Genomic DNA, 57,671 nt, shown 5'->3' on the forward strand with positions numbered 1-57,671 from the left:
CGCGGCCAGACGCTGGCCCAGATGGCGCTGGCGTGGGTGCTGCGCGCCCAGAAGTCCGGCGGCCGCGTCACCACGGCGCTCATCGGCGCCAGTCGGCCGGGTCAGGTCGAGGACTGCGTCGGCGCACTCGCCAACCTCGATTTCTCGCAAGCCGAACTCACCGAGATCGACACCTTCGCCCGCGACGCCGACATCAATCTCTGGGCGGCCTCGTCGGAGCGCAAGGGACCTCAGAGGAAGTAGGCGCGCATGCCGGGAGAGGGGAGAGCGATGAGAAACGCACCGATGATCCGCAATCCGATCCTGCCGGGATTCAACCCCGATCCTTCGATCTGGAGGGTGGGCGATGACTATTACGTCGCCACCTCCACCTTCGAGTGGTACCCCGGCGTGCAGATCCACCACTCGAAAGACCTCGTGAACTGGCGGCTGGTATGCCGCCCGCTCGATCGCGCGACCCAGCTCGACATGCGCGGCAACCCGGATTCCGGCGGCATCTGGGCGCCGTGCCTGTCGTTTGCCGACGGGCTGTTCTGGCTGGTCTATACCGATGTGAAGCGGCTCGACGGCGCGTTCAAGGATGCGCACAACTACATCGTCACCGCGCCTTCCATCGAAGGCCCGTGGTCCGACCCGGTCTACGTCAATTCGTCGGGCTTCGACCCGTCGCTCTTCCACGACGATGACGGCCGCAAATGGTTCCTCAACATGCTGTGGAACCATGTCTCGTCGGGCGTCGGCGGCCAGCCGAAGCACCCGTCCTTCGCAGGCATCCTGCTGCAGGAATGGGACCCGAAGACGAAGACTCTGACGGGCGAGGCACGCAACATCTTCGCCGGCAGCCCGCATGGGCTTGTCGAAGGGCCGCATCTCTTCAAGCGCGGCGGCTGGTACTATCTCACGACCGCGGAGGGCGGCACCGGCTACGACCATGCCGTGACGATGGCACGGTCGCGCACCATCGACGGCCCCTACGAGATGCACCCGCTGACCCATCTCATCACCTCCAAGGACGCTCCCGACGCGACCCTCCAGCGCGCCGGGCACGGCCAGATGGTGGAGACGCCGCAGGGCGAGGTCTATCACACGCACCTGACGTCTCGCCCGCTGCCCGGCCTGCGGCGTTCTCCGCTCGGCCGTGAGACGGCGATCCAGAAATGCGTCTGGAAGGAGGATGGCTGGCTCTACCTGGAGCAGGGCGGACAGGTTCCGGCATCCGAGGTTACTCCACCCGAGGATACCTCAAATGCACTTGCTCCGGATGATACCCTCAACGACGCCTCTGAGACTACCAAACGGTACGATTTTGACGGTGGAACGCTCCCGCTGGACTTCCAGTGGCTGCGCACGCCGCATTGGGAACGACTGTTCTCGCTCTCCGACAGGCCCGGCTTCCTGCGGCTCTACGGGCGTGAATCCATCGGCAGCTGGTACGAGCAGGCGCTCGTCGCGCGCCGTCAGGAGGCGTTCGATTTTCGTGCCGAAACCGAAGTCGACTTCGCGCCCAAGTCGTTCCAGCAGGCCGCCGGTCTGACCCACTACTACAACCGCCACAAGTTTCATTTCGTTGCCGTAACGCATGACGCGCGGCTCGGCCGGGTGCTCACCGTGATGAGCTGCCCCGGCGACTGGCCGGACGGAAGGCTGGTTTTTCCGCTCGCAGATCCCATCGCCCTGCCACCCGAAGGGCCGGTCGGGCTCGCGGCCGAAGTGCGCGGAGCCGACCTCGTCTTCAGCTACTACGTCGACGGCGAATGGCGGCAGGCAGGCCCGGTTCTGGACGCCAGTGTAATCTCGGATGAAGGCGGGCGCGGCGAGCACGGTTCCTTCACCGGCGCGTTCGTCGGAATGGCCGCCTTCGACACCAGCGGTTCGGGCCTTTGCGCCGACTTCGACTGGTTCAGCTACAGGCGCGGTGGATGAAGAGCGAGATCGTCACCCACGACCTCGCGACCGGCAGCGAGCGGGTCGTTCTGGCCACCGACCAGCTGGTCGAGGCTCCGAACTGGTCGCCAGACGGAAAGTTCATTGTTTTCAACGGTGAAGGCCTCATCTGGCGGCTCGATCTGGCGGCGGGTGCACGGCCGGAACGCATCGACACCGGCTTCGCCACAGGCTGCAACAACGACCACGGCATCTCGCCCGACGGCACCACCCTCGTCATCTCCGACAAGACCGAAACCGGCCATTCCTGCATCTACACGCTGCCTATCGCAGGCGGCGCGCCGAAGCGGGTGACGCAAAACGTGCCTTCGTGGTGGCACGGCTGGTCGCCGGATGGAAAAACGCTGGCCTATGCTGCTGCCCGCGACGGCGTCATGGGCATCTACACCATCCCCGCCGCCGGCGGTGAGGAGACCTGCCTGATCGACGGCGGCGGACATTATGATGGGCCTGACTATACGCCTGACGGCGACTGGATCTGGTTCAATTCCGACCGGGGCGGCTCGATGCAGCTCTGGCGCGTGCGCCCCGACGGCTCCGGCATGGGCCGGATGAGCGACGACGACCGCGTCAACTGGTTTCCGCATCCCTCTCCTGATGGAGCCGCGGTGCTCTACCTGGCCTATGAGGCGGGCACCGAAGGCCATCCGCGCGACCGGGAGGTGGAACTGCGCCTGACGAACCCCGACGGCGGCGACATCCGCACCGCTGTCAGCCTCTTTGGCGGGCAGGGGTCGATCAACGTGCCCTGCTGGGCGCCCGACTCGACCGCCTTCGCCTATGTGCGCTATGCGCGACCATGAATCCCGGACACGAAAGGACCACCAGATGCCAACGACGATGAAGGGCCCGGCCATATTCCTGGCGCAGTTCGCGGGCGACGAAGCGCCTTTCAACACGCTGCCATCTATCGCGAAATGGGCCGCCGGCCACGGCTACAAAGGCATCCAGATCCCCAGCGGCGATGCCCGGCTGTTCGATCTGGAAAAGGCCGCGTCCTCTAGGGATTACTGCGACGAGATAACGGGGCTGTGCGCAGAAGCGGGCGTCGAGATCACCGAGCTCTCCACCCACATTCAGGGCCAGCTCGTCGCCGTCCACCCGGCCTATGACGCGCAGTTCGACGGCTTTGCGCCCGAGGCGGTACGCGGCAACCCGAAGGCGCGACAGGAGTGGGCGGTCGAGCAGATGAAGCTCGCGGCCAGGGCCTCGCGCAATCTCGGCCTGCCAGGCTCCGTTTCGTTCACCGGTGCGCTGGCCTTCCCCTATCTCTACCCATGGCCGCAACGGCCGGCCGGGCTGGTCGAAGAAGCGTTTAGCGAGCTTGGCCGCCGCTGGAAGCCGATCCTCGACGTCTATGAGGATGCGGGCTGCGATGTCGGGTTTGAAATCCATCCGGGCGAAGACGTGTTCGACGGCGCGACTTTCGAGATGTTCCTCGACGCGGTCGGCGGCCACAAGCGCTGCATGATAAACTACGATCCGTCGCACTTCGTGCTGCAGCAGCTCGACTATCTCGCCTTCATCGACATCTATCACGAGCGCATCTCCGCCTTCCACGTCAAGGACGCCGAGTTCAATCCGACGGGGCGGCAGGGGGTCTATTCCGGCTATCAGGGCTGGGTGGACCGCGCCGGCCGCTTCCGCTCGCTCGGCGACGGGCAGGTCGATTTCGGCGGCATCTTCTCCAAGCTGGCTCAGTACGGCTATGACCGCTGGGCGGTTCTGGAGTGGGAATGCTGCCTCAAGCACCCGGAAGACGGTGCGGCAGAAGGTGCGCCCTTCATCGACCACCACATCATCCGGGTGACGGAGAAGGCCTTCGACGATTTCGCCGGCTCCGGTACGGACCGCGCGGCGCTGCGAAAGATGATGGGCATAGGATAAGGCCGCCAGCCTCTCGACAATGGATGGCTGGCAGGCTAGGCGGGCGGCAGATCAACCGGAGCCGCCCGTCATGACCGGAACCATCATCGCACCGTCCGTTCTTTCGGCCGATTTCTCCCGCCTCGGCGACGAGGTGGAAGCGGTGGTTGCCGCCGGCGCGGACTGGATACACCTCGACGTGATGGATGGCCATTTCGTGCCCAACATCACCTTCGGCCCGCAGGTCATCAAGGCGATCCGCAACCGCACCGACAAGGTGTTCGATTGCCACCTGATGATCGCGCCGACCGATGCCTATCTGGCCGCCTTCGCCGACGCCGGATGCGACATCATCACGGTTCACGCCGAGGCAGGCCCGCATCTCGACCGCTCGCTTCAGGCGATCAAGGCGCTGGGCAAGAAGGCGGGCGTATCGCTCAACCCTTCGACGCCCGAAAACGTCATCGAATATGTACTCGACCGGCTCGACCTGGTGCTGCTGATGACGGTCAATCCCGGTTTCGGAGGCCAGGCGTTCATCCCCTCGGTGGTCGAGAAAGTGCGCCGCGTAAAGGCGCTGATCGGCGACCGGCCGATCGACATCGAGATCGACGGCGGGATCACGCCCGAGACGGCACCTCTGGTCACCGCCGCCGGCGCCAATGTGCTGGTGGCGGGATCGGCGGTGTTCAAGGGCGGGTCCAAGGAAGTCTACGCCAGGAACATCGGTGCGATCCGCAACGCAGCCGACATGGCCATCGGACGGATGGTGTAACGCCTGCGCACTAAACCCTGTAGCCGATCCGTAGCCCGCCCCAGTGGCGGCCTCGGACCGTGATCGGCGCGGACACGTCCTTCATCAGCACGAAATTGCCGCCGCCCATGTCGCGCCGATAGGTTTGCAGCAGGAAGGGGCGCGTGTTGCGGCCCGCACCGAGCCCGGTGCGATCCCCGAAGATGCGGTGGTTGCGGCAGTTGGCGGCGTTCCAGACTGGATCGTCGCTCTGCGGCCGCGAGTAGACGAGATTGTGCGTCGGCAGGTAGCCGTTGCGGTCCACCGCCGCGCAGAACACGATGCGCTCGTGCATGGCGAGAACCGGCTCCTGGATCGCGGGCAATTGCGCATCGGTAAACGCGGTGAAGCGCGTCAGCACCTGCTCGGGGTTGGAGCCCGGCACGGCGCGGTAGTCTTCATCGAAGAGATCGGAAAGGCTGAGGCGGCCGCTGTCGACCGCCGCCTCGAACAGCGCGGCGATCTCGCCCGCACGATGCTGGCAAATCTCGATCAGCGGGGTATCGGGGGTCTCTATGCCGGAGCTGGCGATGAAGAGGATGAAATCCTCCGAGATGTCCAGGATCGCCTGCGATCTCTTGCCGGCGGCGCCGAGCTTGGTATCGCTTTCCCGCGTCATGGCGACGATGGAGCGCAGATGGTCGCGTACGTCCTCGCTGGCGGCGATGTTGCGCTGTACGGGCTCGGCCATGCCGTCGATGCGGTCGGCGAGCTGCTCGACGGTGGCGACGAGAGACTGGATCGTGCGGGTGGATTCGCTGGCCCGTGCCGACGCTTCGATGGCGGCTTCGGCGGTCGCCGCGCTGTCCCTGGTCGACCGGTTCAGCTCCGTCAGCGTATCCTGAAGGGCGGCCAGGCTCGCCTCGTTCTGCTTGGCTGCGCTGCCGATCTGATCGGCCAGCGCCTTGACCGCGCTGCCGATGACGGCGAAGCCCTTGCCGGCGTCGCCCAGCCTCGCCGCCTCGATCGAGGCATTGAGCGCGACGAGCTGCGTTTCGCGCGCGATCTCGTTGATGGACGCGCTGGCGTTTCGCACCAGCTTGATCGTCTCCGTCACCTTCGCCAGCGATGCGGCGAAACCGATGACGCCCTGGCTCAGCGACTGCATGTTTTCGACCGCGCCTGCCAATGTGTGCGCCACCGTGTCGGCGCTGCTGGAAAGGATCGCGCGCGTCTGCCCGGCCGAGGCGCGGGCCTGCTCCATGGATGAGGCCAAGCTGGCATTGGCCGCATTGGTGGCGTCCGCCGAGCGCACGACGTTGCGCAACGTGTCGAGTTGGCGGCGGCCCAGGCCGCCCAGATCCTCTATGATGCCGACGATGTCAGCGATCTCGATGCCGAGACGGCTCGCGCGCTCGCCTATGGCCGCGATGTCGACATCATGGCCGGCTGCATCGTCGTTTGCCACGGCGCGAAGCTGCGCAAGGCTCATACGGATTCCTCCCCGCTCTCGCAAAAACCTGCCTGCTTCGCGTTACCTTTGTGTTAACCAAAACGCGTGGCGGGCGCGGATGGCGGGGCGATTAGACGAAAGTCTAGACCGAGATGAGGTCGGATTGAATCAGTTCTGTTTCTCCGATGGCGAGACGATCCGCTAGAAGGACGGCGAAGGCCGTATCTGGATACGGCCAAGTCCGTCCGACGACGCGGGCGCCCGCCAGCGGGAAACCCTTCGGGCCGGGTGCATTCGCGCCAATCCCTTCGGTCTTCGGATTTGGCCGTATCCCGATACGACCTGCACCGAAGCCCTTGATCTTGACCCGAATGCCCTCCGGCAGAACGATTCAATCCTACCTCATCTCGGTCTAGCGTGCGGTGGACCACGCGAACCAGAGCGCCACGCCCGCGAGCAGCGCTGAAAGGATGCGCCTGGCAATGCGCTCGCGCCGCGGGTCGGTCAGGAATGGTTCCAGCGCGCCGGCCAGGATTACGATGCCGGCGTGGATCGCTGTGGCGATGGTGACATAGACAAGCGTCAACGTCACGGTTTGCGCCAGCAGCGGCCGCGAGGCGTCGATGAAGGTGGGAAGTACCGCCACGTAAAAGACGGCGGCCTTCGGATTCAAAAGGTTGGTGACCAGCCCGCGAAAGAAATGGCGCGTCGTGGTTTCGCCCATCGTGGCCACCACGTCGCCATCGCCGCGCCAGCCGTCCCACGCAAGGTAGAGCAGGAAGAGTACGCCCGCCCAGCGCAGGATCTCGTAGGCCAGATGCGAGGCGGATACGAGTTGCGCGACGCCGAACGCCGCGGCCAACCCGATGATGGTGAGGCCGAGCGCGATGCCGGCCACCGTGGCGAAGCCGATGCGCCTGCCGCCCGATGCCGAAACAAGCGCCAGATAGGTCATGTTCGGCCCTGGCGTCAGCTCGATGATGGTCGCCGTCAGCGCGAAGGAAAGGAGTGTCGGCAGCGCGAGCGGAAGCGCCGCCTCCATCTCAGTGCGCCTCGTCCCAGTTGTGCGCCGCGCGGGCATCCACATGCAACGGAACCTTCATGGAAAGGGCCGGCATTGCAGCGTTCTCCATCACGTCGCGGATGACGGGGATGGCGCGCTCCACCTCGCCTTCCGGCGCTTCGAAGATGAGTTCGTCATGCACCTGCAACAGCATGCGCGTGTTCTCGAGGCCCGCTTTCTCCAGTGCGCCTTCCATGCGGACCATGGCGCGGCGGATGATGTCGGCCGCCGAACCCTGAATCGGCGCGTTGATGGAGGCGCGCTCGTTGAAGGCGCGGATCGACGGGTTGGGCGAGCGGATTTCGGGATAGTGCGCGCGCCTGCCGAAGATGGTTTCGACATAGCCGTTTTCGCGCGCGAAGGCCTTGGTCGCCTCCATGTAGTCGCGGATGCCGGGAAAGCGCTCGAAATACTTCTTGATATAGCTCCCGGCCTCCTCGCGAGGGATCGACAACTGGTTGGCCAGACCGAAGGCCGATATGCCGTAGATGATGCCGAAATTGATCGCCTTGGCGCGGCGGCGCACCTCGCCGGGCATGCCTTCGACGGGCACGGAGAACATCTCCGATGCTGTCATGGCGTGGATGTCCACGCCGTCGGCGAACGCCTGCCGCAGCTGCGGAATGTCGGCGACATGGGCAAGCACGCGCAGCTCGATCTGGCTGTAGTCTGCCGAGATCAGCAGGTTGCCCGGCTCGGCGATGAAGGCGGTTCTGATCTTGCGGCCTTCCGCCGTGCGCACGGGGATGTTCTGAAGGTTGGGCTCCGACGAGGAAAGCCGGCCGGTTGTGGTAGCGGCCAAGGCATAGCTGGTGTGAACGCGCTTGGTCTCGGGGTGGATATAACCCGGGAGCGCATCGGTATAGGTGGATTTGAGCTTGGTGAGCTGGCGCCAGTCGACGATCTTGCGCGGCAGCTCGTGACCCTCGGCGGCAAGATCCTCCAGAACTTGTGCGGAGGTGGACCACTGACCGGTCTTGGTCTTGGAGCCGCCGGGCAGGCCCATGCGCCCGAACAGGATGTCGCCCAGCTGCTTGGGCGATCCGATGGTGAAACGCTCGCCGGCGAGCTGGTAGATCTCGTCTTCCAGCGCGGCGGCACCCTGCGCGAGATCGCCGGAAAGCCGCGACAGGATTTGACGGTCTACCGAGATGCCGCGCTGCTCCATGCGGGCCAGAACCGGCACCAGCGGGCGCTCCAGCCGCTCATAGACGGAAACCAGCCCCTTCTCGACAAGACGCGGCTTGAGCACGCGCCACAACCGGAGCGTCACGTCGGCATCCTCGGCCGCGTAGGTGGTGGCCTTTTCGAGATCGACCAGATCGAAGGTGATGAGCGACTTGCCCGAGCCGCATACGTCCTTGAAGGCGATGGGGGTGTGGCCCAGCCAGCGTTCAGACAGTGCGTCCATCCCGTGCCCGCCGAACACGCCGGCGTCGAGCACATAGGAGATCAGCATCGTGTCGTCATAGGGCGCGACGTCGATGCCGTGCCGGTGCATCATAACGAGGTCGTATTTCAGGTTCTGCGCGATCTTCAGGACCGAGCGGTCCTCCATAAGCGGCTTCAGCGCCGCCAGCGCCTCGCGGGCGGGTATCTGGCCCTCGATCTGCCCGCCGCCGAGCAGGTCGCCTGCACCCGATTTGTGGATCAGCGGCACATAGGCCGCGCGGCCCGGACGGATGGCGAGCGAGAAGCCGCAAAGCTCCGCCTGCATCGGGTCGAGCGAGGTGGTCTCGGTGTCGAAGGCGACGACGCCTTCCTCGCGGGCTTCCTCGATCCATGCCCTGAGGGTCGCGATGTCGCGGATGCAGGTGTAGGCGGTGGTATCGACCTTGCCGGCGACGGCTTCGGCCAGGCGCGCGGCGGCCAGTGCGGCGGGCGTATTCTGCGCCTCGCGCGCTTCCGGCGTCGGGGCGACATCGCCGCTCGAAGCGGCCTCGGGGTCGGAAACGGGCGCTGCCGTCAGGTCCGGTCCGTGTGCGTCGGCGCCCCACTGCACGTCGACGTGGGCGGGCTCGATCTCGGCCGCTTCCGTGCCGGACGCCTCGGCCACGCGCCGTGTCAGCGTGGTGAACTCCATCGTCTTGAGGAAGGAGATGAGCTTCGGCCCGTTGGGCGGCTGCAGCACCAGCGTGTCGAGCGCGTCGACATCGGGCACATCGTTCATGAGCCGGACCAGCTCGCGCGACATCAGCGCCTTCTCGCGGTTCTCGATCAGCGTCTCGCGACGCTTGTTCTGCTTGATCTCGTCGGCGCGCGCGAGAAGCGTGTCGAGGTCGCCGAACTCCTCGAGAAGCTGCGCGGCGGTCTTCTGGCCGATGCCCGGCACGCCCGGAATGTTGTCGACCGAGTCACCCATCAGCGCCTGAAGGTCGATCATCTTTTCCGGCGGCACTCCCCATTTCTCGATGACTTCGGGGACCTTGATCTCCTTGTCCTTCATCGGATCGTACATGGAGACAGTCGGGCCGACGAGCTGCATCAGATCCTTGTCGGAGGAGATGATCGTGGTGTCGCCGCCGGCCTCATGGGCCAGCCGTGCATAGGTGGCGATGAGGTCGTCGGCCTCGAAGCCTTCCATCTCGATGCAGGGCAGGTCGAACGCCTTGGTCGCGTGCCGGATCAGACCGAACTGCGGGATGAGATCCTCGGGCGGCGCGGAGCGGTTCGCCTTGTACTCGGGATAGAGATCGTTGCGGAACGTATGCGACGAATAGTCGAAGATGACGGCGAAATGGGTGGGCGTGACGCCCACATCCGTGTCGCGCGCGTTCTGCATCAGCTTCCACAGCATGTTGCAGAAACCCGACACCGCGCCCACCGGCAGGCCGTCGGATTTGCGCGTCAGCGGCGGAAGCGCGTGGTAGGCGCGGAAGATGTAGCCCGAGCCGTCGACAAGGAAGAGATGATCGCCTTTTTTCATGGGCAAACGGGTAGCGCGGGCCACGTGCGGTGTCCATGGGAAACAGCCGATCGCGCGGCCGTTCCTGCCATGCCGGGCGTCATCTGAAAGCATCACGCGCATGTTACATAAGTGTAATGTTCGTGCCCTTGAATCGCCACGTTCAAAGACCCAAATGCGGGTCATCGGCAATTTTCGCCGAGTCCGGAAATAGGCCCGTCCCCCGCCTGAACCGGACACTGCGGGAGCCTCATCCCCCTCTCCGGGCTCCCGCATCGTTTCGAGTAAGGCCGCCGTGGTTCCCCCTCCACCACGGCGGCACTTTTTTGTGCCGCTGGCATGAAAATGCGGGGCTTTTCGATCCGTCTTCCGAACGATACGTTCGCGGCGCAGAATCGAAAGGCACTTTCCCATGTCCGCAATCGCTCCCGTCCTCGACCGCATCGACGCCAACCTCGAAGCCAGCCTCGAACGCCTGTTCGCGCTGATCCGCATCCCCTCGATCTCCACCGACCCCGCCTATGCGAAGGATTGCCGCCGCGCGGCAGAGTGGCTGGTGGAAGACCTCAAGACGATCGGTTTCGACGCCAGCGTGCGCGACACGCCGGGCCATCCGATGGTGGTGGCGCATCACGACGGGCCGCAGGGCTCTCCGCATGTGCTGTTCTACGGCCACTACGATGTGCAGCCGGTCGATCCGCTGAACCTGTGGGATGCCGACCCGTTCGACCCGAAGGTCAAGGAACTGGAGCCCGGCCGCAAGGTCATTACCGGGCGCGGCTCGTCGGACGACAAGGGACAGCTCATGCTGTTCGTTGAAGCCTGCCGCGCGTGGAAGGAAGTGCATGGCAGCCTGCCATGCAGGATCACCCTGCTGTTCGAGGGCGAGGAAGAGTCGGGCTCGCCTTCGGTAAAGCCGTTCCTGGACGCAAACTCGGAAGAGCTGAAGGCAGACTTCGCCATGGTCTGCGATACCGGCATGTGGAACCGCGACACGCCGTGCATCACGGTCGGCCTGCGCGGGCTTGTCGGCGAGGAAGTGACTATTCACGCCGCCGAGCGCGACCTGCATTCGGGCGTCTATGGGGGTGCCGCGGCCAACCCGATCCGCATCCTCGCGAAAATCCTGGGCGACATGCACGACGAGACCGGCCGTATCACGGTCCCTGATTTCTACGACGGGGTCGAGGAAACGCCGAGCCAGATCAAGGCGGCGTGGGACAAGCTCGACATCAGCCCGCTGCTTGGCGACATCGGCCTGTCCGTGCCGTCGGGAGAGAAGGGGCGGTCGATCCCCGAAATGGTGTGGGCGCGGCCGACCGCCGAGTTCAACGGAATTTCCGGCGGCTATGAGGGCGACGGCTTCAAGACCGTGATCGCGGCGAAGGCATCGGCGAAAGTGTCGTTCCGCCTCGTCGGCAACCAGGATCCGGAAGCGATCCGCGCTTCCTTCCGCAAGTTCGTCGAAGACCGCATCCCCGCCGACTGCTCGGTCACCTTCGAGAAGCATGGCGGCTCGCCAGCGCTGCAGCTCGCGTATGACGCGCCGATCGTGACCAAGGCCGCATCCGCGCTGTCGGACGAATGGCCCAACAAGGCGTTGGTGCTGGCAATGGGCGGCTCGATCCCGATCGTCGGCGACTTCAAGCGCAGGCTGGGCATGGAAACGCTGCTGGTCGGTTTCGGGCTGGACGACGACCGCATCCATTCGCCCAACGAGAAGTATGACCTGTCGTCGTTCCACAAGGGCCAGCGCAGCTGGGCGCGCATCCTGGCCGCGCTGACGGCATAGACGGGAGGGTAGACAGATGACGATCCGCTTTCACCGGGGCGACCTCGCCGACCTCTCCAACTACGATGTCGATGCAGTCGCCATCGATACCGAGACGCTGGGGCTAAACCCGCATCGCGACCGGCTGTGCGTGGTCCAGCTCTCGCCGGGCGACGGCACGGCCGACGTGGTCCAGATCACGCCGGGGCAGAAGCGTGCGCCCAACCTCGTGTCGCTGCTGAAGAACCGCAAGATCACCAAGCTGTTCCACTTCGGGCGCTTCGATCTGGCGGTGCTTTATCATGCGTTCGGTGCCATGCCGGAGCCGGTGTTCTGCTCCAAGATCGCATCGCGGCTGACCCGCACCTATACCGACAGGCACGGGCTCAAGGACATCTGCAACGAACTGCTGGGCGTCAGCCTGTCGAAGGTGCAGCAGTCATCGGACTGGGCGGCCGAAACGCTGTCGCCGGAACAGCTGGAATACGCCGCCTCGGACGTCCTTTATCTCCACCAGCTTCGTGAGAAGCTGAACTTCAGGCTGGAACGGGACGGTCGGGTTAAGGAGGCGGACGCCTGCTTCCGCTTCCTGCCTACGCGCGCCAAGCTGGACCTGATGGGCTGGGACGAGCAGGACATCTTCGCCCACTCGTAGTCATGGCTCACGAAGCCGTCGGGCTGCCCGCCAACTGCGGCTTGGCGGGCGCGCGATCGATATAGGCCCAGTCCGGCCGCTCGAACAGGAAGCGGCCGCGGCCCGTCCACTGGACGAGGCCGTAGAGCACTACCGGCCCGGTAACGCCGGCGATCGTGACCAGCAGCGCGACCATACCGATATCCGTGATGATCCCGGTGCGGATGAGCACCACGCGCGCAACCGCCATCGGCAGGAAGAAGGCCAGGTAGATGACGATCGAGTGTGCGCCGAGCCATGTAAGCCATTGCGACCACGACGCCTGAGAAAGCAGCGCCGATACGGCGACGATCGCCATGGCGCCTGCACCACCGAGCGCGAGCGACAGGACGGGCAGCGCCGCCAGCCCCGCGCCGCCACCCGCCGCGCCGTCCGACTGGAGGAGGAAGGCTAGCGAGGACGGCGCGGGGGTGAAAACGAAGATGCCGTTGACGACGGCCCAGAGCGCCAGAAGCGCGCCGGCTTTGGCGCGGTTGGCCAGAACCCATTCGGCGAGGTCGAAGATGCGCGCCGCCAGCGCGTAGCCGGCGAAGAAATAGACGTAGCGCGCGCAGAATTCGTCGAACAACATCGCGCCGGTATGGATCGGCAGCATCTCGAGCACGGCCGCCCACGCCAGCACCAGCCACACAGGCAGGCCCTTCACCAGCCGGGTGAAGACGAAGAAGATCGGCAGGATGTAAACGAACCACAGCGTGCCGAAGGGCTGTACGAAGGCCCAGAGATACTCGGAGATCGGAGCTGCAATGCCGTCCTCGGCGACCATTCCCGGAGCCTTGAAGGCGAACTGGATGGTCAGCCAGAGAATGTAGAAGTACAGGAAGTGGATGACCTTGCGGTCGATGTAGCGCAGCCACGGCCGGTCTATGACGAGGCCGAGGAACAGCCCGGAGATGAGAAAGAAGTCGGGCATTCGGAACGGGCGGGCGAATGCGACCACGTCGTGCATGAAGCCTTCGCCACCCATGGCGATGCCGACGCCGAGCGTCGAGTGCATCATGACCACGAAGATGATGCAGATGCCTTTTGCGGTATCGACCCAGCCGACACGCGATGCGGATTCAGCCATTTTCCTGCTCCCTGCAAGGCCGCCTTCTGGCAGTTCTTGGAAGCAGCTTAGCGCACAAACGCCACCGAACCGTTAATCGGAACCGGCATGAGAATGTGGCGGAACAGGCGCTTCAGCGGTCCGTTGCAAGCAAGCAAAATTCCTTTCCCGGCCGTTAATCGCGCATCTTCGTGCAAAAACTATTCCCGCAAGGCAATTGCATTGCGGAAACCGTACCTGACCTTGCGTCGGCCAGATTCCCGCTTGCTCTCCGTTATCGCATGCTCATAATCGCGCCCAGCCCGGGCGGGGGCTTAATTCCAGAGGAGGCAATAACGATGTTGCAGAATATCATGAAGGCGGCGCTGCTTTCGGCCGCAGTGGTTGTTACCGGCGTTGCAGGCGTTTCGCAGGCATTCGCCGAAGTGGTCTACAACCGCGGTAACGATACCGACCCGACTACACTCGACCATCACAAGACTTCGACGGTCGCCGAGGGCAACCTCATGCGCGACCTCTACGAGGGTCTCGTCGTCCAGAACAACGTCGCCGAGGTCGTGCCCGGCGTCGCAGAGAGCTGGGAAATCTCGGATGACGGCCTGACCTACACCTTCAAGCTGCGTGAAGACGCCAAGTGGTCGAACGGCGACCAGGTGAAGGCCAGCGACTTCGTGTTCGCTTACCAGCGCATCCAGAACCCCGAAACGGCCGCGCCTTACGCTAACATGCTCTACCCGATCAAGAACGCCGAGGCGATCAACAAGGGCGAGATGGAGCCGTCGGAGTTGGGCGCCAAGGCCGTCGACGACACCACGCTGGAAATCACGCTGAACCAGCCGACCCCGTATTTCCTCGAGCTTCTGACTCACCAGACCGGACACCCGCTGCATCAGGCTTCGGTCGAGGAGCATGGCGACCAGTTCACCCGTCCGGGCAACATGGTCACCAACGGCGCCTACATGCTGGAAAGCTTCACGCCCAACGACAAGATCACCATGCGCAAGAACCCGCACTTCCATGATGCGGACAATGTGCAGATCGATGTCGTCAACTTCATCCCGTTCGAGGATCGCGCGACCTGCCTGCGCCGCTTCGAAGCCGGTGAAGTGCTGTCGTGCTCGGACCTCGACAACCAGCAGATGGACTACATGAAGGAGAATCTGGGCGAGCAGGTTCGCGTCGCGCCCTATCTCGGCACTTATTACCTGCCGGTGAAGGTGAAGAAGGAAAAGTTGGCCGATCCGCGTGTTCGTCAGGCGCTTTCCATGGCGATCGATCGCGAGTTCCTGGCCACCGAAATCTGGCGCGATTCCATGTTGCCGACCTACTCCTTCGTGCCGAAGGGCATCGGCAACTACGGCGAGAACGCCGAGCTGCCTTACGCCAACGACGACATCCTCGATCGCGAGGATGCGGCCAAGGCGCTGCTGGAAGAGGCTGGCGTTGAAGAAGGTTCGCTGACGGTCGAGCTGCGCTACAACACGTCGGAAAACCACAAGAACACGATGACCGCCATCGGCGACATGCTGAAGAACATCGGCGTCAACTCCACCATCGTCGAGATGGAGGGCACCGGATACTTCGACTACATGAAGCAGGATGGCGACTTCGACATCACGCGCGCCGGCTGGATCGGCGACTACTCCGATCCGCAGAACTTCCTGTTCCTGTTCGAGAGCGAGAACCTGGGCTTCAACTATCCGCGCTGGGAAAACGCCGAATACGACGCGCTGATGAAAAAGGCCGGCGAGACCATCGATATCGACGAGCGCGCCGCCGTGCTGAAGGAAGCCGAGACCCTGCTTCTGGAAGAGCTGCCGATCATCCCGATCATGTACTATTCCTCCGGTTCGCTCGTTTCCGAGAAGCTGCAGGGCTGGGAAGACAATGTGATGAACGTCCACGGCACCCGCTGGATGTCCATCGCGCAGTAATAGTCCACCACGATCTGCCCATGCGCGGCCCCCGCGCATGGGCATTTTTGACCGGAGCAGGTCATGTTCGCATATGTGCTCAGGCGTTTCGCCGGCGCGGTGCCGACGCTTTTCATCATCGTCACCATCGCTTTCTTCATGATCCGGCTGGCGCCGGGCGGTCCGTTCGACCTCGAACGGCCCCTCGACCCGCTCATCATGGCGAACCTCGAACGCGCCTTCAATTTCGACAAGCCGCTGTGGCAACAGTACCTGATCTATCTGGGCAACCTGGCTCAGGGCGATCTGGGGCCGTCCTTCACGCGGCGCGACTTCACCGTGATGGATCTGTTCCGCACCGGTCTTCCGGTCTCGATCCAGATCGGCGGCATGGCGCTGTCCATCGCGCTCGTGGTCGGCGTGTTTCTAGGCGCGCTGGCTGCTCTTCGGCAGAACACATGGGTCGATTACATGGTGGTCGGTACGGCCACCTTCGGCATCACCATTCCCACCTTCGTGATTGCGCCGCTGCTGTCGCTGTTCTTCGGCGTGATGATGGGTTGGCTGCCGGCCGGCGGCTGGGGCACGTGGCAGCACATGGTGCTGCCGATCGCAACGCTGGCGCTGCCGCAGATCGCCATCATCGCACGATTGACACGGGGCGCGACCATCGAGGCGCTTCGCTCCAACCACGTGCGCACCGCGCGCGCCTACGGCCTGCCGAACTACGTGGTCGTCGGCGTGCACGCGCTGCGCGCAGCCATCCTGCCGGTGGTTTCCTATCTGGGACCGACGGCGGCAGCACTTCTGACCGGGTCGGTGGTGGTCGAGACCATCTTCGGGATTCCCGGCATCGGGCGTTATTTCGTGCAGGGCGCGCTGGGGCGCGACTACACGCTGGTGATGGGGACGGTGGTGGTGATTGCGTGCTTCGTGATCGTCTTCAACCTGATCGTCGACATTCTTTATGCGTGGCTCGATCCGCGCGTGCGCTACGATTGAGGAGACGGGCATGACCGATACCGTACTCCCCGTTGAACATCATGCCGCCGGCCGCTCCCTCGGCCAGGACGCGTGGATCCGCCTGCGGCGCAATCGTGCCGCGGTCGCAAGCGCCATCGTGCTGCTTCTGCTAGCGCTGGCGGGCATCGTCGGGCCGTGGCTGACGCCACACTCCTACGACCGCATCTACCCGCAATATGTGCGGGCGCCGGCCAGTCTCGAGGCCTACCCCAAGGAAGAGGCCATCCTGCCGGCCTTCGAAAGCGCACTGACGCGCGCACGAGTGCAGATCGGCGAGGTCGAGGTCTCCGGCTCGACGGTACGCGCGCCGGTCTCGGACGGCGAGGCGCTCGATCCGCGCATCGTGCGCTACATCGACCGCTCCGACCTATTCTCGAACGCAAGGCTCGAGGATGCGGACGGCAACCCGCTCGCCGAAGGCGCAAGCGAAGGCGTGATGGTGGCAGACGTGCAGCGCCTGCGCTTCCTGTTCGGCACCGACGCGAACGGGCGCGACCTGCTCTCGCGCATCCTCATCGGCATCCGCATTTCGCTCGCCATCGGCGTGCTGGCATCGGCGATGGCGCTGCTGCTCGGCGTGACCTACGGCGCGATTGCCGGCTATCTGGGCGGGCGCGTCGACAACCTGATGATGCGGGTGGTGGACATTCTCTATTCGCTGCCCTTCATCTTCTTCGTCATCCTGCTGGTGGTCTTTTTCGGGCGAAGTTTCGTGCTGATATTCATAGCCATCGGCTGTACCGAGTGGCTCGACATGGCGCGCATCGTGCGCGGCCAGACGCTGACCATCAAACGTCAGGAATATGTGCAGGCGGCAGAGGCGCTGGGCGTATCCGATGCAGGCATCGTGCGCCGCCACATCATCCCCAACGCGCTCGGTCCGGTCGTGGTGTTCGTGACCCTGCTGGTGCCCAAGGCGATCCTGCTGGAGAGCCTGTTGTCATTCCTGGGGCTCGGCGTGCAGGAGCCGCTGACCAGTCTCGGCCTGTTGATCGCGGAAGGCGCGTCCAACATGCGCGGCGCGGCGTGGCTGCTGATCTATCCGGCGGTGACGCTGACGGCGATCCTTTTCGCGCTGAACTTCCTCGGCGACGGCCTGCGCGATGCGCTCGATCCGAAGGACCGCTGAAATGGACAAGCAATCCATCCTCGAAGTGCGCGGCCTCAATGTCGAGTTCGAGACGAACGATGGCGTCGTTCATGCCGTCAAGGGCATCGATCTAGACGTGAAGCCGGGCGAGGCGGTCGCCATCGTAGGCGAGTCCGGGTCTGGCAAGAGCCAGACCACGATGGCGATGATGGGCCTCCTGGCCTCCAACGGGCGGGCGAGGGGCTCGGCCAGATATCGCGGGCAGGAGCTGATCGGCCTCTCGGAACGCAAGCTGAACCGCGTGCGCGGCGAGAAGATCACGATGATCTTCCAGGAGCCGATGACTTCGCTCGACCCGCTGTACCGCATCGGACGCCAGATCGCCGAGCCGCTGATCCACCATCGCGGCATGTCGGCGAAGGCGGCGCGTGCGCGCGTGATCGAATTGCTCGACCTCGTCGGCATCCCCAACCCCGAGCGGCGGGTGGATTCCTACCCGCACGAGATGTCGGGCGGGCAACGCCAGCGCGTCATGATCGCCATGGCGCTGGCCAACGATCCCGACGTGCTGATCGCCGATGAACCGACGACGGCGCTCGACGTGACGATCCAGGCGCAGATTCTCGCGCTGCTGGCCGAGCTTCAGCAGAAGCTCGGAATGGCCATCGTCTTCATTACGCACGATCTGGGGATCGTGCGGCGCTTCGCCGACCGGGTCTATGTGATGCGCTCGGGCGAGGTGGTGGAAGAGGGCGCTACGGAAACGCTCTTCGGCGCGCCGAAGCACCCCTACACGAAAATGCTTCTGGCTGCGGAGCCGACCGGCCGCAAGGCAGCCCCTCCCGCCGAAGCGCAGGTGTTGCTGGAAGGGCGCGACGTGGAGGTCGTGTTTGCCGCCGGAGGCGGGTGGTTCTCGCGCTCGGCCGGCGAGGTCCGCGCCGTCGACCACATCTCGGTCGCGCTGCGACAGGGCCAGACCATCGGAATCGTGGGCGAGTCCGGCTCCGGCAAATCCACGCTCGGCCGCGCGCTGCTGCGGCTTCTGCCCAGTGAGGGCACGGTGCGGTTTGTTGGGCAGGACATATCAGACGCCGACAAGCGCGCCATGCGCCCGCTGCGCAAGGAACTGCAACTCGTCTTCCAGGACCCGTTCGGTTCTCTGTCGCCGCGCATGACCGTGGGGCAGGTGGTGACCGAAGGGCTTAAAGTCCACGAGCCATCATTGCCGGCGCGCGAGCGTGACCGTCGCGCCGTGGAGGCGCTCAAGGAGGTGGGGCTCGATCCCGCAATGCGCAATCGCTATCCGCACGAGTTCTCCGGCGGACAGCGCCAGCGCATCGCGATTGCGCGCGCCATGATCCTGAAGCCCAAGGTGGTCGTGCTCGACGAGCCGACATCGGCGCTGGACCGCTCGGTGCAGAAGCAGATCGTCGATCTTCTGCGCGACCTGCAGAAGGCGCACGACTTGTCCTACCTGTTCATCAGCCACGACCTCGCGGTCGTCCGCGCCATGGCCGACCACATCATCGTCATGAGGCAGGGCAAGATCGTCGAGGAGGGGCCGACCGAGGCGATCTTCGACAATCCGCAGGAGCCCTATACGCAGGCGCTGATGGCCGCCGCTATCGACGGCACACCATTCCGCGAGGGTGTGGTGGAAGCTTAACCGCCAATACTCTATCAGTTTAGTAGACATTATTGACATCCTCGTCGGACGCGCCATACTCCCCCATGGCAAGTGCCTGCCGCCACTCATGTTCGATGACAGGAGATGACGATGATGCAGACATTGATCTACCGCGCGGAAGCGTTTCTGAAGAACGCTCTGCCCGTCGCGGAACAACCACGGGCAGATGGCGAGCCGGCCGCAACCGCTCCGGGATCGCAGCAATCCCGCGCCTCGGACCCGCTGCCTCAGCACGAGGAAAGTTTCTACTGGGCGTTGCACGCTCATTGGTAGGCAACCGCCCTCAACCTTTTCGGCCTCCACGCGTTTCCATCCGTTCCGGACGCTCGGCGTCGTTGCCAAAAGCAATGCGAGCGTGTGCACCAGCAGAGGAGATGGTCATGACACGCATTCTTCCGGCCCTTCACGAAGGGCATGCGCCAATTCACCTCCATGCGGCTTTTGAAGATGCCCTCCAGGCCTTCGAGGAGTGGGGGCTTGGCATAGACGAGCCAGTGGTCGCCTTCGAGGGGCGCGATGTTCCGATCAGTTCCGTATTCGGCCGGATGCGCACATGCTCCGACCTGCTGCCGCAGCGCATGCTCGATCTGGTTCGCGATGTCGCGGGACGTCATGCGGCGTCTCTCGAAGACGGGAGAACCAGCTATGCGGAAGCGGCGTTCATCCTACGCGCGCTTTGCGTAGAGCGGCTCCGCGACGAGGTATGAGGGAATTTCTGTCTCCGTTTTCGGAAGACTATGGAACGACGTTCCAATCCTTTCCGAAAATTAACAATCGACAAAGTCTACCAATTTTGTAGACTGATTGCCGGATGGAGGTGACGATGACATATGTGAGCAATCCGCGGCATGGCCGCAAGACTGCGAGAATCGACGCCGACAGGACGACCGTCCGCAATGTCGGGGCTGTAACCTACATCGCCTTCGCATTGTCAGTTGGCTTTGCTGCCGCCCTGATCTTCGGCTTCCTCGCCTGACGCATAGCGGGCGGCGGACGTCGCCCGCTTCATTATCAATTTCCAGATTCAGGAGTTCACAGGTCGGCTGCACCCGCAGCCGTCAACGGGGTTTGACGATCGAAAAAGGGAGATCGCCATGTCTATACGACTTACGCATGTTCCCGCCGACCAGACTGGTTTCGAAAGTGAGGGTGATGCACCCTTCTTCTTCGAAGCAGAAAGAGCGCTTCGCACGCTGCGGCATCTCGAGGACGCGGGTTTCGACGGGGTGCTGATCGACAGCGCCGGCGGCGTTCTTGCCAATCTCGACCTCGCCGCCCAGGCGGCCTCCGGCACCTCGGCGCTTCAGATCGCCATAGTCCATTCGCCGGGCATACTGGCACCCGATATCGCCGCCCGTCAGATCGCCGCGCTGGACGCAGCAAGTGCCGGCCGGATCGCACTGCGCATCGCAGCCGACGGCATCGGATCGCGGCGAAGTGGGCCGGCGAGCCACGCTGCGTCATTCGGCAGACTGAGCGAATATCTCGTGCTTTTGCGAAGGCTGTGGGCAAACGAAGCGCCTTTCGAGCATCAAGGGCCGTTCTACACCGTAAGGGACGGGTATGTCGCGCTGAAGGGACCGCAGGGCATGGCGATTCCGGTTCGCATGGGCGGGCTCTCGGGCACTGCAGTTAGAACCGCGGCGCGCCATGCCGATGTATTCGAGCTGGCGCCGGGCACGCCTGAAGAGGTCCGGTTGCAGGTTTCCCGCGTTGTCGCTGCCGCCCGCGAGTTTGGCCGTGGCGACAAGATAGCCTTTGCGCTTCCCGTTCATCTTGGAAGCCCGTCTCGCGCGTCCGGCGTGCGTCTCTCCGGATCGCCCGAGGAAGTTGCCTTGGCGCTGCTACCCTACGCCGCGCTGGGGGTGACGGAACTGATGATCGCAGGCTTGACGACCGCGCGCGAGATAGAACTTTTCGGCAGGCACACGGCGCCGCTGCTGCGCAATTCCATCCGCCGCCGTCTCGCGCCGGAGCCGGTTCTGCCGAGTGTCGGCGATGCGTCACCTGAAATGGCCGGGCGAAGCCGGCACTGAGCGCGCACCGGCCGGCAGTCATCGAAGTCAGGCGTGGACCTGCAACACGGCAGCGGCGTCGTCGTCGTTCGCCGGCTGGTCGCGCATTTCCGCAAGACTGCGATTGTCAAGAACCTCGGCAATCGCGGCGCGCACGTCCAGCATCATGTGGCGCACCTGGCAAGTGGCCTCGTCGCAATCGTCGCAGCGCTCGTAGCGGGTGCGGCTTGCGCAGGATATCGGCGCGAGCGGCCCGTCAAGAACCCGGACGACATGACCGACCTTGATCTCGCTCGCGGGCCGCGCCAGCCGGTAGCCGCCGTCCTTGCCCTTGCGGCTCTGTACGAAGCCGGCATTGCGCAGTTCGCCGAGGATTGCGTCGAGAAACTTCTTCGGAATGTTGTTGGCACTGGCGATGTCGTTGACGAAGGCAAGCTGTCCAGCCGGCAGGTGCGCCAGATGCACGAGAGCCTTGAGCCCGTATTTGCCTTTTCTCGTCAGCATCTGCGCGTGCGCCTCCCGGCGAGCAGCCGGCCGTTGAAACGGTTCCGGTGCGCGAAATCCTGCCCGCCCCTACCCGTCATGGGTGCGGATGACCCATAGATTCCGTCGAACTGATATACAAGCTGGAAAAGGTTGCGTTTTTGTGTGTTTTTTATGGTGTGACAGCCACGCGGACGCGTCTTTCTCTACCTATGCAGGTATTTGCTTCAGTATTCGACCATGATCCGCCGATTACGCGGCGAAGACGTTGCAACGCAGAACCTGTATGAAGCCGCGATCGTTGGCTGCGATCTTCGTGTCCGCCGCGACATCCAGTTCCACGACTTCGCCGCCTTCGGTGCGCGCCAGCACGCGCCGCCCTTCCGGCCTGTCGATCACGCGCGTGACCTGCGCGGGTATGCCGCCGCCGTCGGTCTGCCAGCCGAGATCGCCCGGCCGAGCCAGAAGCTCGACGGGACCGTCAGCCACGCCCTGCGCGTCGAAACTCGCGCCCGCTATCACGGCCCTGCCGCCGGAAGCGGTGCCGGGCAGCCTGTTCGTATCGCCAAGGAACTTCATCACGAAGGCCGAATCCGGCCGGCGGCAGACGTCTTCCGGCGTGCCCTGCTGCACGATGCGCCCCTGATCGAGAATGACGACGCGGTCCGCCAGATCCAGCGCCTCTTCCTGATCGTGGGTGACGAACAGCGTCGTGATGCCGAGCTCGTCATGGATTTCGCGCAGCCATCGGCGCAAGTCGCGCCGCACGTTGGCGTCGAGCGCGCCGAACGGCTCGTCGAGCAACAGAACCTTGGGATCGACGGCGAGAGCGCGGGCGAGCGCCACGCGCTGGCGCTGGCCGCCGGAAATCTGCGTAGGGAAGCGGTTGCCGAGCCCGTCGAGCTTTACCAGCCGCAGCAGTTCCTCGACCCGCGCGTCGATTTCCGGCTTGGCGCGGCGTACCTTGGAGACCTTCATGCCGAAGGCGACGTTCTCGCCAACCGTCATGTGCGGGAACAGCGCATAGTGCTGGAAGACGAAGCCGACGCCTCGCTGGCGCACCGGAATCTCCGTCGCGTCCTCGTCGCCGAAATAGATCGCGCCGCCATCGGCGTATTCCAGCCCCGCGACCATGCGCAGGATCGTGGTCTTGCCGGAGCCTGAGGGGCCGAGCAAGGCGACGAGCTCGCCGCTCCCGATCTCCAAGGAGACGCCATGGACCGCGCGGAAAGTGTCGAATGTCTTGATGACGTTGTCGAGGATGATCTTCATGACGTCTTTCCCTGGGCGATCGTGGCCGGCCCCGCAAGCGCCGGCCTGCCGGCACGGCCCGCACCGCGGCGCTCCAGCGCAAGCTTGGCGACGATGGTGACGAGAGCCAGCAGCGCGAGGATGGAAGCGGCCGCGAACGCGCCGACCGTGTTGTAGTCGTGGTAGAGAAGCTCGATGTGCAGCGGCAGCGTGTTGGTCTGGCCGCGTATCTTGCCCGAGACCACCGACACCGCGCCGAACTCGCCCATCACGCGGGCATTGCACAGCACGACGCCGTAGAGCAGCGCCCAGCGGATGTTGGGCAGCGTGACCGACAGGAAGGTGCGCCAGCCTGACGCTCCCAGCGAGGTGGCCGCCTCCTCGAGGTCGCGCCCCTGCGCCTGCATCAGCGGTATCAGCTCGCGCGCCACGAACGGGGCGGTCACGAACATCGACGCCAGGACAATGCCCGGCAGCGCGAAGAGCACCTTGATCTCTGCCGACTGCAGCGCCGGGCCGAATAGGCCCTGAAGTCCGTAGACAAAGAGATAGGCGACACCCGCCACGATCGGAGAGATCGAGAACGGGATCTCGATGACGATCAGCAGGAAGCGCCGGCCCCAGAAATCGAACTTGGTGATGGCCCACGCCGCTGCGATGCCGAACGCGGTGTTGAGCGGCACGGCGATCAGCGCTGTCATGACCGTGAGATAGATGGCGTGGCGCGTGTCGGGATGCGCGATGGTGGCCGTGAAATGGCCGACGCCCAGCGAAAATGCCTGGGTGAAAATGACAAGCAGCGGCGCAAGCACGAACAGCGCACCGATGACGAGCACGAAGCCGATCATGAAGCGGCGGAAGGCCGGGGCATCGCCAATCCGGGGCGGCTTGTTGGCGTGGCGCGCGCTCATGGTCAGTTCCTCGCCGTGTAGCGCAGGGCGCGCGCCTGCAAATAGTTGGTCAACGCCAGCATGACGAAGGCGGTGATGAGAAGCACGGAGGCGATGGCGGCTGCGCCCGCGTAATTGTATTCCTCCAGCCTGATGAAGGCGAGCAGCGCGGTGATCTCGGTCGACATCGGCCGGTTGCCGGCGATGAAGATGATCGCGCCGAACTCGCCCAGGCTGCGGGCGAACGTGAGCGACGAGCCGGCGAGCAGCGCAGGCGTCAGCAGCGGAAGGATGACGCGGCCGAAGATTTGCCAGTCGGTGCCGCCAAGCGACTGCCCGGCCTCCTCGAGCGCGGGGTCGAGGTCTTCGAGCACAGGCTGAACTGTGCGCACCATGAAGGGCATGCTGGTGAAGAACATCGCCACCATGATGCCGAGCGGCGTATAGACAACCTGAACGCCAAACTGCGCGAGGAGCGAGCCGAGCCAGCCATTCTGGGCGAACAACGCGGTGAGCGCGATGCCGGCGACCGCCGTGGGCAACGCGAAGGGCAGATCGACGATGGCATCGACAAATCGCTTGCCGGGAAACTCGTAGCGCACCAGCACCCAAGCGAGCGACATGCCGAAGACCACGTTGGCGGCGGTGGCGCCGAGTGCGCAAAGCACGGTGACGCGATAGCTGGCTACGGCCCGATCCGAGGATATGATGCGCCAGTAATCCTCGAACCCAAGGCTGGCCGCCTTGAAGACCAGCGCGCCAAGCGGCAGCAGGACGATCAGCGCGACATAAAACAGGGTTATGCCGAGCGACAGAGGCAGTCCTGGCAACACGCGGCGTCTCAACTGACGTACCCTTCGATCAAAATGGAGCGGCCGGCGGACTGCGCAGCCCGCCGGCCTTGAACCCTAAAAGGGGTGGGGCGTCAACGTTCGCCGTAAATCTGGTCGAGCAGCGCGCCGGATGCGAAGTGGTTCTCCTGGATAGCATCCCAGCCGCCGAATACGTCTTCGGCTGTGACGAGGCGCACTTCCGGGAAGTCTTCGGCGAACTCGGCCTTTACCGTCTCGTCATGGACACGGTTGCCATGCTGGGCGACGATGCGCTGGCCTTCCTCTGAATAGAGGAATTCGAGATAGGCCTTTGCCAGTTCGCCGCTGCCGCGTCTGTCCGCGACACGATCGACGATGGCGACAGGGAACTCGGCCAAAAGGCTGACCGAAGGCACGACGAGATCGAACTTGTCGTCGCCGAACTCCCTGGCGATGCCGCGCGTCTCGGCCTCGAAGGTGATGATGACGTCGCCGATCCCGCGCTCCACGAAGGTGGTGGTCGCGCCACGGCCGCCGGTGTCGAACACGGGCACGTTGTCGAAAATCTTGGTGATGAACGCGGTCACCTGCTCCTGGTCGCCGTCGAAGGCTTCAAGCGCGTAGGCGGTTGCTGCCAGATAGGTGTAGCGCGCATTGCCCGAGGTCTTGGGGTTGGGGAAGATCACCTGCACGTCGTCGCGGGCGAGGTCGTCCCAGTCGTTGATGTCCTTCGGGTTGCCCTCGCGCACGAGGAAGGACGGAAACGAGTAGTAGGGCGAGGCGTTGTTCGGGAACTCGCTCTGCCAGTCCTCGCTGACGAGGCCGTTCTGGACGAGGAAGTCGATGTCCGTGACCTGGTTGAAGGTCACCACGTCGGCCTCCAGCCCCTCGACGATGGAGCGCGCCTGAGCGGACGTGCCGCTGTGCGACTGGTCGACCGTGACGTCCTGTCCCGTCGCCGCCTTGTAGGCCGGAACGAACGCTTCGTTGACGGCGACGAACAGTTCGCGCGCAATGTCGTAGGAGGCGTTGAGGATGCTGTTCGGCGACTGCGCCTGAGCGGGAGCCGTGAACACGAGCGCGGCTGCGGCGCCGGCGAGAAGAAGGCGTCTCATAAGGGTCTCCTGAGGACGAAAACGCATTTGCAGATGTGACCACAATATCGGGGCCGACACCGCGCGAAGAGGCAGCGTGATGCGTGATGCGGGGTTGTCGTAGAAAATTCATCCCCTTACCGCCGGTGATGAGCACGCGTTTTTCGCGGTGCGATCAACGGGCCCCTTCGGTCATTGGCAGGAGGTGGCCGGCGGAGCGCAGGCGCTGGCAGGCAGGAGCGGCTGGGTGCGCGTATGAGTGCGCACAAGTAGGCTTTTCCACAGACCCATCTCAGGGGGGTATGATTTGTCGCATCTGACGAGGATGTGAGAAATGCGTTCCTCACGTTTCAAAACAGCTTGAAATAAACAACTTTTCGCGTGTTACCGGCTTTTGGCGGCCCGGACGCGACAAGTAGCGACCCCGCCTGCACCAGATTGCGGTTTTGACATGCCCCCGAATGGTGTTATGCGATTTTCAGCATCAATAAAAAGGGGAACTCAACCGTGCTGCTCAGGAAAAATATTCTCGGTCTCGTTGCGACAACCACGCTGGTCGCCGCCATGGCGACAGGTGCTCTCGCGCAGGAGCGCGTGCCTGCGATCAACATCGACACGACGACCGAAGCCTACGATCCGATCCGCTACGAGGCGGCCTACATCATCGCCGAGAAATGGCGTGAGCTGGGTTTGGAAGTGAACGTGCGGCCGACCGAATTTTCCACGCTGCTGGGCAAGTTCTACGATCAGCAGGATTTCGACGCGGCCATCGTGGGCTGGTCGGGCCGTATCGATCGTCTCGATCCGCATTTCTATCTGGGCACACTCGATTCACGCGCGACCAGCCTGGGCGCGAACAATCCCGGTGGCTACAGCAACCCCAAAGTCGATGAACTCTTCGACGCGCAGGCACGCGAGTTCGATACCGAGGCGCGGCGTGACCTCGTGCATGAACTGCAGGAAACCTATGTTCCCGATGCGCCGGTGATCGTGCTGTTCTACCGCGACGAGGTGGTCGCCTACAACAACACCGCCTTCGGCGAGATGAACGCCATGGCCGGTGAAGGTCTCTACAGCGAATGGACGCCGATGCAGGCACAGCCGCTAACCGACCGCAAGACGCTGCGCATCGGTGGCCCGCAGGAGCCCGACAATCTCAATCCGCTTGCCTCGACCTCGGTCTGGGGCTGGAAGTGGATGCGCCTCTACTACGACCGCCTCGTGCGCCTGACGCCCGATGTCGAGCCGATGAACTGGATGGCGGCTTCGGTCGAGGCCGTCGACGAGACGACGATCGACGTCACGCTGCGCGAAGGTCTGACCTTCCACGATGGCGAGCCGGTGACGGCCGAAGACGTGGCCTTCACCTTCGGCTACTATCAGGCGCAGGACTATGCCTATTTCGACGCCTACCTCGCCCCGGTCGATACAGTCGAGGCGACCGGCGACCTGACCGTTCGCTTCAACCTGAAGACGCCTTCGGCCTCCTTCGCAAACATCGCGCTTTCGCAGATTCCGATCCTGCCCAAGCACATCTGGGAGGCGATCGAGAACCCGGGCGACCTCACGCCCGAGCAAATCCCGACCGTGGGTTCAGGCCCGTTCAAATACGCCAGCTACAATCGCGGCGAGATCATGTCGCTGGAAAAGAACGCTGACCACTTCCAGGCCGACGACATTGCCGTCGACGGGGTCGAGTTCGTGATCTACGCCGACATGGAAGGCGTGTTCACCGCACTCCAGACGCAGGCGATCGACATGACCGCGTGGCGCATGGAAGCAGGCCAGATTCCGCTGGCTGAATCCGCCGACCACCTCAGCGTCGTTTCGGTTCCCGACTTCGGCTACTACCACATGACCTACAACACGCGCCGCGCACCGTTCGACGATGTGGCCGTGCGTCGCGCTCTGACCAAGGCAATGGACCGCGAGCGGATGGTCAACGTGCTGCTCGACGGGCGCGGCGAAGTCGGCACCAGCGTCATCGCGCCGGTCAATGCCTTCTGGCACAACCCCTTCGTCGAAACCTTCGATTTCGACATGGAAGCGGCAAAGGCCGAGCTGGAAGAGGCTGGCTATTCCTGGGACAGTGAAGGCCGGCTCGTAAAGTAACCGGTCCGCACATAACGCCTCCTCGCGTCGCCGCCGGCCGCGCGGGGAGGCTGCTCCATTCAGCGGAAGCCAAAAGCCATGTCCCGCCGCAGCTATCTGATACGCCGCGCCCTGCAGGCGTTCGTATCGCTTTTCATCATCGCGACGTTGTTGTTCTTCTTGTTTCGCGCCGGTTTGCCGGACCCGACGACGGCGCTTCTGGCTGAAGGCCTGAGCCCGGAGCAGCGCGAAATGGTACGCCGCTCGTTTGGTCTCGATCAGCCTCTATGGCAGCAATATCTGCTGTTCCTGCAGAATGCCGTGCAGGGCGATTTCGGCTTCTCGTTCCACTATCGCGCCCCGGTGGCCGACATCATCTGGGAACGGCTCGGCAACACGATGGTGCTGATGCTGACGGCGATCACCATCGCCTATGTCATCGGTGTACCGCTGGGCGCATGGCTATCCTGGCGGCGGGGTACCAGAGCCGACACGACAGGCATCTTCGTAGGCCTGATGTTCCGCTCCGCCCCGATGTTCTGGACGGGCATGATCGGCATCCTCGTCTTCGGCGTGATGCTGGGCTTCTTGCCAACCAGCGGCATGCGCACGCTGCCCTACACGGCCACAGGGTTCTTCGACAAAATCTTCACGCTCGACTTTCTATGGCATCTGGCGCTGCCGGCCATGATCGTGGCGCTTTACTATCTCGGCTCGCCGCTGCTCATCATGCGCAACACCATGCTCGAGGTCTATGGCGAGGACTTTATCGAGATGGCACGCGCCAAGGGGCTGCCCGAGCGGCGCATCCTCTACAACCACGCTGCGCGCAACGCGCTTCTGCCCGTCGTCACGCAGCTTGCAGTGACGATCGGGCTGGCGGCCGGCGGGCAGGTGGTGGTCGAGGTGGTGTTCTCGTGGCCGGGGCTGGGCCGTGAGATCCTCAACGCCGTGCGCACCTCCGATTTCCCGCTGGCGCAGGCGAGCTTCCTGGTCATGGCCGCCTTCGTCATCACCCTGAACCTGCTTGTCGATATCCTCTATTCGACGCTCGACCCGAGGGTGAGTTTCAAATGATCCTGCCGTCCTACTTCAAGAGCGCGCTCGCGCCGCTGCGGTTCATGCTGATGGACCGGCTGGCGGTGATCGGCCTCGCCGTCCTGTCGCTTATCGTCGCCATGGCGCTGGCCGCGCCGCTGCTCTCCACGCACGATCCGCGCGCCGTCAACGAGGTCGAGGACGCCTCCGTGCTCGTCCGCTCCGGCGACGCCGAAACCGGGATCGTTTGGCGGCTCGAAAACTCGCTCGGCGATGTCGCAATCCAGGCGGCGGACGATGACGGCACCGGCAACGGCATCGCCGTCGGGCGCGAAGGCACGGCTTATCGCTATACGGTCGGTGAGGGCTGGAGCGGTATCGAAACGCCGGTGGATGCCGACCTGAACGGTGTGGCAATGGCCGCCGACGGCAAAGCACTGGCGGTCGGTTCTGGCGGAACGATCCTGCACCTCGATGGCGAAGAGTGGCAGGCGATCGAGGCTCCCGCGCCCGCCGATCTGAACGCTGTCGCGTGGCTCGACGCGGGCTCGGCGCTCATTGTCGGCTCCGGCGAGGAAATATGGCGGCTCGACCTTTCGCCATCGCCGCAGGTCACCGAAATCGACAGTCCGGTAGGACGCGGCTTTCCACTGTATGCGGTTGCGCGCGACGCGGACGGCACCATGCTGGCGGTCGGCGATCGCGGCCTTGCGATCCGTTATGACCCCGCCGACGGCAGCGCCGCGATGGAGCGGCTGGGAACGTCGCGCCAGCTCAACGGCCTGCATATCTCGCCGAGCGGCAATGCGCTCGCCGTTGGAGAGCGCGGCACTGTAGTGAGCCGTGCGGGGCCTGAGGCCCGCTGGAGCGAGGAAACGGTCGCCGAAATGCGCGCGCTGCGCAGCGGCTGGGTCGGCGACGATGGTGCCGCCTTTGCAGTGGGCCGCAACGGCACGATCATCGAGCGCGCGGCAGACGGCGAAGCATGGCAGCCGGCAAGTAGCGAAAGCGAACGTCACTTCCGTGCGGTGATGGCGGCAGGCGAAAACGTCTTCGCGCTCGGTTCCGACCGGTTCGTCAATCGCCTCGCCGCGCCGAGCGCCGACCACTGGTTCGGCACCGATCATCTCGGCCGCGATCTCTACAGCCAGAACGTTCACGGTTCGCGCATCGCGCTGCTGGTCGGCTTTCTTGGTGCGCTGCTGGTGGTGCTGATCGGTACGAATGTCGGCCTCATAGCCGGCTATTTCCGTGGCCGGACCGAGACTGTGCTGATGCGCACGGTGGACGTGATGTACGGTATTCCCTTCGAGCCTTTTGCGCTGATTCTCGTGCTTCTGTTCGAGCCGAGCCTGACCATCGTGATCCTCGCCGTGTCGCTGCTGACATGGCGCACGGTTGCGCGGCTCATCCGCTCCCAGGTTCTGTCGCTGCGCGAACGTCCGTTCGTGAAAGCGGCACGCGTCGCCGGCGCGTCTGACCTGCGCATCATGTACCTGCACATCTTTCCGAACGTGATGCCGCTGGTGTTCCTCGAACTAGCCATCATCGTCGGCGTTTCGATCATCGCCGAAGCCACGCTCTCCTTCCTCGGGCTCGGGCCGCCGCAGTCGATCTCGTGGGGCGGCATCCTGCATAACGCACGCCTGTCGGGCGCTTGGCGCACAGCATGGTGGTGGAACCTGCCGCCGGGCTTCTTCATCATGACGACGGTGCTGTCCGTGTTCTTCATCTCGCGTTCGCTTGAGCTGATCGCCAACCCGCGCCTGAGGGCACGCCAATGAGCGCAAACCTTCTCGACGTTCGCGATCTGGCGATCCATTACCGCACAGGCTCTGGCCCTGTGCAGGCGGTCGATGGCATCGACTTTTCGATCCGGCCCGGCGAGGCGCTGGGCCTCGTCGGCGAGTCCGGCTGCGGCAAGACCACGGCCGCCAAGGCGATGCTGAAGCTTCTTCCACCAAACGGCGAAATCCCGCGTGGTCGCATCGACTTCGGCGGACGCGATCTCGTACCGCTGGACGAGGAAGCCATGCGGCGCGTTCGCTGGAAGGATATCGCCTGGATTTCGCAAGCCGCGATGAACGCGCTCGATCCCGTCTATCGCGTCGGCGACCAGATCGTCGAGGCGATGCAGGCCCACATCACCATCGACACCAAAGATGCGTGGGCGCATGGTGAGACACTGTTCCGTGCGGTCGGCATCGACCCGTCGCGGCTGCGCGCCTATCCGCACGAGATGTCGGGCGGCATGAAGCAGCGCGCCATCATCGCGATGGCGATGGCGCTCGACCCCAAGCTGGTGATCGCAGACGAGCCGACGACCGCGCTGGACGTGGTGACGCAGGCGCAAATCCTCGCGCGGCTGAGCCGTTTGCGGCGCGAACACGGCATGTCGCTGCTGTTCATCACCCACGACATTTCAGTGGTGGTGCAGACCTGCGATCGGGTGGCTGTCATGTATGGCGGCAAGATCATGGAAACCGGGCCCGTACGCGAGGTCTTCCGCCTGCCGGCGCACCCCTACACGATGGGTCTGACCAACGCGTTTCCAACGCTGGAAGGAGCAAAGCGCGAGCTGATTTCCATTCCCGGCACACCGCCGAACCTTCTGAACCCGCCCAAGGGCTGCCGCTTTGCGGCGCGATGCCCGTTCGCAGAGGAGCGCTGCCGCGAGGAAGCGCCTGCGCTGCGACAGGTGAGCGGCGATCACGCGACCGCCTGCCACTTCCCCGAGCGCGCGGAAGAGTTCCGCGTCATCGCCTCGCGCAACGAGACTTGGGAGAAAGTCGGCGAACGGCTGGGCGAAGCCATGACACCGCCGGCGTCCAAGGCGCAGGTGGAAGGCGGCAACGTCGTTGAGGTCGAAGCCCTCAAGCGGCACTTCCCGATACCCGGCGGGTTCTTCTCCTCATTCGGCGGCGGCGAGGAAAAGAAGGTCCATGCGGTCGACGGCATCGACTTCGATTTGAAGGCAGGCGAAATACTGGGACTTGCAGGCGAATCCGGTTCCGGCAAGACCACGACCGGCGAGATGCTGGTTAAGCTGCAGGAGGTGACCGAAGGCGAGATACGCTTCGATGGAGGCGACGTATCGACGCTCAAGGGCAAGGACTTGAAGGCCTTCCGCCGCGCCGCTCAGATGGTGTTTCAGGACCCTTACCAGACGCTCAATCCCCGCTTCACGATCGCGGACATCGTCGGTGAGCCCCTCAAGATCCACAAGCTCGCTAAGGGCGACGAGCTTTCGGCAAAGGTGAAGCAGGCGCTGGAACGCGCCGGGTTGAAGCCGGCCGACACCTACCTGGAACGGTTCCCGCACGAGCTTTCGGGCGGGCAGCGCCAGCGTGTGGCGATCGCCCGCGCTATCGTTCTGGAGCCGCGCTTCGTAGTCGCCGACGAGCCGGTATCGATGCTCGACGTGTCGATCCGGGCCGGCGTGCTCAACCTGATGCGCCGGTTCCGCGACGAACTCGGCATATCCTTTGTCTATGTCAGCCACGACCTGCCGACGATCCGCTACGTCGCGGACCGCACAGCGATCATGTATCTCGGCGAAATCGTCGAGGTGGGCCCGACCGAGACGGTGATTGCAGAGCGCAAGCATCCCTACACGCAGCTCCTGCTGGATGCGAGCCCCGAGCCCGATCCCGACGTGGTGAAGCCGCCGCTGGAGGCGGCAGGTGAAATCCCCAGCGCCATCGAACCGCCGAACGGCTGCCGGTTCCACACGCGCTGCCCGTTGGCGACCGTGGAGTGTGGCTGGGAAGGGCGTGACGTGGCATCCGCGATCGCAGCGCGCAAGCTTGCCGGCGTCGATGTCTCCACGCTTGGCGAGCCGAAGGTCGAGGGGCTCGACATCGTGGTCACGGCGCCGCAAGGCACCGACGCAGCACGCGTCGAGATCGAAGGCGTCATGCGCGAGCGCAGCGAGGCGCTGGCGGACGCGGCACGCATGTCGGCGGATGGCGGCGCGTTGCGGCTTTCTTTCGAGCGAAAGTCGTCGCCGGCAATCCGCAATGTGGGCGTCGGCCACAAGGTCGCCTGCGTGCTCTACGACTGAGCGCGCATATGGGCTTGCAGGCAGCGTGACGGCAAGGCTATTGGCTTTGCCACCCTCTCGTTGTGAAGGACGCTCGCATGCGCAAGATGCTTACCATCGCCGACCTCAAGGATCTCGCGCGGCGGCGCGTGCCGACGATGTTCTTCGACTATGCCGATTCCGGCGCATGGACCGAGAGCACCTACCGCGCCAACGAAGAGGATTTCGCCAGGATCAAGCTGCGGCAGCGCGTTCTGGTCGATATGACCGACCGCTCGCTCGAAAGCAGGATGATCGGCGAGAAGGTCTCGATGCCCGTGGCACTGGCCCCGACCGGCCTGACAGGCATGCAGCATGCCGACGGGGAGATGCTAGCCGCGCAGGCGGCCGAGGCATTCGGCGTGCCGTTTACGCTGTCGACCATGAGCATCTGCTCGATCGAGGATGTCTCGTCGGTCACCACTAAGCCGTTCTGGTTCCAGCTCTACGTGATGCGCGACCGTGATTTCGTCGGCAATTTGATCGACAGGGCGAAGGCTGCGAATTGCTCGGCGCTGGTGCTCACGGCGGATCTGCAAATCCTCGGCCAGCGTCACAAGGATGTGCGCAACGGCCTGTCGGCGCCGCCGAAGCTGACCCTGCCAAACCTCGTCAACATGGCGCTGCGTCCGCGCTGGTGCTTGGGTATGCTGGGCACGTCGCGCCGCACCTTCCGCAACATTGTCGGTCACGCCAAGGGCGTGGGCCACCTGTCGTCGCTGTCTTCGTGGACGGCCGAGCAGTTCGATCCGAAGCTGTCGTGGGACGATGTCGCCTGGATCAAGGAACGCTGGGGCGGCAAGCTGGTCATCAAGGGCATTCTGGATGAGGAGGATGCGCATATGGCAGCCGCTACCGGGGCTGACGCGATCATCGTCTCCAACCATGGCGGCCGCCAACTCGATGGCGCGCTTTCGTCCATCGCCATGCTGCCGCGCATTGTCGATGCAGTCGGTGACAAGATTGAAATCCATGTCGATGGCGGCATCCGCTCGGGCCAGGATGTGCTGAAGGCCATCGCGCTGGGCGCGAAGGGCACCTATATCGGCCGACCCTTCCTCTACGGGCTCGGCGCGATGGGCAAGGACGGGGTGACGACCGCGTTGGAGATCATCCGCAAGGAGCTCGACATCACCATGGCGCTCTGCGGCAAGCGCAACATCGCCGATGTCGACGGCTCGGTGCTGGCGCAGGTCTAGTATTTCAAGGCGGCGTCGGTCACCACGACGCCTGCGCGCGCGGAACGCTGGGCTGCGATGCCCATCGCCACCGCGCGCCACCCGTCTTCCAGCGTAACCTCAACCGGCCCTTCCCCGCGCAACGCGGCGCAGAAGCGCTGGTGCTGGTAGAAGGTAGAGCCATTGTGGTCGCCGGCCGCCAGAAGGGTCGGGTCTACCGGTATCTCGACCACGCGTGGGCCGCCGGGCTGACGAGGGCTGACGACGACCAGCGGTGTCGGCGGATCGCCGGCCTCGGGCGGCCAGAAGCGGGTGGGGCCGGGCACAAGGCACTCGATCTTGCCTGCTGCGCCAACCGCGCTGATCTCTTCCTGATACCGGCTGCCCTCGGCGAACATGCACAGTTCCAGCATGGCACGCGCGCTGCTGGCGAAGTCGATGATGACGTAGCCGTTGTCCCAGATGTCGGGTGTCTCGTTCCCGTAGCGCTCATCGAGATGGTTTACCGCCTGCCCTGCAGAAGCCATGACACGCACCGGCTCGGATTTCAGGATCAGGCGCATCAGGTCGAAGAAGTGACAGCATTTCTCGACGAACGTTCCGCCGGACGTGCGCTCGAAGCGGTTCCACGCGCCGACCTTGTCGAGAAACGGATAGCGATGCTCCCGGATCGTGAGCATACGGATGCCGCCGGTGGCCGCCTCCGCCTCGGCGATGAATTTCGCCACCGGCGGCATGTAGCGGTATTCCATCGCTACCCAGACAGGTGCGGGATAGCGAGCGGCGAAATCCCGCATCGCCTCGGCTTCCGTCGGGTCGATGAAGAGCGGCTTTTCCACGATGAGCGGAAGCGGCCGTGTAGCTGCTATCTCGCGCAACTGAGCTGAATGCACGTGGTTGGGGCTGGCGATCAGCACGCAGTCGATGTCCGGATGCGCCAGCACATCGCGGACTGAACCGACCAGTGCAGCCGCCGGCGCAAGCGAGGCGGCAATCGTCCGCATGGCCTCGTCAGGCTCGAATATGACCGTGACGCTGGTGTCGGGCAGCAGCGCGATGTTGCGCAGGTGCTCCTGCCCCATCATGCCGCATCCAATGATGCCATACGAAATATGCTTGCCCATGATTTTCCTAGCGAAGCCGAGAGACATAGCGCGCGACCGTGTGGTCGAACCATGTCCGGGAGTACTCTGCGCTGGCGCCGTCCTGCGTCCAGCCGATGCGCTCGATGAAACCGGCCGGCTGGCCCGGCGTGAGGCCAAGGCCGGCTGGCGTCCAGTCAGGCGCGTCGGCTACGCCCACGCGGTCCTCGGCCCGCGCTATCCAGATGCCGAGTGCCCGCCGGTAGTAGAGGTAGAGCGAGTCCGACAAGTCCTCCGGTTGGATCCGGTCGACGTAGCTGCCATCAAGCCAGATTTCCTCCACCGCAGCGGGCCTGCCGCCGAGGCTCCGCAGCCGGCGAACCCGATGACCTTCCGGGCTGGAGCCGAAGGCGGGCATATCGTCTGTCTTGGCGAGGCGCCCTACTGAAATGACGCGCGCGGTCGGCAACCCACCGCCCTCGACAAGCTCCAGACGGAAAAGCGCGTAGACGCTTTCGACTTCACTTTTGGAGCGGATGTAATTGCCCGAGCCCTGTATGCGTTCCAGCAGGCCCTTGGCGTGCAGGTCGGCCAGGGCCTTGCGCAAGGTGCCAACCGCGATGCCGAGGCTTGCCGCCATATCGCGCTCGGGTGGCAGCTTCTCCCCGTCGAGCCTCATGCCTGCAGCAATCTCCCGTATCAGCATCTCGCTGATCTGCTGGTGTACGGGAAGGGCGTAATTGCTGGTCATGGTCGGCGCGCGAAAAAATTGATACACTATTGATCTACATCAATGGCGATGTTACGCAAGAGGAAATCGCCCGGCTCCGAAAAGCGGAGGTTTCGGGCAACAACGGAAGGACAGACTCATGACGGTGGTGCCGGTTACGTCGGCCGATCTGGATGCGGCGGAGGTCTCCTGGTTCGCGGCTCTCTGCTCCGATGACTACCGACATCTCGGCGTGCCGGACGGCAGCCTGCGCTCGAGCTGGGAACATTGTTCCGACATCGTCACAACCGCAGAGGAACTGGGCTTCCGCAACATCCTGTGCCCCTCCTCCTATCAGGTGGGGCAGGACACGTTGTCTTTCGTAGCGGGCTGTGCGCCGATTACGTCAAGCATCAATTTGCTGGCCGCAGTGCGCTGCGGTGAGATGCAGCCCATCATGCTGGCGCGCACGGTGGCTACGCTCGACCACATGCTTAAAGGCAGGCTGACCCTCAACATCATATCCTCGGATTTTCCAGGCGAGACGGCCGACAGCCGCTTCCGCTACCAGCGCTCGCGCGAGGTGGTGCAGATCCTGCGGCAGGCATGGGAGCGCGACGAGATCGATCACCATGGCGAAGTGTACGATTTCGCCAAAGTGTCGGCCGACCCGGCAAAGCCCTACCAGCAAAATGGCGGGCCGCTGCTCTATTTTGGCGGCTATTCCCCCGATGCGCTGGAACTGTGCGCCGAGCATTGCGACGTCTACCTGATGTGGCCGGAAACGAAAGAGCAGCTTGCCGAACGGATGCGCGCGGTGCACGAGCGCGCCGCCGCCTACGGCCGCACGCTAGACTATGGTCTGCGGGTCCACATGATCGTGCGCGACACCGAGGCGGAAGCGCGCGAATACGCGCGAGAACTGGTGTCGAAACTGGATGACGAGCAGGGCAGGGCGATCCGCGCCCGTGCGCTCGACGCAACTTCGCTGGGTGTCGCGCAGCAGGCGAAAAACCGGGAGGCTGCCGACGCGGAGGGTTTCATCGAGCCGCATATGTGGACCGGTGTGGGGCGTGCGCGCTCGGGCTGCGGCGCGGCACTGGTCGGATCGACCGATCAGGTGCTCTCCGAGATCGAGGCCTACCGCAAGATGGGCATCCGCGCCTTCATCTTCTCGGGCTACCCGCATCTGGACGAATGCCGATCGTTCGGCGAGCGCGTTCTGCCGCAGCTTTCGACATGCTCGCTGCCGCATGTGTATGGCCGCGTACCAGACGGTCTGCCAGCAACGCCGCTTGGAACGGGAGAACGCCGCTGATGGAACGCGTTAAGCTGAGCAGCGGTCTTGAACTGTCTCGCATCGTCTATGGCATGTGGCGGCTGGGCGACGACCGCGATACGTCGCCGAAGCATATACAGGCGAAGATTGAGGCCTGTCTTGAGCAGGGCATCACCACACTTGACCAGGCGGACATCTATGGCGGCTACCAGGCCGAAGCGTTTCTGGGCGGTTGCTTCCAGGCGGCGTCCCACCTGCGCGACAAGGTTGAGATCGTCACCAAATGCGGCATCGTCGCGCCTGTAGGTCGCTATGCGGACCGGCGCGTAAAGCACTACGACACGACGGCAGCGCATATCAGGCATTCGGTTGATGACTCGCTCAAGGCGATGGCGATCGAGCGCATAGACCTGCTGCTTGTCCACCGCCCCGATCCGTTGATGGACCACCACGAAACCGGCGCGGCGCTGGATGAGGCCGTGCGATCGGGCAAGGTGCGCGCCGTCGGCGTCTCGAACTTTCGGCCCTACGACTTCACCCTGCTTCAGTCGGCCATGAAGATGCCGCTTGTCACGAACCAGATCGAGCTGTCGCTGGCGGCGCATGAAAGCTTCGTCAACGGAGATGTCGCCTTCCTGCAGGAACGCGGCCTTGCGCCGATGGCATGGTCGCCGCTCGGTGGCGGCAGGTTGATGCGGGAGGCGGGCACCCCGCTCGGCCAGAAGCTTTCGGCGGTCGCAGAGGAATGCGGCGTGGATGCGTCGGCTGTCGCGGTTGCGTGGCTGCTCGCCCACCCTTCCCGCATCCTGCCGGTGATGGGCACCAACGACCCGTCGCGCATCGCTGCACTGTCGAGCGCGCTGTCTGTGCCGATGGACCGCGAGACATGGTTCGAGCTCTATACCGCTGCGCTTGGAAGGGAGGTCGCCTGATGTATCACTTCGCCGACGCGGAGCCCGACCGCTCCATGAAGCGTTTTGTGCCCGGCCCGGAAAGGCAGCGCGAGTTTCGTGACGCGCTCGGGCGTTTCGCGACGGGCGTCACCGTGGTCACGACGATCACGGATGAGGGGCCGGTCGGCATTACCGCCAACAGCTTTTCCTCGGTGTCGCTCGAACCCCCCATAGTGCTGTGGTCGATAGGACGCCATTCCCGGCGGTTTCCGGCTTTCGAGCGCTGCGAGCGCTTTGCCGTCCACGTGCTGGGAGCCGACCAGATCGATCTCAGCCGGCGCTTCGCGCGCTCCGGCGACGCGTTCACAGGGCTGGAGCATGACAGGAACGAAGATGGCGTGCCGCTGCTGCGTGGCTGCCTTTCGCGCTTCGAATGTGAGCGGTTCGCAGCCCATGATGGCGGCGACCACGTCATCATGGTCGCACGGGTAAATGCCGCCAGCCTCGCCAACGGCGAGCCGCTGCTGTTTGCCGCAGGAGGTTACGGCAGGTTCGATCGGTTCGTGTGATGAGGCAAGGGGAGGAGGCCTCAATCGTCTCGTCGGACAGGACCCGTCGACTGGCGTTGGACGATGTGGCAGGCAAACTCCACGCGGCGGGGCGGGAGGTGGCGCCCCCCGAGGTCGTCGAGCAGAAGATCGAGCGCGGCCGCGCCGATCTCGCGCATCGGAATGTGCATGGTCGAAAGCGGCGGGTTGTGAAACGCGGCCTGCGGCAGGTCGTCCATGCCCATCACAGACACGTCGGACGGCACCTTCAGGCCCGCAGCTTCGAGCCCCATCATCGCGCCGACTGCGAGGCTGTCACCGGCAGCCAGAACGGCGGTGAAATCGCGTCCGTTCTGCTTCAGCCGCTGGCCGATGGCTTCGGCAGCGAGCTCCGGCAGCCAGTCCGGCACATCGACCACCATGTCGGCGGCTGCGCCCAGGCCATACGCGCGAAGCGCGTCCTGCCAGCCCTCGAAGCGCCGCTCGATGGTGCGCCGGCCGCGCCGCATCAGGAACAGGATACGCTCGTGACCCTGCGCGATCAGGTGTTCGGTCGCCAGCCGCGCGGCCGAACGGTTGCATGGCGTGACGCTGGAGCGGCGCATCTCGGGATCGTCGCCGTTCACCAGCACGATGGGTTTGTCGAAACCGCTGGCGAGCGTGAGCATGGACTCGTCGTCGAGCGTCAGGAACAGGCAGCCGACGACGCCGTCGTCGTCGCGGGCTTCCTCAAGAAGCGCCATTTCCTCGCCAGTGTTGGCGATGGCGCGCGAGACGATCTCGACACCCAGCGCGCTCGCTCGCTCGTTCAGCCCTTCAAGTACGTAGAAGGTGAACTGGTTGCGCACGTAGTCGACCATCGCAGCGCTGGAGGCCGCCAGGATCACCTTTCGGCCCGCTATCGAGGCGGGAACGGTATAGTTGAGCTTGCGCGCGGTCTCGATGATGGCGGCGCGAAGGTCGTCACGCACGCCCTTCCCGCCTGCGAGTGCGCGGGAGGCTGTGCTGACCGAAACGCCGCAGCGTGCGGCGACATCTTCCAGCCGCACACGGCGGCTGGGCGTGGCGCGTTTTCCGCCGGCAATCATGGGTGCGCGCATCCTGCCAAAATCCCGTTGCGGCAATCTGCAAAGAATTTTCAGATTGCGCAACTCTTTGCAGTGTGGAACTTGTCATGTCCACACGGAAGCGACACGGGAGGAGACGTGGCTTCGTCGGCAGCAACGATACGTGCGCATATGGAGCGTCTGGTCCGTGGCATGACCGAACTGCGGCATGACGGACGTTTCGACGAGCCCAATCTCGACGGCAGCGCGGGCGATTATATCAGCTTTGATTCCTGGGAATGGCCTCAGGGCGTGGGGCTCTATGGGCTCGTTCGGCTATGGCTCTACACCGGCGACGCCGGGCTGCGCGCAACGATCGAGGCTTGGTATGAGCGCCGCATCGACGCCGGGCTGCCGCCGCTGAACATCAACACGACCGCGCCGATGCTCGCGCTGTCGCTGCTGTGGCGCGAAACCCGCGATCCCCGATGGGAAAAGCCGCTCGCCGAATGGGCCGAGCGGGTGATGCGCGATCTGCCGCGTACGCCGGAAGGCGGCTTCCAGCACGACGTATCCGACAAGGTCAACGACGACGAGCTGTGGGACGACACGCTGTTCATGGCCGGTCTGTTCCTTGCCTGCTACGGCAGCGCCGCCGCCAAGCCCGAGCTGGTGCAGGAAGCGCAGCGCCAGTTCCTTGTCCACTCGCGTTATCTTGCCGATCCGCAGAGCGGGCTTTGGTTTCACGGTTGGACCTTTGCAGGGCGGCACAATTTCGCCCGTGCGCTATGGGCGCGCGGCAATGCGTGGATCACCGTCGGCATTCTCGACCTGATCGAGCTTTGCGACGTGGCAGAGCCGCTCCGGTCCTACCTCCTGGGCATATGGGAAACCCAGGTCGAGGCGCTGCTGAAGCTGCAGGTGCCGTCGGGCGCATGGCGCACGCTGCTGGACGACCCGTCGTCCTATGAGGAAATGTCGGCAACGGCCGGGTTCGGATACGGGCTTCTCAAGGCCGCTCGGCTGGGTTTCGGGCCGCAGGCATGCGGGGCTGCAGGCGGCCGTGCACTGGAAGCAGTTCTTACCAACATAGGCGCCGACGGCGTGCTGGGCAACGTGTCCTACGGCACCCGCATGGGCCACGATCTGCAGTTCTACCGCGACATACCCATCCAGCCCACGGGGTACGGACAGGCGCTGGCGATCCTGTGTCTGACGGAAGGGCTGATCCACGCGCAGCAAAAGGAAGAAGGCAAGGCAGCATGACGATGAGAGTTCTCTACGGCGCAGGCCCGGGCGATATCGACGGCTACGGCACGGACCGGCTGCGCGCGGAGTTCCTCATCGAGAAGCTGTTCGTGCAGGGCGAGCTTGCCTTCGCCTACACCCATGTCGACCGGATGATCGTCGGCGGTGCGGTGCCGACTGGTGCGAAGCTCTCCTTCGGCGACGGTAAGGATGTCGGCACGCCGCATTTCTTCACCGCGCGCGAGATGGGCATCGCCAATCTCGGCGGTCCGGGCGCGATCACCGTGGACGGAAGGCGTTTTGCACTCGAGAACCGCGACATCCTTTATGTGGGGCGCGGCGCGAAGGAAGTGGTGCTGGAAAGCGAGGATGCCGCAAGGCCGGCATGGTTCTACATGAACTCCGTGCCGGCCGGCGCGGATATCGAGCACCGCCTGATCCGCAAGGCGGAGGCCAAGCCGCTCGATCTTGGCGAGGAAAAGCGCGCCAACAAAAGGCGGCTCGCCATGTACATCCACCCGGAAGTCGCGCCATCCTGCCTGCTCCTGATGGGCATCACCGACCTCGCGCCCGGCAGCGTTTGGAACACGATGCCGCCGCACCTGCATGAGCGCCGCATGGAGGCATACCTCTATTTCGATATGGCCGCGGAGGACCGCGTCGTTCACCTGATGGGCCGGCCGGACAACACGAGACACCTAATGGTGGCGAATGGCGACTGCGTGCTCTCGCCGGCATGGTCGATCCACATGGGAAGCGGCACCGGCCCCTACGCCTTCGTGTGGGGCATGACCGGCGAGAACCAGGCCTATAACGACGTCACTCCCGTCCCTGTCGAGAGGCTGCGATGAACGCAACAGGGCACGTCAGGGGCGATTTCGCGCTGCGCCGGCCGCTCGCAGCCGGCTCGCCCATCGTCTACTGGCAGCTCGGCGCAACGGCCGAGCAGCGTTATGACGTACCCGACCAGCCGATGAAGGGGGAGATGGACCCCTTCTTCTTCCTGACCAAGCACAAGAATTTCATCCCGCACGAATATCCCTGTCGAACGCAGTTCATCGCAGATCGGCGCGGCAAGCGGCCGCTCCCGCAGGGCGCGTTCGCGGCGGTGCGCAACTGGCTGCCATTCGGCTCGCCGCGTGTCGATCTCTCAGGCTTCTGGTTCCGTCCCACCGTCATCGGTACATGGGCACGCACGGTCATCGCGGCATCTACTCCCGGCCGCGCCCGGCTACGCCTGCGCACCTGCGGTGGGGCGGTTCTTTTCGTCAACGGCGCCGAGGTGGGCTGGATGGCGCCCTACGGTCGCAACCTCGAAACCGAAGTCGAACTCGAGGCGGATCTAGCCGCCGGAGCGAACGAGATCGCGCTGTGGTTCGACGATTTGGCCGAGCGTGACGCGCGCTACTATTTCCAGCTCGACTATCTGGAAGGTCCGACGGCCGAACACGCATTGCCCACCGCCGCGCAAGGGGAAATCGCTGCGGCGATCGAGGACGCGCTGGAGGCGATGCATTTCGAGAAGCCGTCTTATGTCGACGGTGAAGTGGCGCTGCTGACGGCGGCGCCATTGCCGGTGGATGCCGACGTATCCGTGGTGGTCGAGGGCGACTTCATGTCCATCGAGGAGCCTTTGAAGCTGCAGCGCGGCCTAAGGGCGGGCGAGGCCCGTTTGCCCATAGCGGATACGAACGACCTGCCGGCCGACTTTCGTCACTTCAAGGTGACCCTGACGGCTTCCGGCTTCAGCGCATCGCGCGTGTTCGGCGTCGAGATTTGCCACGCCGCCCGGCAGGGCGCTGCGCCGAAGGCACTGGCGGCGCGCGTGACCGAAGCGCTGGACGAGGTGGCGCTGCACGCCGAGGCCGACACGGTACGCGCATTGGCGCGGCTTGCTACGGGATGCGGTGGCACCGAAACCGACGCGATGATCGAAGGCGCGTTGCCGGCTATCGAAGACTGTCATGACTGCGCCGACTTCATTCTTGTGCCGCTTCTGTGGTGCCGCCATTCCTACGCCGATACCATCACTCCCGCGCTGGTCGAGCGCATCGACGCGGCAATCCTCGGGTATCGCTACTGGATGGATGAGCCGGGCAACGACGTGCAGTGGTATTTTTCGGAGAACCACGCGCTCCTATTCCACACGGCCGCCTATCTCGCTGGCCACGTGCTGCCAGAAAGACGCTTCGTCCGGTCAGGCCGGTCCGGTAAGGATCAGTCGGCTGTCGGCCTTGCTCGCGTGCGCGCATGGCTCGACCATTTCGAGCAATGGGAGATGGCTGAATTCAACTCGGCCCCGTATTTCCCCATCGATCTCAAGGGACTTACAGCGCTCTACGCCCTTGCGCCCGACGAAGACGTCAGGAAACGGGCGTGCGCTGCAATCATCCGTCTTGTCGAAGTCGTCGCGCGCTCGGCCCATCGTGGCGTGTTGACCGGTGCACAGGGCCGTTCCTACGAACATACGCTGCGCGCGGCGCGGTCGCTGGAGCTGTCGGGCATAGCCCGCATGGTCTGGGGCAGCGGCAATTACGGCATGCGGTTTCACGCGCTGCCGCAACTGGCGCTATGCCTGCGAGATCACGGCCTCGAAATCCCTCAGGCGCTGGCGGACATCGCATCTTTCGATTCGCCCGGCGCGCAGGAATGGTGCTTCGCACAGGGGCAGGGCCGCATCGCCAAGCTGTACCACTGCAAGACGCGCGACTGGGCGATGGGCACGGCGGTGGCCTATCGCTGGAATGAATGGGGCTATCAGGAAACGGTGCTGCATCTGCGGATGGGCGACAACGCCGATGCACAGGTCTGGATCAACCATCCCGGAGAGACGATCCATTCGGGCTACGGCCGGCCGTCATACTGGGGCGGTTCCGGCACCTTGCCGCGCGTCCAGCAATATCGCGGCCTAGCCGTCTTGCTTTTTGATTGCGCTGCCGAGCAACCAGATTTCACGCACGCATGGTTTCCGAAGGGCATTTTCGACGAGGTGGGGATCGACGGAGACACGGCTCATGCGCGTAGCGGAAACGCTCTGCTCCAGCTCAGGGCCGGTGGTGGTTTGCAGCTTGTAGATCGCGGGCCGACGGCCGGCAACGAGTTGCGGGTGCAGGGTCGCAAGACTTCATGGATCGTGCGTCTCGGACAGGTCGATCGGCATGGAAAGCTGGACGCCTTTGCGCGAAACTTTTCCGCCATAACACTCCGCCGCGAAGAGGACGGCCTGCTGCTGGTGGACGATCCGGAGTATGGTGTCGTCCGGTTCCATCCGGACGGACGTGTGGAGGCCGAGGGTCGTTTGATCGATCCCTCGCTATGGACGGTGAAGGGAGACGCCGTCCTGTTGAAGGACCCTGCCTGAGCGGCGGGCGTTGAGGTAGAAATTCAAGCGGATCGGGAGCCGCAAAACCGGAGGAGAATACGATGAAAAGCAGAAAACTACTGTTGGCCCTTACAGCGGGCCTGATGTCATCGACCGTAGCTTTCGCGGGCGACGTTCGCGTCATGTGGTATTCCGATGGCGTGGAAGGCGAGGTCATCCAAGACCTGCTCAACCGCTTCATGGAGGAAAACCCCGGCATCAACGTCATTCTCGACAATGTCGCCTATCAGGTGATCCAGGAGCAGTTGCCTATCGAGCTAGAGGCGGGCCGAGGGCCCGACATCGCTCGCGTCACCAACATCAAGACGCTGGCGGACCACTGGCTCGATCTGACCCCCTATATCGAGGATCCGGAATACTGGCAGACCAATCTAGGCGACCAGTTCGACTGGATGCGCCCCGACGGCTCCGACATCATTCCGGGCTTCATGACGCAGCTTACGCTGACCGGCGGCTTCGCCAACAAGACGCTGTTCGAGCAGGCCGGCGTGGAATTGCCGGGCGAGGACGCGACCTGGGACGAGTGGGTCGAGGCGGCCGGCAAGGTGCAGGACAGCCAGCAGCTCAACGCCGCCTTCGCGATCGACCGCACCGGCCACCGCATCTCGGCGCCCAATATTTCCTACGGCGCCAACTACATCGGCGAGGACAGGCTTCCCGCCCCGATCGATGATGCCACCAAGGAATTCACCACCAAGCTGGTGGAATGGACCGAGAGCGGCCGAATGAACAAAGAGGTCTGGGTTTCGGCGGCTGGCACCACCTACCGCGCTGCCGCGGACGACTTCATCAACGCCCAGATCGCTTACTACTATTCCGGCAGCTGGCAGATCGCCAACCTTTCGACCAAGATAGGCGATGCGTTCGACTGGGTCGCGACCGGCTCGCCCTGCGGCCCTGCCGCCTGCACAGGCCTGCCCGGCGGTGCCGCGCTCGTCGGCATCAAGTACACGCAGAACCCGGAAGAAGTCGGCAAGGTGATGGATTACCTCGCCAGCGAAGACGTCGTTCGCGAGTTCACCGAGCGCACGCTTTTCCTGCCCGCCCACAAGGGCGTCATCGCTGGCGAGATTGATTTCCAGAGCGACGATCCCAACGTCAAGGCCGCGCTCGACGCCTTCGTGAAGGCGACCAGCAAGGTGAGCGAAGTCGCAAACGCGCTTCCGGCCTGGAAGTGGGGCACCCCGGTCTATGGCGTGCTGGTCACGCGTATCAGCCAGGTGATGGCCGGCGAGCTGACGCTCGACGAAGCCTTCGCGCGCATGGACGAGGACATCGCGGCCCAGGTCGCGGAAGCCGGCAACTAAGCCGGCAGGGCTGGCCGTGGACAAGCCCAACAATCGCCTAATCTCACTGGGCGGCGCCGCGATCGCGGCGCCGCTCGGCTGGCTCGCGCGCGCCATCGATCCCCCGCTACGTGCCCTTCAGAAGCTGGGCGGCACCAACGCGATGGCAGCGTTCTTCCTCGCTCCGAACATGCTGATTTTCGGCGTGTTCGTGCTTTTTCCGCTGCTCGTGAACATCGTCTACTCGATGACGGGCGGTAACGCACTGTTCCTGACCAACCGGACCTTCGTCGGGCTGGACCAGTACGAGCGCCTGTTTTCCTGCGCCAACTATCTCGACCCCAGAAGCTGCCGTGAGGACCTATTCTGGACCGCCGTGTGGAACACTGCCTGGTTCGTGGTGCTGCAGGTCACGCTGATGGTGGGCGTCGCGCTGGTCACCGCGCTGATCCTAAACCGCGAGCTCAAGGCGCGCGGTTTCTGGCGCGCGGTGTTCTTCTTCCCCGTGCTGCTGTCTCCCGTCGTCGTGGGTCTCATCTGGCGCTGGATCCTGCAGCGTGAGGGGCTGCTGAACTTCATGCTCTATTCGGCAGGCGGCGAGCCGGTGAACTGGCTGGTCGAGCGCGACTGGGCCTTCTTCTGGGCGATCACCGTCTCCGTGTGGGCGCATATGGGCTTCTACGCGCTGATCCTGCTGGCGGGCCTGCAGGCAATCCCCAAGGACCTCTACGAGGCGGCCGAAATGGACGGCACGCGGCCCGTGCGCGTGTTCTGGCGTATCACCCTTCCGCTGCTGATGCCCAATCTGCTGGTCGTGCTGGTGCTGACGCTGATTCGTGCCGTGCAGATATTCGACGAGGTCTATGTGCTGACAGGTGGCGGACCGGGCACCAGCACCCTCTTTATAACGCAGTACATCTACGAGATCGGCTTCGCTTCTCATCTGCGCAATCCCGGCCTCGCCTCGGCGGCCTCGATCCTGATGGGGCTGGTGCTGATCGTGCTTACCCTGTTCCAGCTTGGCGTGGCGCGCCGCAACGACAGACGGAGCGGCAAGACATGAGCAGGATTTCCGCCTTCCTCTTGCGCCGGCGCGGCGGCGAGCGCTGGCATTGGACCGACGTGTTCACCTGGTTCTGGCTGATCGCCGGCTTCCTGGTGATGTTCGGGCCGGCGGCTTGGCTGGTGAACTCGTCCTTCAAGACCCCGGCGGCGCTTGCCGAGTTCCCGCCGACCATCCTGCCCTACGTCACGGAACTCGTCACCGTTGAGGGCTACGACCAGCCTCTGCCGCTCTATCGCGTGACGCTGGAAGACGGCACGGAACGCGTTCTGGCGGAAGTCCGGCGTATCGGCATCGTCGCGCAGATGGTCGACCCTGCCGACCCGGCCGAGGTTATCCGCGTTAACATCAACCAGCGCACCCCGCAGCGCACCGTGTCCTTTGCCACCGAGAATTATGTCCAGCCGCTGGTTGCCAACGATTTCCTGCGCTTCCTGTGGAATTCCGTCTTCGTCACCGTGATGGCCACGATCATCACGCTCTTGACCAATTCGATGGCGGCGTTCGCGCTCTCGAAATACAATTTCCGCGGCCGTTCGACCGTAATGATGCTGGTGATCGCGACGCTGATGGTGCCGCTGTCAGTCATCATCGTACCGCTTTATTCAGTCATCTCCGCGATGGGGCTGTTCAACTCGCTCTGGGGCGTGATCCTGCCGACCGTCGCGACGCCGACCGGCGTCTTCATGCTGCGGCAATACATGCTGACCATTCCCGACGAGCTGATCGACGCGGCGCGCATGGACAAGGCGTCGGAATGGCAGATCTACTGGCGCATCGTCCTGCCGCTGACGGCGCCGGCGCTGGCCGTGCTGGCGATTTTCTCCGTGGTGTGGCGCTGGAACGACTTCCTCTGGCCGCTGATCGTGCTGTCGAGGCGCGAACTCTACACGCTGCAGGTCGGTCTCAACACTTACGCCGGCGAGCTCAACGTACAATGGCACTTCATCCTTGCGATGACCGTCGTGACCATGATCCCCGTCGTGCTGGTGTTCATCTTCCTGCAGCGCTTCATCACCACCGGCATCGCCGGTACCGGATTGAAATAGGGAGCGAAGATGAGCCGCATCACCCTAAGCAAGGTGGCGAAAGCCTTCGGCGCCGTGAAGGTGCTGCACGATGTCGACCTCGACATCGCCGAGGGCGAGCTGATCGTGTTCGTCGGCCCGTCAGGCTGCGGCAAGTCCACGCTCCTGAGGCTAATCGCCGGGCTCGACCAGCCGACCACCGGTACGATCTCGATCGACGGAAAGGACGTCACCCGCGTCGCAGCCGCCGATCGGGGCCTGGCGATGGTGTTCCAGTCCTACGCCCTCTACCCGCACATGACGGTGCGGCAGAACCTCGCCTTCGGGCTGGAGAATGCGCGCATGCCGCGCGCCGAGATCGACCAGCGCATCACCGAGGCGGCACGCATGCTTGACATCGCCCCCTATCTGGCACGGCGGCCGGGCCAGCTTTCAGGCGGCCAGCGCCAGCGTGTCGCCATCGGTCGGGCCATCGTGCGCAACCCTACTGCCTTCCTGCTGGACGAGCCGCTCTCGAACCTCGACGCCGAACTGCGTATCTCGACCCGCGCCGAACTGGCTGCACTGCACGAGCGGCTTTCGGCGACGATGATCTACGTAACCCATGACCAGACCGAGGCGATGACGCTGGCCGACAGGATCGTGGTTCTGCGCGCCGGCCGCATCGAGCAGGTCGGCTCGCCGCTGGAACTCTACAACACCCCTACCAATCTGTTCGTCGCTGGCTTCATCGGCGCGCCGCGCATGAATTTCCTCCCGGCGAAGATCGGTGAAACGCGTGCCGGCAAGACCGCGATCCGGCTGGAAGGGGCAGGTCCGCTGGAGGTGCAGGCGGCGTCTGCAGCTGCCCACGGTGAGGTTACGGTCGGGCTGCGCCCACACCACCTGCGATTGGTTTCAGACGGGGAAGGCGGGATCCCGGCGCAGGTCAAGCTGGTCGAGGCGCTAGGCTCGGAAACTGTGGTGCACACCACCACGGCCAACGGGGATGGAATGCTTGCCGTGCTCGGCGGCCAGCACAAGGTGAGCGCGGGCGAGACGGTGCATTTCCGCTTCGATGCGGCCGACCTCCACCTGTTTGGTGTCGACGGACTGAGGATAGAGGCTGTCACGACCCCTTGAGATGCGCCAACAGAAACGCCAGCACCGCGTCACGCATGGCGGGGCTTTCCCGATGCCCGGTTTCCGGTTCTCGATGAAGCACGAGGCGGTCTGAGGCATTCGCAGCGGCATAGGCCGCGCGCGTCTCGGCAAGCGCGCGATCCACCGCAGCCGGCGGCGTCAGCGGGTCCAGATCGCCGATGCAGATCAGTTGCGGGCGTGGCGCGATAAGCCCGGCGGTCTCGCCGCCGGATGCGATGTTAAGCAGGCCGGGTATCGTGAGGTAGATTCCGTGCAGATCGTGTGCGCCGGTTTCGATAAGAGCGGCGAAGTCGGCATAGCAGCACAGATGCGCCACGCAGGCGATGCGTTCGTCGACCGCCGCCAGCCAGTAGCCGAACGTCGCGCCCATCGAGATGCCGAAGGCGCCGATGCGCGTGGCGTCCACGTCGGGGCGCGCCGCAAGCCAGTCGATCATCGCAGCCTGTTCGCCAATCATCTGGCCGGCAAGCGACCTGCCGTTCCAAAGTAGGGCCTTCGATGCGGCACTTTCGCTTATCGTCGCGCGCTCGCCGAAGCAGGGCATGTCGATGGCCAGCGTCACGAAGCCCATCGAGGCCAGCACAGGCCCAAGCGGGGCTTGCAAAGCTGGTCGGCCGTCCAGCAATTCGCCTGCGCCGATGTCGTATCGTGCGCCGTGGGCGTGGAGGTAGAGGATGGCAGGCGCAGGGGCATCGCTGCTCGGTCGCGTGAGAACGCCACGAACCGCCTCGCCGCCTGCCGTATGGAAGACGAGGCGTTCGACCACGTACCTGCCCATGTCGCTGCTCTGACGGCTCTGCTCCGTCAGGCTGTGCCGGCCTATCTCGAACGCGCTGCGCAGGCTTTCGACGATCTCCACGGCATTCCTCCTGTCGTCGTCACGCCGCTGGTTGCGCGATCAGCTTTCCAGCGCCTTTATAAACGCGTTCAGCGCTTCGAACAGGAACGTCTCTGTCGGTTCGTCTGCAAGGCGGCCATCCTTCACCTTGGTGCTGGCGTGCGTCACGACGACTTCCTGCCAGACGAAGGTGTTGGCCAGCACGCCGCCGAGGATGTTCTTGAGATGCGCCTGCGCGCGAACACCGCCCAGTGCACCTCCCGACACCGATGCGATGAAGATCGGCTTGTCCTTGAACACTGAAGCGTAGCCGGGGCGCGAGGCCCAGTCGATGGCGTTCTTGAGGACACCGGGAACGCTGTAGTTGTATTCCGGCGTTACGATAACCAGTCCGTCGGCTCGGTCGATAGCCGCCTTCAGTTCCACCACGATCGAGGGCGGAGGGTCGAGGTCGGCGTTGTAGTGCGGCAGCGCCCCGATTTCGAAACCGGTCGTCTCGACCGTTCCTTCCAGTCGGTCGCGGATCGTGGCGACGACCGCACGGGAGGAGGATGCCGCGCGCAGGCTGCCGGCAAGGCAAAGGATATTCGTCATTAAAGTCTCGCAAGCCAGACGGAGATTGAGGGGAAGGCGATAAGGATAAACAGACAGAGCAGCATCGCGCCGATGAAAGGCAGCGCGCCGCGGAATATCTCGCCCACCGCGAGCGTCTTGTCGTCCAGTGCCGATTTGATCGTGTAGACCGAAAGCCCGAAAGGCGGGGTCAAAAGGCCGATCTCGACCGCGACGACGGTCAGCACGCCGAACCATATCAGGTCGAACCCTGCCTCGCGCGCCACCGGCAGGGCTATCGGGAGCAGGATCAGCATGATCGAGATGGAATCGATGAAGCAGCCCAGCAGAATGACCAGCAGCAGAAACAGGAACAGGAAGCCGTAGGGACCGATGAAATCACCCAGCAGCACCTGCGCCAGATGGGCCGGCAGTCCGGACATCGCCAACATGCGGCTGAAGAAGGTGGCGGCAACGATGAGGAACAGCACCGACACGGTGATGCGGCCCGTCTCCACCATCAGCGACCAGAAGCTGCCCGGCGTCAGCGAGCGCCGGAAAAGCGCGATGACGAGCGCGCCCAGCGCGCCCGCGGCCCCCGCCTCGGTCGGGTTGAGGAAGCCGCCATAGATGCCCCCCAGCACGACCACGATCAGCGCTACGATTGGAAAGCCCTTGCCGAGCAGCGCCACGAAGGTGGGCTCCGGTAATGCGTCGCGCTCAATGCCGACCACCTTGCGGTCGAACACCCAGTCACGACGAAAGGATGCCATTGCGACGATGACGACGGCGAAGATGAGGGACAGAAGGATGCCGGGACCAACGCCTGCAAGGAACATGCGCCCGACCGATTCTTCAGCCAGCACGGCATAGATAATCATTAGAAGCGACGGCGGCAGAAGCATGCCCAGCACCGAGCTTCCCGCCACGACTCCCGTGGCGAAACGCGTGGAATAGCCGTGACGCGCCATTTCGGGAACGGCTATGCGGGAGAACACCGAAGCCGATGCAATCGAAATACCCGTGATCGAGGCGAAAACGGCGTTTGCGCCGACGGTGGCGACCCCAAGGCCTGCCTTCAACCGGCGTAGCATTCGCTCGAAGAGATCGAACGTATCCTTGCCCAGCCCCGATACCGTGACCAGCAGACCCATAAGCACGAAAAGAGGCACGACGGCGAACAGGTATTCGCGAAGGCTGTCATTGGCGACGGAGCCGATCATCCGCAGCGCCACAGTTTCGTTTCGGATGAAAGAGACGCCGGCAAACGAAACCAGCAGCATCGCTGTCGCGATCGGCATGCCTATCAGGATCAGCACCATCATGACGACGAGCGCCAGAGCGCCGATTTCGATGCCCGTCATCGTGTCTGCTCTCCACCGGCTGCCGCCAGCCTGAACTGGGCGAGGGCCCGAATGAGGAACTGGATGGTGGCGACGGCGATGCCCGCGAGGATCAGCACACGAAACGGCCAGGTGGGTGCCGTCATGACGCCTGTCACGCCGATGAAGTCCATGCTGCCGATGTCGCGTCGCAGTATGCCGAGCGTCGACCAGGCGATGAGGGCGCACACGACGACGCCCGCGAGTTCCCAGAGTCCGCTGACCAATGCCAGCATGCGCGGGCTCTTGCGCTCCAGCCAAAGCAGGAAGAACTCAATCCGTGCAAGCCGGTTGTGACGGATCGTCGTTCCCAACTGCAGGAAGACGATCATCACCAGCGTAAGCGCACCGAGTTCGGAAATGAGCGGGAGGGAACTGCCGAACATGTTGCGCGCGGCGATGTCCGCACAGATCATCGCCATGAGCAACCCGATCATGAGGGTGCCGAGCGCGGCCATGCCGTCTACCAGCGCGGCCCAGAGCCTGGCAGCCGGCCCGACGTGCCGGCGATCCGTTGGGGGAGCGCCGGCCGGTTCTTCTTGTTGATGCATCGTCAGCGTCCGCGTGGCGATGGCTCTCCGCTTGCCCTACTCGCTCTTGTCCCAGTCGCGAACGGGCGTTTCGCCCCGCGCACGCAACCCTTCCATGTAGGCTGCGAGGAACTCGCGTGCAGGCAGGCCGCGGGCTTCGCCATCCGCCGCCCATTCGCCGGCGATGTCGGGCAGCCCGTTCACCCAGGCCGTACGATCTTCTTCCGACATTTCGCTCACCGTCACCGGTGGGTTCTGGCCGGCGCCCAGCTCGACCATCTTGCCGAAGGCTGCTTCATGCGCCTCGAGCAGGTTCTTGCCATGCGCGTCGGTGTAGAACTTGCCGGCTTCGACCATCGCGTTCTGGACCTCTTCGGGCAGTCCGTCCCAGCTGTCCTTGTTGATGGCAACCGCACCCGAGAAGGCCGTGCCGATGCGCACGCGGGTGATGTAAGGGGCGACCTCATAAAGCTTGGCCGGCAACACGCCGAGCGCCAGCGACAGGACGCCGTCTGATACACCCGTTTGGATGTCGGTATAGAAGGTCGTCAGCGCGCCATCGACAGCGTTGGCACCTGTGCCGCGCAGCCATGAACCCAGCACGCCGGGCGCCGAAATCTTCATGCCGTTGAGGTCGGACAGGCTTTCGATCGGCTGCTTGGTGTAGATGTCGTAGCCGTCGGTGCCGGTCAGCCCGAGTACCTTGAGATTGTATTGCTCCCACTCATTGCGGAAAGCCTCGTTGTTTTCCAGAAGTTCGCCCATCACCTCGAGCTGAACCGGCGGGTTGGCGGTTGAGAACGGCGCATAGCTCGAAACCTGGCTAAGCGGCAGCTTGGCCACTTCGAGGAAGGAGAAGACCCAGCCAATGTCGGTGACACCCTCTTCAACCGACGAAAGCGTGGCATTGGCCTTGTAGAGCTGACCGCCGAAGGCTTCCTGCCATTCGATCTTGTAATTGCCGCCCTCGGCGAGGATACGGTCGGTCTCGGCCATGAAATGCGACTTGATCATGCCCACCCACGGGATGGTGAGCGGGTGGCTCGACGCGACCGTCAGGTTGATCGTTTCCTGAGCCATCGCGGCGGTTGGAAAGGCTACGACGCTTGCAAGCAGCAGTCCGGTAAGTTTTCTCATTTCGGTTCCTCCCTGGTTATTCTTGAAAAGGCGGGTCCTCAGCCCGCCAGCCGTTTCGCCACTTCCGCCCTTATCTCGTCGCCATGTTCGTCGAGCACGGGGGGCGGAAGCACTTCGAGGTCGGCCTCGCCGTCGAAGCTGTAAGGCGGACGCACGGTCTTGAACGGGCCCATCTGCGGATGGGTCGCCTCGACCGCGATCTGCAGGTGCTTTGCCTGCGGGTCTTCAAGTGCCTCGTCGGAATCGTAGGCAGGCGAATGCGGCACTTCGTTTTCGAGCAACAGCGTGCACCATTCGTCACGCGAGCGCGTGGCGAAGACGGGCGTCAGTATGTCGATGAGGTCCTGCTGGTGGTTGATCCGCTTGAGCCGCTCGGCAAAGCGCTCGTCGGTCAACAGCTTGGGCTGTTGGGTAGCGGCGGCCAGCCCTTCCCAGAACTTCTGCGGCGATGACAGGTGGATGGCGATCCATTTCCCGTCCGAGCAGGCGAATGTGTAGGACTGCGAAACCATCGGACGGCTGAGCGGCCCCATCACCTCGCCGACGCTGAAATAGTGCGTGAAGGAATCGAGGTTGAAATGGCACATGGCTTCCAGCATCGAAATGTCGAGGCGGCGTCCCTTGCCCGTCTTTGAACGTTCCAGCAAAGCCGCAACGATGCCGAGCGCTGCATAATGGCCCGTTACCGCGTCGGCGATCGCGGGACCGATCACGCGCGGATTGGCCGGGGGCGTCAGCAGGCGCAGATAGGCGCTCGCCGCCTGCGCGACAGTGTCGTAGGCGGGCCGGTCGCGTGACGGGCCGCTCTGGCCGAAGCCGGTGATGGCACAGTAGACGAGGCCGGGATTTATGCGCTGCAGTTCCTCCGCTCCGGCCCCCAGCCGCTCCGCAACGCCGGGGCGGAAGTTCTGGATGAAGATGTCAGCGGTCCGGATGAGATCGTGGAAGGTCGCCCGTTCGTCCATCTTGTTTGTATCGAGTGCGATCGAGCGCTTGTTGCGATTGTAGGTCTGGAAGTGCGGCGAATAGAGCCCGCCCTTGAAGGCGCGGAACGGGTCGCCCGCGCCGGGGCGTTCTACCTTGATGACGTCGGCACCAAGATCGGCCAGGTGCATGCCTGCGGCCGGGCCGGTGATGTAGGTTCCCATTTCGACGACACGGATATCCTTGAGTATCTTGGTCATCGGTTCGTCCTCAGGCCTCGGAAGCGGGCTTCGAGCCGCGTCCGTCATATGCGATTGCCATGTCGGCCTTATGAGACATGATGAAGCCTATGGACCGTTGCGATTCCTCGTAGAGATGCGCGACCAGTCCCGCTGCGCGCGCTAGAAGCGGAATGCCTTTCATCGCCTCGAGCGGCCATCCGGCATCGAGCATAAGAGCCGGTATCGCGCCTGACACATTGATGGGCAGCCGCCGGTTCATGATGGTGGGAGCCAGTTCGGCGATCTTGCGCAGGCAGCCGATATGGTCGCCCGTCACGCCGAGTTCGTCGGCCAGCGACAGCAATTTGTCGGCACGCGGATCGCCGGCACTATGCTGCGGATGGCCGATGCCCGGCACCTTGGCACGCTGCGCTTTCAGCGCCTCAAGGCCGCGACGCGCCGCGTCATCGAGGTTCGAGCCGGGCTTGCGGCCTTCGTCCAGCACCTCGACGATATAGCGGCCGGCGGTTTCCGAGCTTCCGGCAACCACCGAGCCCATGCCGAGCAGGCCCGCGGCCATTGCGCCCTGCCAGGCTTCGGGCGCTGCCGCCAGCGTCATGCGTGCGGCTTGCACGCTCGGCACCAGTCCGTGCTCCGCAATTGCCACCATGCACGCATTGGTAATGGCGCGCTGCACGTCGGTCGGACGCTCGCCGAGGACCAGCAGCCAGAAATAGTCGGTGAAGTCGATCTTGCCGATCAGGTCCGCGCACAGGTCGTTGCCGCGTATCGTTATGCTTTCCGCATCCGAAGTGGCGATGGCCGTGAACGCCTGTTCCTGCTTGCCGATGCGCATGCAAACTCCAAATTTTCGCATTGCGAAGTTTTTTTCTCTTGTCGGAAAGGTATGGCGCGATCTACCTTCCTGTCAAGCCTGACGGCCGGCTGTGGAATGTCATGCCGGGCGCTGCTATCGAGAGAGCCGGGAGGATACACGCGATGCGCGACATCAATCAGTTCACGATCACCGAAGCCGTGAAGAAGAGCTTCCGTACGGAAGAAGGCTCGCGGTTCAAGTTCCTGCTTGAGAGTCTCATCGACCATCTGCACGACTACACCCGCGAAACCAACCTCACCCACGAGGAGTGGATGCGCGTGCTGATGTTCCTCTACGATTGCGGGAAGATTTCCACGCCCGAGCGGCACGAGTTCATTCTCTTGTCCGACGTGCTGGGCTTCTCCGCACTGGTGGACATGATAAACACGCGCGGCGGCGCCACCGAGGGCAGCAATCTCGGCCCGTTCTATCTCGACAATGCGCCCAGGAAGCCGCTGGGCGCAGACCTCGCCGGTCCCCGGCAAGGCGTTTCCGTGCTATGCCACGGCGTCGTGCGCGACACATTGGGCCATCCGATCCCAGGCGCGATCGTCGATACCTGGCAGGCCGATGGCTCCGGCACTTATCCGATCCAGGAGGAGGGGCAGGACAAATACGACCTGCGCGGCCTCTTCGAGGCCGACGACCAGGGCCGCTACTACTACACCACCATCTTGCCCAAGCCCTACACCGTGCCCTATGACGGCCCCGTCGGCGAGTTGCTGCGTGCTGGCGACCGTCACTCGTGGCGGGCCTCTCATCTGCACTACATGATCCGGGCGGAAGGGATGCGCGGCATCGTCACCGAAGTCTTCTTCGAAAACACCGAATATGTAGACAACGACGCGGTCTTCGGCGTGCGCCGGTCATTGATCGCCAAGCTCGAACCATACAAGGCTGCGAAGGCGGGCGACTTTCCGCTGGAGCGCCAGCCCGACGCGATGATCAACTTCGATTTCGTGCTCGCGCCGGGCGACTGAGAGAGGGAAACACTGGATGCGCGACGAGGATGCGAAGGCCGAGCGGCCCTCCGAGTTCGTGGAGGCGCTGGCCAAGGGGCTGTCGATTCTCGAGAGCTTCGATTCGCAGCATCCAGAAATGACGTTGAGCGATGTCGCGCGCCGCGTCGGGCTCAGCCCTGCGGCGGCGCGGCGAAGCCTGATTACGCTTCAGGCGATGGGCTATGTCGGCCAGACCAACAAGCGGTTCCACCTTCGGCCCAAGGTGATGAGCTTCGGCTCGGCCTTCTATTTCTCTGCCCGCGTGGACGAGGTGCTTCAGCCGGAACTGCGCCACCTCGTGAGCACCTTCGGCGACGCCTCGTCGGTTGCAACGCTCGAAGGACATGACGTGCTCTACGTTGCGCACTATTCCGAGCAACGCGCGCGCCGACCGACCGCCACCGTTGGCGCACGCTACCCTGCCCATGCAACCTCGCTCGGCCGCGTGCTTCTGGCGGGTCTGCCGGACGCGGATTTCGACCGTTATCTGCGCGATGTCGACCCGGTGCCGCTGACCAAGAAGACGGTCGTCGACAAGGCACAGTTGCGCGAGATCGTCGAGGGCGTACGCGAGCAGAACTACTCGACCACGGTCGACCAGCTTGACTACGGCATCACCGCGCTTGCGGTGCCGATCCGCGGTGCGTCGGGGCGCACGATCGCAGCGCTCAACTCGTCGGGCTATTCGGGGCTGCTGACTGCGGAGGATCTGTTGAAGAACCGCCTTCCCGAACTGCGTGCATCTGCCGCCCGCCTTTCGCAGACGCTGTCGCGATACCCCGTTCTCGAATCCATCATCGGCACGCGCTGACCTCGCACGCCGAGGTACTTCCGCATTCGCGGCAGGCCGTAGCGCTCGATTGTTGCATTGACACGCTCGCGTGTTGCGACCTACCATTGCAACGAAAATATTTTCGCCTAGCGAAAATTTTGATGGAGCATGACTTTGGGTCATGTTGCTGTCATTGGCCGGTTTTCTTTGGGAGGAGAAATCATGTGCAGATTCTGCGAGTTGGGGCGTGCCCCGGCCGACCACAGCGCGGCAGCTGGCGGCGGTTTTTCTGCCTCAGCGGTTGCCCGCCCCTCCGCCATACCGATGCCGGCGCGTTCAGGCGAGGCGGGCCGCCGGCTCCTCCTGCGCGGCGGGCACGTCCTCAGCATGGATGCCTCGGTCGGTGATTTCGTCGTGGGCGACGTGCTGATCGACGGCAACAGGATCGCTGCGGTGGGACGGAAGCTGGACGCGGGCGATGCCGAGGTGATCGACGCAAAGGGTATGATCGTCATGCCTGGCTTCATCGATACCCACCACCACCAGTTCGAGACCGCTCTTCGTGGCTTTCTTGCCGATTGCATCCTCGTCAACGACGGTCAGCCGC

Annotated in this window: 51 protein-coding genes and 2 pseudogenes (2 of these 53 running past the window's edge); 34 read left to right on the forward strand and 19 right to left on the reverse strand. The window is 64.0% G+C overall.

Translation table 11 applies throughout. From position 1 onward, the window contains the following. From mgrA to rpe, 6 genes and pseudogenes are all read left to right on the forward strand, one after another. Positions 1-243 carry the 3' portion of an L-glyceraldehyde 3-phosphate reductase gene (gene mgrA, locus FY036_RS08835; RefSeq protein ID WP_148914352.1) on the forward strand. 816 nt of this gene lie to the left of the window's left edge, so only the last 243 of its 1,059 coding nucleotides appear in the window; the start codon falls outside the window, past its left edge; the stop codon is at positions 241-243. Between the two features lie 42 nt (positions 244-285). Beyond that, positions 286-1,213 (forward strand): annotated as a pseudogene (locus FY036_RS24270) (glycoside hydrolase family 43 protein); the annotation flags it as partial. 86 nt (positions 1,214-1,299) lie between these two features. Beyond that, positions 1,300-1,923 (forward strand): annotated as a pseudogene (locus tag FY036_RS24275) (beta-xylosidase family glycoside hydrolase); the annotation flags it as partial. After that, a complete protein-coding gene (locus FY036_RS08845) occupies positions 1,920-2,747 on the forward strand; it encodes a TolB family protein (protein ID WP_148914353.1) in 828 nt (275 codons plus the stop codon). The pseudogene FY036_RS24275 and the gene FY036_RS08845, both read left to right, overlap by 4 nt. Positions 2,748-2,772: 25 nt before the next feature. Next, positions 2,773-3,831, forward strand: a complete 1,059-nt coding sequence (locus FY036_RS08850) for a sugar phosphate isomerase/epimerase family protein (protein ID WP_148914354.1) — start codon at positions 2,773-2,775, stop codon at positions 3,829-3,831. Between the two features lie 70 nt (positions 3,832-3,901). Then, entirely contained in the window at positions 3,902-4,585 is a 684-nt protein-coding gene (rpe, locus tag FY036_RS08855; protein ID WP_201744724.1) for a ribulose-phosphate 3-epimerase, read from the forward strand. Between the two features lie 10 nt (positions 4,586-4,595). Here the strand turns inward: rpe and FY036_RS08860 are convergent, their stop codons facing one another. From FY036_RS08860 to polA, 3 genes are all read right to left on the reverse strand, one after another. Continuing rightward, positions 4,596-6,035, reverse strand: coding sequence for a methyl-accepting chemotaxis protein (locus FY036_RS08860; protein ID WP_148914356.1), 1,440 nt, complete (start codon positions 6,033-6,035; stop codon positions 4,596-4,598). A gap of 373 nt (positions 6,036-6,408) precedes the next feature. After that, positions 6,409-7,038 carry a LysE family translocator gene (locus tag FY036_RS08865; RefSeq protein WP_148914357.1) on the reverse strand — a complete coding sequence of 210 codons (630 nt, stop codon included), beginning with the start codon at positions 7,036-7,038 and terminating at the stop codon, positions 6,409-6,411. A 1-nt stretch (position 7,039) separates the two neighbouring features. Continuing rightward, positions 7,040-9,985, reverse strand: coding sequence for a DNA polymerase I (gene polA, locus FY036_RS08870; RefSeq protein ID WP_148914358.1), 2,946 nt, complete (start codon positions 9,983-9,985; stop codon positions 7,040-7,042). A gap of 391 nt (positions 9,986-10,376) precedes the next feature. Between polA and FY036_RS08875 the strand changes: the two genes are divergently transcribed. After that, complete coding sequence (locus FY036_RS08875) at positions 10,377-11,756, forward strand: M20/M25/M40 family metallo-hydrolase (RefSeq protein ID WP_148914359.1); 1,380 nt, start codon at positions 10,377-10,379, stop codon at positions 11,754-11,756. A 16-nt stretch (positions 11,757-11,772) separates the two neighbouring features. After that, positions 11,773-12,390 carry a ribonuclease D gene (locus FY036_RS08880; protein ID WP_148914360.1) on the forward strand — a complete coding sequence of 206 codons (618 nt, stop codon included), beginning with the start codon at positions 11,773-11,775 and terminating at the stop codon, positions 12,388-12,390. 7 nt (positions 12,391-12,397) lie between these two features. Here FY036_RS08880 and FY036_RS08885 read toward each other — a convergent pair whose 3' ends face one another. Continuing rightward, positions 12,398-13,498, reverse strand: coding sequence for an acyltransferase family protein (locus tag FY036_RS08885; RefSeq protein WP_148914361.1), 1,101 nt, complete (start codon positions 13,496-13,498; stop codon positions 12,398-12,400). A gap of 332 nt (positions 13,499-13,830) precedes the next feature. On the opposite strand from FY036_RS08885, the gene FY036_RS08890 reads away from it, so the two are divergent. The 8 genes from FY036_RS08890 to FY036_RS08920 all read left to right on the forward strand — a co-directional run bounded on the left by FY036_RS08890 (position 13,831) and on the right by FY036_RS08920 (position 21,226). After that, the gene (locus tag FY036_RS08890) at positions 13,831-15,411 is read left to right on the forward strand and encodes a peptide ABC transporter substrate-binding protein (RefSeq protein ID WP_407941149.1); all 1,581 of its coding nucleotides are present in this window, start codon (positions 13,831-13,833) and stop codon (positions 15,409-15,411) included. 63 nt (positions 15,412-15,474) lie between these two features. Continuing rightward, on the forward strand, positions 15,475-16,392 hold the full coding sequence (locus FY036_RS08895) for an ABC transporter permease subunit (protein ID WP_148914363.1): 918 nt from the start codon (positions 15,475-15,477) through the stop codon (positions 16,390-16,392). A 10-nt stretch (positions 16,393-16,402) separates the two neighbouring features. Continuing rightward, positions 16,403-17,542: an ABC transporter permease gene (locus FY036_RS08900; protein ID WP_148914364.1), complete on the forward strand. Its 1,140-nt coding sequence runs from the start codon at positions 16,403-16,405 to the stop codon at positions 17,540-17,542. A 1-nt stretch (position 17,543) separates the two neighbouring features. Beyond that, on the forward strand, positions 17,544-19,169 hold the full coding sequence (locus FY036_RS08905; RefSeq protein ID WP_148914365.1) for an ABC transporter ATP-binding protein: 1,626 nt from the start codon (positions 17,544-17,546) through the stop codon (positions 19,167-19,169). A gap of 111 nt (positions 19,170-19,280) precedes the next feature. Further along, on the forward strand, positions 19,281-19,463 hold the full coding sequence (locus FY036_RS08910) for a hypothetical protein (protein ID WP_148914366.1): 183 nt from the start codon (positions 19,281-19,283) through the stop codon (positions 19,461-19,463). 107 nt (positions 19,464-19,570) lie between these two features. Further along, the gene (locus FY036_RS08915; RefSeq protein ID WP_148914367.1) at positions 19,571-19,897 is read left to right on the forward strand and encodes a BRA0787 family protein; all 327 of its coding nucleotides are present in this window, start codon (positions 19,571-19,573) and stop codon (positions 19,895-19,897) included. Positions 19,898-20,013: 116 nt separating this feature from the next. Further along, entirely contained in the window at positions 20,014-20,166 is a 153-nt protein-coding gene (locus FY036_RS23760; RefSeq protein ID WP_161601119.1) for a hypothetical protein, read from the forward strand. Between the two features lie 118 nt (positions 20,167-20,284). Then, the gene (locus tag FY036_RS08920; protein ID WP_148914368.1) at positions 20,285-21,226 is read left to right on the forward strand and encodes an LLM class flavin-dependent oxidoreductase; all 942 of its coding nucleotides are present in this window, start codon (positions 20,285-20,287) and stop codon (positions 21,224-21,226) included. 27 nt (positions 21,227-21,253) lie between these two features. Here the strand turns inward: FY036_RS08920 and FY036_RS08925 are convergent, their stop codons facing one another. The 5 genes from FY036_RS08925 to FY036_RS08945 all read right to left on the reverse strand — a co-directional run bounded on the left by FY036_RS08925 (position 21,254) and on the right by FY036_RS08945 (position 25,756). Then, complete coding sequence (locus FY036_RS08925; protein WP_148914369.1) at positions 21,254-21,709, reverse strand: RrF2 family transcriptional regulator; 456 nt, start codon at positions 21,707-21,709, stop codon at positions 21,254-21,256. A gap of 231 nt (positions 21,710-21,940) precedes the next feature. Further along, entirely contained in the window at positions 21,941-22,960 is a 1,020-nt protein-coding gene (locus FY036_RS08930) for a sulfate/molybdate ABC transporter ATP-binding protein (RefSeq protein ID WP_148914370.1), read from the reverse strand. Beyond that, positions 22,957-23,850, reverse strand: coding sequence for a sulfate ABC transporter permease subunit CysW (cysW, locus tag FY036_RS08935; protein ID WP_201744725.1), 894 nt, complete (start codon positions 23,848-23,850; stop codon positions 22,957-22,959). Before cysW ends, FY036_RS08930 begins: the two co-directional genes overlap by 4 nt. A 2-nt stretch (positions 23,851-23,852) precedes the next feature. Beyond that, a complete protein-coding gene (cysT, locus tag FY036_RS08940; RefSeq protein WP_148914371.1) occupies positions 23,853-24,674 on the reverse strand; it encodes a sulfate ABC transporter permease subunit CysT in 822 nt (273 codons plus the stop codon). Between the two features lie 80 nt (positions 24,675-24,754). Continuing rightward, entirely contained in the window at positions 24,755-25,756 is a 1,002-nt protein-coding gene (locus FY036_RS08945; RefSeq protein WP_148914372.1) for a sulfate ABC transporter substrate-binding protein, read from the reverse strand. Positions 25,757-26,242: 486 nt separating this feature from the next. On the opposite strand from FY036_RS08945, the gene FY036_RS08950 reads away from it, so the two are divergent. The 5 genes from FY036_RS08950 to FY036_RS08970 all read left to right on the forward strand — a co-directional run bounded on the left by FY036_RS08950 (position 26,243) and on the right by FY036_RS08970 (position 34,144). Continuing rightward, entirely contained in the window at positions 26,243-27,847 is a 1,605-nt protein-coding gene (locus FY036_RS08950; protein WP_201744726.1) for an ABC transporter substrate-binding protein, read from the forward strand. Positions 27,848-27,925: 78 nt separating this feature from the next. Beyond that, a complete protein-coding gene (locus FY036_RS08955) occupies positions 27,926-28,903 on the forward strand; it encodes an ABC transporter permease (RefSeq protein ID WP_148914373.1) in 978 nt (325 codons plus the stop codon). Beyond that, complete coding sequence (locus FY036_RS08960) at positions 28,900-30,648, forward strand: ABC transporter permease subunit (RefSeq protein ID WP_148914374.1); 1,749 nt, start codon at positions 28,900-28,902, stop codon at positions 30,646-30,648. Before FY036_RS08955 ends, FY036_RS08960 begins: the two co-directional genes overlap by 4 nt. Then, on the forward strand, positions 30,645-32,927 hold the full coding sequence (locus tag FY036_RS08965; RefSeq protein ID WP_148914375.1) for a dipeptide ABC transporter ATP-binding protein: 2,283 nt from the start codon (positions 30,645-30,647) through the stop codon (positions 32,925-32,927). The genes FY036_RS08960 and FY036_RS08965 overlap by 4 nt, the downstream gene beginning before the upstream one ends. A gap of 77 nt (positions 32,928-33,004) precedes the next feature. Continuing rightward, the gene (locus FY036_RS08970; protein WP_148914376.1) at positions 33,005-34,144 is read left to right on the forward strand and encodes an alpha-hydroxy acid oxidase; all 1,140 of its coding nucleotides are present in this window, start codon (positions 33,005-33,007) and stop codon (positions 34,142-34,144) included. Here FY036_RS08970 and FY036_RS08975 read toward each other — a convergent pair. Next, positions 34,141-35,247: a Gfo/Idh/MocA family protein gene (locus FY036_RS08975; RefSeq protein ID WP_201744727.1), complete on the reverse strand. Its 1,107-nt coding sequence runs from the start codon at positions 35,245-35,247 to the stop codon at positions 34,141-34,143. The two genes, FY036_RS08970 and FY036_RS08975, sit on opposite strands and share 4 nt — an antisense overlap. Positions 35,248-35,254: 7 nt before the next feature. Further along, positions 35,255-35,956 carry a GntR family transcriptional regulator gene (locus FY036_RS08980; RefSeq protein WP_148914378.1) on the reverse strand — a complete coding sequence of 234 codons (702 nt, stop codon included), beginning with the start codon at positions 35,954-35,956 and terminating at the stop codon, positions 35,255-35,257. A gap of 118 nt (positions 35,957-36,074) precedes the next feature. Here FY036_RS08980 and FY036_RS08985 point away from each other — a divergent pair, with 118 nt between their 5' ends. From FY036_RS08985 to FY036_RS08995, 3 genes are read left to right on the forward strand one after another with little or no spacing between them, the layout of a single operon-like run. Continuing rightward, positions 36,075-37,232 carry an LLM class flavin-dependent oxidoreductase gene (locus FY036_RS08985; RefSeq protein WP_148914379.1) on the forward strand — a complete coding sequence of 386 codons (1,158 nt, stop codon included), beginning with the start codon at positions 36,075-36,077 and terminating at the stop codon, positions 37,230-37,232. Beyond that, on the forward strand, positions 37,232-38,125 hold the full coding sequence (locus FY036_RS08990; protein WP_148914380.1) for an aldo/keto reductase: 894 nt from the start codon (positions 37,232-37,234) through the stop codon (positions 38,123-38,125). The genes FY036_RS08985 and FY036_RS08990 overlap by 1 nt, the downstream gene beginning before the upstream one ends. Continuing rightward, positions 38,125-38,655, forward strand: a complete 531-nt coding sequence (locus FY036_RS08995) for a flavin reductase family protein (RefSeq protein ID WP_148914381.1) — start codon at positions 38,125-38,127, stop codon at positions 38,653-38,655. Before FY036_RS08990 ends, FY036_RS08995 begins: the two co-directional genes overlap by 1 nt. A gap of 20 nt (positions 38,656-38,675) precedes the next feature. On the opposite strand, the gene FY036_RS09000 is transcribed toward FY036_RS08995, so the two are convergent. Continuing rightward, entirely contained in the window at positions 38,676-39,734 is a 1,059-nt protein-coding gene (locus tag FY036_RS09000; RefSeq protein ID WP_235897594.1) for a LacI family DNA-binding transcriptional regulator, read from the reverse strand. A 105-nt stretch (positions 39,735-39,839) separates the two neighbouring features. Here FY036_RS09000 and bglB point away from each other — a divergent pair, with 105 nt between their 5' ends. From bglB to FY036_RS09035, 7 genes are all read left to right on the forward strand, one after another. Continuing rightward, positions 39,840-40,946, forward strand: a complete 1,107-nt coding sequence (gene bglB / locus FY036_RS09005; RefSeq protein ID WP_235897595.1) for a beta-galactosidase BglB — start codon at positions 39,840-39,842, stop codon at positions 40,944-40,946. Then, entirely contained in the window at positions 40,943-41,779 is an 837-nt protein-coding gene (gene kduI, locus FY036_RS09010; protein WP_148914382.1) for a 5-dehydro-4-deoxy-D-glucuronate isomerase, read from the forward strand. The genes bglB and kduI overlap by 4 nt, the downstream gene beginning before the upstream one ends. Continuing rightward, positions 41,776-44,289: a hypothetical protein gene (locus tag FY036_RS09015; protein ID WP_148914383.1), complete on the forward strand. Its 2,514-nt coding sequence runs from the start codon at positions 41,776-41,778 to the stop codon at positions 44,287-44,289. The genes kduI and FY036_RS09015 overlap by 4 nt, the downstream gene beginning before the upstream one ends. 62 nt (positions 44,290-44,351) lie before the next feature. Then, on the forward strand, positions 44,352-45,617 hold the full coding sequence (locus tag FY036_RS09020) for an ABC transporter substrate-binding protein (protein WP_148914384.1): 1,266 nt from the start codon (positions 44,352-44,354) through the stop codon (positions 45,615-45,617). A 10-nt stretch (positions 45,618-45,627) separates the two neighbouring features. Further along, positions 45,628-46,659, forward strand: a complete 1,032-nt coding sequence (locus tag FY036_RS09025) for a carbohydrate ABC transporter permease (protein ID WP_407941150.1) — start codon at positions 45,628-45,630, stop codon at positions 46,657-46,659. Continuing rightward, the gene (locus tag FY036_RS09030; RefSeq protein ID WP_148914385.1) at positions 46,656-47,708 is read left to right on the forward strand and encodes a carbohydrate ABC transporter permease; all 1,053 of its coding nucleotides are present in this window, start codon (positions 46,656-46,658) and stop codon (positions 47,706-47,708) included. The genes FY036_RS09025 and FY036_RS09030 overlap by 4 nt, the downstream gene beginning before the upstream one ends. 9 nt (positions 47,709-47,717) lie before the next feature. Beyond that, positions 47,718-48,809 (forward strand): ABC transporter ATP-binding protein, encoded by a 1,092-nt coding sequence (locus tag FY036_RS09035; protein ID WP_148914386.1) that lies wholly within the window; start codon positions 47,718-47,720, stop codon positions 48,807-48,809. Here FY036_RS09035 and FY036_RS09040 read toward each other — a convergent pair. Genes FY036_RS09040 through FY036_RS09070 form a run of 7 tightly spaced genes read right to left on the reverse strand, consistent with a single transcriptional unit; the run spans position 48,796 to position 55,270 of the window. After that, positions 48,796-49,689 (reverse strand): alpha/beta hydrolase family protein, encoded by an 894-nt coding sequence (locus tag FY036_RS09040; protein ID WP_235897596.1) that lies wholly within the window; start codon positions 49,687-49,689, stop codon positions 48,796-48,798. The genes FY036_RS09035 and FY036_RS09040 overlap by 14 nt on opposite strands. 39 nt (positions 49,690-49,728) lie before the next feature. Beyond that, positions 49,729-50,262, reverse strand: coding sequence for an NADPH-dependent FMN reductase (locus FY036_RS09045; RefSeq protein ID WP_148914387.1), 534 nt, complete (start codon positions 50,260-50,262; stop codon positions 49,729-49,731). Then, a complete protein-coding gene (locus tag FY036_RS09050) occupies positions 50,262-51,584 on the reverse strand; it encodes a TRAP transporter large permease (protein ID WP_148914388.1) in 1,323 nt (440 codons plus the stop codon). Before FY036_RS09050 ends, FY036_RS09045 begins: the two co-directional genes overlap by 1 nt. After that, positions 51,581-52,153 (reverse strand): TRAP transporter small permease subunit, encoded by a 573-nt coding sequence (locus FY036_RS09055; protein WP_148914389.1) that lies wholly within the window; start codon positions 52,151-52,153, stop codon positions 51,581-51,583. The genes FY036_RS09050 and FY036_RS09055 overlap by 4 nt, the downstream gene beginning before the upstream one ends. A gap of 36 nt (positions 52,154-52,189) precedes the next feature. After that, on the reverse strand, positions 52,190-53,269 hold the full coding sequence (locus FY036_RS09060) for a C4-dicarboxylate TRAP transporter substrate-binding protein (protein ID WP_148914390.1): 1,080 nt from the start codon (positions 53,267-53,269) through the stop codon (positions 52,190-52,192). A 38-nt stretch (positions 53,270-53,307) separates the two neighbouring features. After that, on the reverse strand, positions 53,308-54,453 hold the full coding sequence (locus FY036_RS09065) for a CaiB/BaiF CoA transferase family protein (RefSeq protein ID WP_148914391.1): 1,146 nt from the start codon (positions 54,451-54,453) through the stop codon (positions 53,308-53,310). Positions 54,454-54,463: 10 nt separating this feature from the next. Then, positions 54,464-55,270 carry a citryl-CoA lyase gene (locus tag FY036_RS09070; protein WP_148914392.1) on the reverse strand — a complete coding sequence of 269 codons (807 nt, stop codon included), beginning with the start codon at positions 55,268-55,270 and terminating at the stop codon, positions 54,464-54,466. A 143-nt stretch (positions 55,271-55,413) separates the two neighbouring features. Between FY036_RS09070 and FY036_RS09075 the strand changes: the two genes are divergently transcribed. The 3 genes from FY036_RS09075 to FY036_RS09085 form a co-directional block, all read left to right on the forward strand. Then, the gene (locus FY036_RS09075) at positions 55,414-56,271 is read left to right on the forward strand and encodes a dioxygenase family protein (RefSeq protein ID WP_148914393.1); all 858 of its coding nucleotides are present in this window, start codon (positions 55,414-55,416) and stop codon (positions 56,269-56,271) included. Between the two features lie 16 nt (positions 56,272-56,287). Then, a complete protein-coding gene (locus tag FY036_RS09080; RefSeq protein ID WP_148914394.1) occupies positions 56,288-57,103 on the forward strand; it encodes an IclR family transcriptional regulator domain-containing protein in 816 nt (271 codons plus the stop codon). Positions 57,104-57,286: 183 nt separating this feature from the next. After that, positions 57,287-57,671: the start of an amidohydrolase family protein gene (locus tag FY036_RS09085; protein ID WP_148914395.1), read on the forward strand. The gene runs 1,085 nt beyond the window's last position; only the first 385 of its 1,470 coding nucleotides appear in the window; it begins with the start codon at positions 57,287-57,289; its stop codon lies beyond the right edge, outside the window.

The sequence above is a fragment of the Neoaquamicrobium microcysteis genome, assembly GCF_008180155.1.
GTDB classification, from domain to species: Bacteria; Pseudomonadota; Alphaproteobacteria; order Rhizobiales; family Rhizobiaceae; genus Aerobium; species Aerobium microcysteis.

Coding starts and splice junctions, on each gene's coding strand:
- FY036_RS08845 (WP_148914353.1), top strand. CDS start 1,920: ATGAAGAGCGAGATCGTCACCCACGACCTCGCGACCGGCAGCGAGCGG.
- FY036_RS08850 (WP_148914354.1), top strand. CDS start 2,773: ATGCCAACGACGATGAAGGGCCCGGCCATATTCCTGGCGCAGTTCGCG.
- rpe (WP_201744724.1), top strand. CDS start 3,902: ATGACCGGAACCATCATCGCACCGTCCGTTCTTTCGGCCGATTTCTCC.
- FY036_RS08860 (WP_148914356.1), bottom strand. CDS start 6,035: ATGAGCCTTGCGCAGCTTCGCGCCGTGGCAAACGACGATGCAGCCGGC.
- FY036_RS08865 (WP_148914357.1), bottom strand. CDS start 7,038: ATGGAGGCGGCGCTTCCGCTCGCGCTGCCGACACTCCTTTCCTTCGCG.
- polA (WP_148914358.1), bottom strand. CDS start 9,985: ATGAAAAAAGGCGATCATCTCTTCCTTGTCGACGGCTCGGGCTACATC.
- FY036_RS08875 (WP_148914359.1), top strand. CDS start 10,377: ATGTCCGCAATCGCTCCCGTCCTCGACCGCATCGACGCCAACCTCGAA.
- FY036_RS08880 (WP_148914360.1), top strand. CDS start 11,773: ATGACGATCCGCTTTCACCGGGGCGACCTCGCCGACCTCTCCAACTAC.
- FY036_RS08885 (WP_148914361.1), bottom strand. CDS start 13,498: ATGGCTGAATCCGCATCGCGTGTCGGCTGGGTCGATACCGCAAAAGGC.
- FY036_RS08890 (WP_407941149.1), top strand. CDS start 13,831: ATGAAGGCGGCGCTGCTTTCGGCCGCAGTGGTTGTTACCGGCGTTGCA.
- FY036_RS08895 (WP_148914363.1), top strand. CDS start 15,475: ATGTTCGCATATGTGCTCAGGCGTTTCGCCGGCGCGGTGCCGACGCTT.
- FY036_RS08900 (WP_148914364.1), top strand. CDS start 16,403: ATGACCGATACCGTACTCCCCGTTGAACATCATGCCGCCGGCCGCTCC.
- FY036_RS08905 (WP_148914365.1), top strand. CDS start 17,544: ATGGACAAGCAATCCATCCTCGAAGTGCGCGGCCTCAATGTCGAGTTC.
- FY036_RS08910 (WP_148914366.1), top strand. CDS start 19,281: ATGATGCAGACATTGATCTACCGCGCGGAAGCGTTTCTGAAGAACGCT.
- FY036_RS08915 (WP_148914367.1), top strand. CDS start 19,571: ATGACACGCATTCTTCCGGCCCTTCACGAAGGGCATGCGCCAATTCAC.
- FY036_RS23760 (WP_161601119.1), top strand. CDS start 20,014: ATGACATATGTGAGCAATCCGCGGCATGGCCGCAAGACTGCGAGAATC.
- FY036_RS08920 (WP_148914368.1), top strand. CDS start 20,285: ATGTCTATACGACTTACGCATGTTCCCGCCGACCAGACTGGTTTCGAA.
- FY036_RS08925 (WP_148914369.1), bottom strand. CDS start 21,709: ATGCTGACGAGAAAAGGCAAATACGGGCTCAAGGCTCTCGTGCATCTG.
- FY036_RS08930 (WP_148914370.1), bottom strand. CDS start 22,960: ATGAAGATCATCCTCGACAACGTCATCAAGACATTCGACACTTTCCGC.
- cysW (WP_201744725.1), bottom strand. CDS start 23,850: ATGAGCGCGCGCCACGCCAACAAGCCGCCCCGGATTGGCGATGCCCCG.
- FY036_RS08945 (WP_148914372.1), bottom strand. CDS start 25,756: ATGAGACGCCTTCTTCTCGCCGGCGCCGCAGCCGCGCTCGTGTTCACG.
- FY036_RS08955 (WP_148914373.1), top strand. CDS start 27,926: ATGTCCCGCCGCAGCTATCTGATACGCCGCGCCCTGCAGGCGTTCGTA.
- FY036_RS08960 (WP_148914374.1), top strand. CDS start 28,900: ATGATCCTGCCGTCCTACTTCAAGAGCGCGCTCGCGCCGCTGCGGTTC.
- FY036_RS08965 (WP_148914375.1), top strand. CDS start 30,645: ATGAGCGCAAACCTTCTCGACGTTCGCGATCTGGCGATCCATTACCGC.
- FY036_RS08970 (WP_148914376.1), top strand. CDS start 33,005: ATGCGCAAGATGCTTACCATCGCCGACCTCAAGGATCTCGCGCGGCGG.
- FY036_RS08975 (WP_201744727.1), bottom strand. CDS start 35,247: ATGGGCAAGCATATTTCGTATGGCATCATTGGATGCGGCATGATGGGG.
- FY036_RS08980 (WP_148914378.1), bottom strand. CDS start 35,956: ATGACCAGCAATTACGCCCTTCCCGTACACCAGCAGATCAGCGAGATG.
- FY036_RS08985 (WP_148914379.1), top strand. CDS start 36,075: ATGACGGTGGTGCCGGTTACGTCGGCCGATCTGGATGCGGCGGAGGTC.
- FY036_RS08990 (WP_148914380.1), top strand. CDS start 37,232: ATGGAACGCGTTAAGCTGAGCAGCGGTCTTGAACTGTCTCGCATCGTC.
- FY036_RS08995 (WP_148914381.1), top strand. CDS start 38,125: ATGTATCACTTCGCCGACGCGGAGCCCGACCGCTCCATGAAGCGTTTT.
- FY036_RS09000 (WP_235897594.1), bottom strand. CDS start 39,734: ATGCGCGCACCCATGATTGCCGGCGGAAAACGCGCCACGCCCAGCCGC.
- kduI (WP_148914382.1), top strand. CDS start 40,943: ATGACGATGAGAGTTCTCTACGGCGCAGGCCCGGGCGATATCGACGGC.
- FY036_RS09015 (WP_148914383.1), top strand. CDS start 41,776: ATGAACGCAACAGGGCACGTCAGGGGCGATTTCGCGCTGCGCCGGCCG.
- FY036_RS09020 (WP_148914384.1), top strand. CDS start 44,352: ATGAAAAGCAGAAAACTACTGTTGGCCCTTACAGCGGGCCTGATGTCA.
- FY036_RS09030 (WP_148914385.1), top strand. CDS start 46,656: ATGAGCAGGATTTCCGCCTTCCTCTTGCGCCGGCGCGGCGGCGAGCGC.
- FY036_RS09035 (WP_148914386.1), top strand. CDS start 47,718: ATGAGCCGCATCACCCTAAGCAAGGTGGCGAAAGCCTTCGGCGCCGTG.
- FY036_RS09045 (WP_148914387.1), bottom strand. CDS start 50,262: ATGACGAATATCCTTTGCCTTGCCGGCAGCCTGCGCGCGGCATCCTCC.
- FY036_RS09050 (WP_148914388.1), bottom strand. CDS start 51,584: ATGACGGGCATCGAAATCGGCGCTCTGGCGCTCGTCGTCATGATGGTG.
- FY036_RS09055 (WP_148914389.1), bottom strand. CDS start 52,153: ATGCATCAACAAGAAGAACCGGCCGGCGCTCCCCCAACGGATCGCCGG.
- FY036_RS09060 (WP_148914390.1), bottom strand. CDS start 53,269: ATGAGAAAACTTACCGGACTGCTGCTTGCAAGCGTCGTAGCCTTTCCA.
- FY036_RS09065 (WP_148914391.1), bottom strand. CDS start 54,453: ATGACCAAGATACTCAAGGATATCCGTGTCGTCGAAATGGGAACCTAC.
- FY036_RS09070 (WP_148914392.1), bottom strand. CDS start 55,270: ATGCGCATCGGCAAGCAGGAACAGGCGTTCACGGCCATCGCCACTTCG.
- FY036_RS09075 (WP_148914393.1), top strand. CDS start 55,414: ATGCGCGACATCAATCAGTTCACGATCACCGAAGCCGTGAAGAAGAGC.
- FY036_RS09080 (WP_148914394.1), top strand. CDS start 56,288: ATGCGCGACGAGGATGCGAAGGCCGAGCGGCCCTCCGAGTTCGTGGAG.